Below are 57,671 nucleotides of genomic sequence, written 5' to 3'. Positions count from 1 at the left end.
GCCTCCGCTACCGGTATTCCCTGCCCCCGCCGCTTCGCGGGCACCGTAACTATGCCCGCGCAATTCGGATTGCACCGGATAAGGATCCAGGGCCATCTGCGGCTTGGCCAGATTGCCGCGCTCCCACGGCTGCACCTGGGCGCAAGCAGTCAGGTTAATGACGATTGCTAATAGAGACAGGGACGTTTTCATAGGCATTTACCACGATTAAACCGGCGCGCATTCTAACCGCTTTTGATTCCGCCGCCGAAACCCAAGCCAAATCATCCGATACGGCAAAATATCAGGGCGCGGTCGGCTCGCCAAGCAGTTGTTCGACTTGCTTAGCAAATTGCTCGGCCTCGCCGGCGCGAAACCCCAAATGCCGGGCCCGGATCCGCCCATTCCGATCAATCAAATAGGAAGAAGGCATGGCCTTCAATTGGAGTTTTTTAGCGCATTCCTGCCCACTATCGACTGCCACGGCAAAATCGACCCGATGCTGCGCCAAAAATTGGACCCCGTCCTCCAGGTTTTCGTCCAGATTCACCGCCAATACCACCAAACCTTTATCTTGCAACTGACTCTGCAATCGGTTCATGAACGGAAACGATTCCAGACAAGGCCCGCACCAGGAGGCCCAGAAATCCAGATAAACCACTTTGCCGCGGTACTGGCCCAAGCTCCGCTCGGGAGCCGACTCGAAGCCGGCGAACCTGCAATCGGGCGCCAACGCCGCCTCGTCCGCCGCATGTGCTGAACCGGAAAGGGTTAACAAACAAATCAGGAAAGGGATTAATGCGGATTTCATAACTGGGAAGATTAACCGACCTGGCGCTCAGCAATCCGAAATTGAATAGCCTGCGCGGCTGACAACAGACTTATCGGGCGTTTGCCGACGGAGCCGGCAAACGCCCGATAACACGAGCTATTGATTAGAGATACGCACAATAGACGTAGGGGTGTGCACGCTACCATCCGCGTTTTGGCAGTGGTAGTCAAAGGTATAGCTCTCGGTCGCAGCCACACCGGTATGCCAGACCAGGACGTTATAGACCCCGTTGCCGCCCGGCAGGTTGATGCCCGGACTATACACCGTATTGGCGGTACCGCCGACTGAATCGATGGTCGTATACGCGGCTTTGTTGGCCGGGGCGTCAGCTTTGACCACAGTCATCCCAATTTTATTGCCACCTCCAGTAAGGTCGCGAATCTGGAAAAACATATGCTCGGTCGCCGTGCCGTCCGTGTCACTGGAACAGGTGACTTGGTAATAGTCGGTAGCACTGAGGCCGGATGCCAAGGTCAAGCTGCCGTTCTGGGTATGGGCGAACGCTTGCTCCGCTGCGGCAGCACAGACCAACAGCAAACCCATTTGCCAGATTTTTTTACTCGTGATTTTTTGCATAACAATTCCTGATAATATTTATAGCCAAACTAGCCGCAATGCCGAAACATCGGACAGTCGCCGCAGCCCACGGCAATTTGGCATTCTATGAAAATTAAATAACGCTTTATCTATCCGGCTGCGCCAACTGTTCCAGTTTGACGGATGCCAAATCGCGCACGGCCTGATCAGCATCCCGCGCCGCCATTTGCAACAACGTCTGGTCGGTTTCGATATAGTCCAGCGCCATCAGCCGCGCTTCGGCGCTCCCGCTGCGCAGAATCTGCGCCAACGGTTGCATTACCGCTTCTTCGCCGTCGCGGCTGGCGATACCGCCAATGGCCTGCAACTTGACCCGGCTGTCGCTGTCGGCCAAGGCGTTTTGCAACGCTGTCCTGATCGCGGCGTCGTCAGCCGAGGCGTTCAATCGGGCCAGTTCGCTAACCGCCTGCAGCCTTACGCCGGCGTTTTTGCTCCGCGCCTGCTGCAACCAGGTGGCGATAGCCAACTCCTTGCCTGGCGCTTCGGCCACTGGAGCACTAAGGCTTGGCTGGCATTGGCTCGTCGCGGCCGGTTTCGCCGCACCCAGCGTAGAGCCCATGATCCAGATCTCGCTTGCAGCCTGCGCCGTTTTGCCGGACGCAAGCGGGAGGTCGCGCACCGCCATGTTTACGGAATTGCCGAACAGGCACTTCAACAGCCCCGCCGCATCGGCAGCCACGCAAGTTGCGGTCACCTCGGGCGCCGGCAACCAGGAGTAATGCAGCTTGCTGCCGGTGCGCCCGGCAACCATATCCAGCAAACGCCGTAAATCGGCATGCCGCGCATCCAGATGCCACTGGCCCGCGATGCGCTCGACGACAACGCCGTTGTCGGTCGCCGCATAAACCGGATTGCCGCACTCAATGATTGCCAAAACGGCAAACCAGCAATGCCAAGTTTTCACAAGGCTAGCCAAATACGGTGCCGGCAAATGCCGGAACACTCGGCCGTGCCGCCGATATAGTGCAACTGCGCTTCATGCCCGAATCGGTAATACCGGCAAAACCGCGATTTAGGCCGCGATGGTTTTTTTGCGGCCGAATGCGCCGAAGCCGGCCAACACGCTACCCATCAACCAAATGGCGCCAGGTACCGGCACTGGCTCGACTGAAGGACCGGCCACGGCCAACGAACCCGGCGATGCTTCGATTGTTAAATCGCTCAAAGCTTGTACATTGGTGTACAAATCGGCCGTGTCGCCGGTATAAGACCATGTAAAGCCTTCGGACAATTTAGCTCCCAGCGGAGTGCCAACATGTCCGAAAATATCGCCGGAACTGCCGACCACAAATGCGATGTACGATCCCAAATCGAAATTCTCGCGGACGCCGGCATCGGCTTGACCGGTATCAAACTCATCAGAATAGCCGGTACGATGAACCCCGAAGATATTGTTCGGATCGGTCGGGCCGGTAACGGGGCCCAGACCCGCGTAATTGAAATGAGTCAAGGTCCAATCCGCGCCTACGTCGTCTTTTTTGTAGATGTACAGGGCTGCAACGGCGGCAGCATCATCACCGTCGTCGGTATACACATCCAAAGACCCCGCCGTGGTCACATCGAAGTGATAAGCCAAAATGGTGTTGTTAATCAGCACACCGTCGGTGGCGCTACCAACGCGACCGCCGCCGACACCGTCAAGCCAATTGAGCGTCGTTTCGGTGGCGATGTAAGGGTCGCCGGAAACCGGTGTCGGAATTTCGTGTGCATTGGCCGTTCCGGCCGCCAAACCCAGCGCGAGCGCCGATATCTTCAAGCTATTGGTAAAACCCATGATGTTGATCTCCTTAATTGCATTGATGGAAGCGCCGAACCGGCGCCAGCTCTTTGATCCGCGGCGCTCTGCCACCACGGCCAAAAATTCTTAGGTTAAGCCGCGAGCGAGCGGCGTTTGTTTAAACCCAATACACCGATCAGGCCGCTGATCATCAGCCAGGCGGCCGCCGGCAGCGGTACCGGCGCAACCGACGATACGGTAACGCTGACGTTATAGCCGCGGGCAATTTCGTCGGCGTTCGGATCGAAGATATTGAACGCACCGACGCATTGGTTTTGGTCGTAGCAGCTGCCGCCGATTGCCAGCGTGTAGTCGCCAGACGCCAAAAAGAAATTATTCAACGAGACGCTGGATGCGGCACTATTGACGGAACCGGCATGAGCCAAATATTCGATGGTAGCGATGTCGCCGTTATCATTACCCATGGTTGTATCCGCCAGCGCTCGCCAAGCCCCTTCCTTACCGAATTGCGGATCGCCGGGCTGCAAACCGGCAGTAGCACCATCGTGGGCTTCGTCAGGCACTAAGCCGCGGTATAAAGAAAACCCAGGTTTCAAGTCGCCCAAGCGCGACGGATTGTTCGGATTGTTATTGATGTATTGGTTGATGCCGTCGCTGGCGACGTTAATGCTTACCCAGACGCCTGCCGGCTGGCTAACGCTGAAGCGAATCCAAGAACCCATATGACTGTCACCCCAGTCCACATCGGTGGCGTCGCCCCAACCAAAATTGCCTTTCAGGACGTCGCCGCCGCTGTAGGTCGTTGATGTCGCAGTGCTGGTGACTTGGGTAGTCACGTTATTGAACAAATCGTAATAATTCACATGCGCCGATGCCGATTGGAACGGTAGCATGACGGTAGCAATAACGGGTACGACCTTGAATAACTGGTGCTTCATAACAATCCTCAAACGTTTAGTAGAACGGTTACAGACAAGCCTCGACCACCGGCCTGCAGAATCCAATGGACTGTTGCAAAACCCGCGCCACAATCTGGAACTACGCCGCCAACATATCGAACGGCCATACTCAGCTGACACCACACAATCCGCCGAAACCACTAAAACCAAGCCTTGCGGCAACAGCCATCCCGTCGAACGTTAAACCGCGCCGCGTTTAATCAGCCGCCAAACACCTCTAGCCCAACTTTAGGGTTAGGAAGGAATTTCACGATTTAAAATTAAACTATGTTAAATAAATGATTGTTTTTGTGAAATAACACTATTTAATTTCCAGACCTCGCCTCGGAATTCCAGCCTTTTTGCCGGAAAAACTCAGCAAAATCCGCAAAACCGCGAAGCAATCCTCAATCGCAGCAGAAAATATCAAATTGATTTCAATAAGTTATAAAAAATTGCGCCATATCACACACTTTTCGGCCGGTACGCCGCCGCCTCCACAAACTCGTCTAGCCGTCCAGACCAGCCATCTATATTGCCAACCTATTGATTTATAAAGGCGTTATCAACATCGCAAATCGAGCTGGCACGAATATTGTTGATGGGCTTTTGCTCGTCGATGTCGGCAATACTCGGGATTCCCGAGCGGATATTCCCGACTCGAAGACCACGCGTCCAAACCAAAGCGGCGGACACAACAACAGGACGTTATTGAATCGGATCGAGCTTGGCGAATTGCCGCAGTAAGGGTGATTTCCGAGCTATGGGGGAGGCCGGTTCGTTAGCACCGTCTTTACAAAAACGATAATTCTGAGGACAGAAAATGGTATTGCAAAAAAAACTGGTAGTAGCACTGTTAACCGGCGGCATGGCGGGTATTTCCGGTCAAGCGTTCGCTCACTGGAGTTCCGGCCCTTTCCTGTATAACGATGCCGGCACCAACCCAATGAATCTGGCCAATAGCAACTTGGCGGCCGGCGTTGAAAACAACGGTACCGGCGCCAATGCAGCCGGCACTTTCGGTACCAATACCGCTACCGGCACCAGCTACGGCACCTATACCCAAACTCGCGCGGTTTCTTCCGACTACGGCTGGATCCAAGGCCAAGACAATAGCCTGTGGGCCAATAGCCACGATAACAAAGGCTTGGCGTTTTCTCTAGCCAATACCTCTCGCGTTACATTCACTGTGACAACGCTGGGTACAGCCGCTAGCGCCGTGCAAACTCAAGCTACGGGCGGCAGCACAGTGACCACCTTGAGCGGTCAAGACTGGAACCCGGCATTTTCCATTTTTAAAGGCTTGGCTCCGCAGTCATCTCACGAAGGCGGGATTGGCAACACCGCACTGGCCCAACATCTTCCAGGATATGTTGCATGGGGGCCCTACGCATCAGTTCAGCCCTATACCGCGGCAACGGATGCTACCTATGAAACAACAACCGGCAATAGTTATACCGGTTCCGGCACATGGGGTGCATATCGTTCAAACGCCGACTGGACTGGCGGAAGAGATATTAGCGCGACCGCAACATACGGTAATGGCAAGTCGATTGGCACGTCACAAGTGCTCGGCGAAGGTAATGTCTCAACCTTGAAATATATCGACTCTCAGGCGTCAGCCGCTGGCAGCCATACGGTCACATGGAGCGGCATCTTAGGCCCCGGTGACTACAGTCTTTGGGTAGGCGGCACCAACGCAGCACATGCCCTTGAACAACAAGCCAACTACCAAGGCCTACAGGCAGCGCATACCGCGGACGATGCCGCAATCGCAGCGGCGAACACCGCTTATACAAACTACATCTCGACTGCTCCAGCCATCGTAGCAGCACAAGCAGCTTACGACGCGGCTATCGCAAGCCATACGACAACAGCCGCTGAAAAAGCAGCCGCTAAAGCCGCACTGGACGCCGCTTTAGCAGCTGATCCGGCCGCAGTTGCTTTAAAAGATGCTTACAACGTAGCACGGACTAACGTTACAAAATACGAAAATTTGGTGGCTACTTTGCGTAGTCCTTACGGCTTCACCATCGAGACCACCGTCGCTGCGGTGCCGGTACCGGGCGCAGTCTGGTTGTTCGGCAGCGCCATGGCCGGCCTGATTGGCGCCAGCCGTCGCAAACAACAACTGGCTTAAACGAAGCTGGACGCTCGACGCCGGATTGCGTCGAGCCAACGGAGCAAGGACGCTCCGCATCTCTCCGCTTCCGCGCGGCAGCATCACCTATCCGTAACGCCTTGGACACGGCTACCTGACAATTTAACGTTCCGCGACACCCCGAGATTCAGGGAAACAGCTAGCGTTAACCGTATCTCTGTGCCCCCCCCCCAGACGGTTTAAAGATCGCGGCCACCGAAACCGGCCTTCGTTCACAAATCAGCCAATACCGCCAGCGCGTCCTGAATGTTGCTCACCGCATGGATTTCCAGATGTTTGACGCCATCCTTCGGCTTATTGCTTTTCGGAATGATGGCTTTTTTGAAACCGTGTTTAGCGGCTTCATTGAGACGGGCATGGCCGTTGGCGACCGGGCGAATCTCGCCGTTCAAGCCCACTTCGCCGAAAAACACCGTGTCGTAAGGAATGATCCGGTCTCTAAGACTGGATACGACACCGACCAGGATGGCCAGATCGGTACTGGTTTCGCTGACTTTGATACCGCCGACCACGTTGGCGTAAATCTCGTCGTTGCCGGTGAAGATACCGCCGTGGCGCGATAACACCGCCAGCAGCATCGCCAGCCGGTTTTGATCCAGACCCACCGCCAACCGGCGCGGATTGCCGTACTGGCTTTCGGTGACCAGAGCCTGGATTTCCACCAGCAAGGGCCGGGTACCTTCCCACAATACCGTCACCACGCTACCCGGCGACGGCTTTTCCGCGCGCGACAAAAACATCGCCGACGGGTTTTTCACCTCCTTCAAGCCGCTGCTTTCCATCGCGAAAAAACCCAGCTCGCCGACGCTGCCGAAGCGGTTCTTGTCTGCGCGCAACACCCGAAACCGCGAATCGTCGGTCGAAGACAGCACCACCTGGGCGTCGACGATGTGGCTCAAGGTCATCGGCCCGGCCAGCGACTGGTCCTTGGTGACGTGGCCGACCATAAAAAACGACACGCCGGTACGCTTGGCGTACTGAGTCAAAAAACTGGCCGACTCCCGCACCTGCGACACCGAACCCGGCGCCGAATCGGAATCCGCCGTGTACATGACTTGGATCGAATCGATGATGACGACTTGCGGCTGCTCTTCATCGAGTAGCTGGCAAATCTGCTGCACCGAGGTTTCGGCCAGCATCTTGATGCCGGCGGTGTTCAATTGCAGGCGGTGGGCACGCTCGGCAATCTGCTGCAAGGATTCCTCGCCGGACACGTAAAGCACCGGCAATTGCCGGGCGATATGGGCGATGGCCTGCAACAAAATCGTACTCTTGCCGGCGCCCGGCGCACCGCCGATCAACACCACGCTGCCTTTGACGATGCCGCCGCCCAATACCCGGTCGAACTCGGCCAGGCCGGTAGAAATGCGCTCGGCCTGAGCCAGATTGACCTCCGACAGCAACTGCACCGCACTGCGGCTGCCGGCGTAACCGGAACGCTCGCGTTCGGCCTTACCCCCGCCCAGTTTGACCTCTTTGATCGTATTCCAGGCGCCGCATTGGTTGCATTGCCCCGACCACCCCGGATAATCCGCGCCGCATTCGGTACAGACGTACGCGGACTTTTGTTTTTTTGCCATGCCGTATCGACTCGAATCAGTAGAACACCCGGAACAAGCGCTGAATCTGCTCGAACTCGTACAAGTAAGGCCGCGCCACGTCGCGGTTGGCCGCGACGACGACCAGATCGTGGGAGAACACCGAGGTGTTGTACCAATTGAAGCTGCCTTCGATGACGATGTATTCGTCGATCACGCAATACTTGCAATGGATCGGCGAGTACGGCACCGGTAAATCGTCTTGGCCGTAGACCAGGCCGACGCGGATGCCGGCGTCTTTCAGGCGTTGAATCGCCGGCAGCAAGGGCCGCGCCAGCTCCTCCGCCATCGGCCGTTCGACCCCGATCTTGCCCTGCCGCGCCAAATGGCCGTTGAACAACAACTGCACGTCCACCCCGCGGTCGCGGGCCTGGATCAAGGCGGTAATGACGCTATCGTTGTGGTCGCCGAGCAGATCGCCGATCAAAAACAGGCACAGCTTCAACGAACGGCGGGCGCGGTGAATTTCAGCCAAAATCGCATGATGCGGCCGATACACCTTGCCGTTAGCCATGGTTTGCCGGCCGAAGGTGTAGAGCAGGTTGAACGGGCTGAGCGGATCGATACCGTATTTCTGGATCACACCGCCGCGCTGGCTTTGGAAGATGTTGTCCAGCAAGCGGCACACGCCCTGGGAATGGAAGCTCATGCCCGATTCCCAGTTGGCCCACCAGCGGTCGAAGGTAATGTTGAACGAGCCGATAATTGCGTCCTCGTCGTTGAAAATCACGAATTTGGTATGCATGTCCGGCTCGACTTCGATCAAGTGGTGCTTCGGCGTGCAGAACACGCCAACCAACTCGATGCCGGAACGTTTCAACCGGGCGTAGTTCTGGCTGTTGGTCAAGGTCATCTTGCGCCAGTCGACGATGCATTGCACCAGTACGCCCTGGTGGCTGGCATGGATCAGGTGATTGATGAAGTCGTTGTCGTCGATGCAATCCACGCTGACCTTGATCGTGCACAGGCGGTCGGGTTGTGCCCGTTTGGCGGCGATGGTTTTGTCGATATGGTCGTGGATGAAGCGCTTCGGGTGGTAGGGATGGTGCTGCTGACCCTTGGTGAATTTTGGCGTCAGGTGCAGCGAGTCGAAATGGCGGTTGTACCAGTCCACGTCGGCCTGCAATTTGCCGGGATCGACTTCATGCGTGCGGTAATGATTGGCAGTCGCCCATTGTTCGCCGATATGCCGTTGCGCCGGCTGATTGTCCTGCAGTTGCGGCGCGTCCATGAAGATGTACTCGTGCCGAGACGCTATAGAATGTTCGCCAAGGTGGACGATGAACGCAAACTTGATGCAATGGATCCGGCCGAACTGGGCCGAATACGGCATCACGTAAAAGTCGCGGGTCGAACGCTTGTGCCGATACCACTCGACGTCGTAGGCATCGGTATCGACCACGTAAGTTTCGCAGATCGCATCGCGGAATACCTTCAGCACCACCTTCAGGTTGGCGGTGACGCCATGGTTCAACTCGAAATCGATCTTGCCCCAACGAACGTCGAAGATTTCCCTAAAATCGTTGCTGCGTTGAAAACAGCCCCCCAATTTGCCGAATACCGGCTTGGCGTAATGTTCTGCTACTTGCATATTCGCTCGCCTAATCGCACAGGTTAAAATCCATACTCGAGCCTGAAACCGGTTACAGCGGCTCGAACTCCAGCAGATAGCCGCAATGGTCGGAAACCCGGCCGTAATCCTGCTCGGTGAAGACTACCCGCGCCGAAGTCGCCCGCAATCCGCTATCTTTGTTCATAAACACATAATCGATCCGGTAGTCGTCCGCCAGCCGGTCGCGCCAGTGGGCATCGTCCACCCGGAAGATCTGTTGAAACAAGGCCGGTGCGTTGGCCGCCAGATATTGGTCTTCGTAGCGGTGGCCGTCGACGACCAAGCCATAGCCTAACGAACCCGCCGCGATATTGAAATCGCCGCATAACAAAGTGGCCGCCACCTCGGCGCCGCGCCGGCCGTCGGCCCATTCCGACAAGCGTTGAAATTGGTCGCGAAAACCGTCTTCCCACCAGCTCAAATGGGCGGAGAACACGTCGATGGTGCCGATGTAAGGTACGTCGATGCTGGCCGCCACCACTTTGCGCGAATGGATGCTATAGGCATCGCTGCTGTCGGAAACGTAGCGCGCCTCCTGGCGCTCGAACGGATAGCGGCTCAGGATCGCCACGCCCTCCCGGTATTTGTCGAACCCCAGATGGGACCAGTCGCTATACAAATGAAACGGCTGTTTCAAACGCCGGTTGATGATATTGGCGGAATTGGAGGCCCAGTCGCCGCGACCGTCGTTCCAATGTTCCGCCACTTCCTGCAAACACACCAGGTCGGCGCCCAGTTCGTCCACCGCTTTCGCGATTTGCCAGAACTTCCGATCCTGATCGTCCTCCTGGTAACAGTGCAGATTCAGAATCATCACTTTCAGCGGCGCCCGGCTCAGCCGGTAGTTTTGTCCGGCATTGTTATCCCAGAAGGTCTGCTCCTTACCTTCGCAGCAGATGCTGTACTGCACCCGGAACGCGCCGTCGAGTTTGAGATTGGTGCTCCAATGCTGTACCGGATGCAGCCCGGCATAACCGCTACGGGTGGCGGAGCGCCTGCCGGATTGCAGCCGGCAGCTGGTTTTGTGGACGTGGTGCCAATCGTCCAGCGTCCAATGGACCGTCACCTTTTCTGCCGCCAAACCGGCATCGACAGCCAATTTAAGCGGAATGCTGCGTTGCGACGCGCTAAGTCCCTGCAACGGGTTCAAATTCAGTACCGGCACCAGACCGGTCGTGCGTCCACCGCTGCCGGCTGCGCAAAAATAACCCTGACAGCCGTCGTTGTTGTCCCAATATTCGCGGCCCTCATGCTGTAAGCGTAAGGAGAAACGGATATCGCCGGGCAAATCGGCCTTGGCCTGACGCTGAAACCTCAGCTCGGCGCGCCAGTATTCGCTACCGTCGCCGGCAGTGATGCAATAGTCAGCCAACACAGTACGCCGCACGCCGTCTTCGCCGGCCCAATGCACTTCGACGGTCTTGCCGTAACCGAGATTGGCCACCCGCATGAAAAACTGCAAGATCTGGCTGCTGGCAGCGGCTTTACCGCTAACGATGTTGCCGACATACAGTAACTGGATGTTATCCATGATCCCTCCCGTGAGCTGAACGGCACGGCAACGGCACGCACCGGTTTGGCTTGGTGGCCGGCCGCCTAGGCGGCATACTGGCGAAAATCGATCTCCGGAAAAATATCGTCCATGATCTCCAGCGCTGTCAAATAGCGTTCGTCGATCCGGTTTTTACGAATCGAGTCGTGCAGATAATTGAAGCGCGCCAGATGGTCGGTGATGCGTTTCCGCGCGTAATCGATGGTGGTACCGGCTTTCATGATGAACGGCCAATCCGAAGCCTGCGCCAGCAACAAGGAGCGCGCGGCCTGGTTCAGCGCCCGGCGCTGCAAGTCGCTGACCTGCAAGCCGCGCAAGTCGCCCGCCAACTTTTCCATTTCGGCGGCCGCCTTATGCAACAACGGATAAATCCAATCGTTGCTTTCGTTCAACCAGAATTCCGAATAGCCGTGCTCGCCCCAACTCGATGCGGCAGGTACCGCCGGCTGGCACGCCAAGCCCAATTGCAGATAATCGCTGCAACCGACGGTTTGCAAACCGCTGTCCGCGCCGGCTGCCAAACGCAATACCTGTTCCAGCCACAACGGCCCCTCGAACCACCAATGGCCGAACAATTCGGCATCGTAAGGCGCGACAACGATAGGCGCTTGTTGCATTTCCGCGGCCAAGGCGTCGATCTGCCGCCGGCGGCTGGCGATGAAATCTTCGGCGTGGCGGCGTAGTTTCAACTTGGCCAATTCCGGCTGATAAGCCTGTTTGGGCTGTTTGCCGCCGGTGATCCGGTAGTATTTGATGCCGGTATTGATCCGGGTCTCGCCGTCCAGGATGTAGGGCGCGATGTATTCCAATGGCAGATCGAAACCGATGTCCCGGTAATATTCGCGGTAGTCGCCATCGCCAGGATAGCCGGACTCGGCACTCCAAACCTGGTGCGACGCGGCCGGGTCGCGACCGAATCCGGCCACTCCGCCACAATCGATCGGCGCATACACGCCGAACGGCGGCCGACGATCGGCATTGAGCAGCGCATGGCTTTCCAGAAAAAAGTACTCGATACCGGCGGCCTTCAGGGTCTGCTCCAGACCGGGGTAATAGCCGCACTCCGGCAGCCAAAATCCGCGCGGGGCGAAACCGAATTGAGCCTGAAAGCTGTCGATGCCGACGCCGATTTGATTGCGGACCGAGACGGGATTGACGTCCAACAACGGCAAATAGCCGTGGGTCGCCGCGGTAGTGATCAACTCCAGCCGGCCGCTGCTTTGGTGGCGCTGAAATGCAGCCAGCAGATCGCAGTGGTAGCGCTGCTGGTAATCGTACAGATTGTCCTGAAACAGTTGCAGGTAATGTTGCGCCAGCGCATGAAACTGCGGCAAGCGCCGGGTACGCTCCACCTCGCGCTCGGCCAGCTCCACCCGTCCCCGCAGATAACGCAAAAACCGGTTTTGCAACAACGGATCGCGCAACATCGCCATCAGCGTCGGCGATAACGACAGGGTCAGCCGGTAGGCTACCCGGTCGTAACGCAACCGCTCGAACATGGCCAATAGCGGCAGATAACACTCGCTGATCGCCTCGAACAGCCAGTTTTCTTCAAAAAAACTGTCGTGCTCGGGGTGGTGCACGTACGGCAAATGCGCGTGCAGAACAATTGCCAGATAGCCGTTATTCATGGTCGCAACCCGCCAATGCCGCCGATCCGGCAGGCGAGCCGGCGGAGACCGGCAACACGAACTGGGCGATGACCGGCGCCAGCCAGGTCGCCGCACTCGCGGTTTCGGCGACAGCCGCCGGATTGGAATAGGCCAAGGCGGTAAACTCCTTATACTGGTCCAGATGACCGATAGCCGCCTGGTAATAGCCGGCGGAATTCGACAATGGCTCGGGTAACGCGATTTGCTGCTGACTGCTCTGGCCGGACACCGGCAGGTCGAACCACTCGGGCCGGTTTTCGGTTTGCTCCGGCAAATCAGCCTTCGCTTCCGGTTGCCGGTAAATCCGTAGGGTCAATCCGGTTTCGCTCGTTGCCGGCGGTTGCGGCTGAACATCGGTCCGGGCTTGCCGCGCGGGTTCCGGCAATTGCCAATAGGCGTGCAGCCGGCGCGGATCCACCGGCAACAGCACCAAGCTGGGTGCCCCCGGTGCGCGCATATCGGCCCGCGGCGCGAATTCGCGGCTGATTTGCTGGCTGATGCCAAACAGCTCTTGCGGCGAAAACCCGGAGGTGGCGGCCCGACCGCCGGCCCTGAACCGCCGCGGGGCAAAAGTGCGGCTGATCTCCAGGCTGATATCCCGCATCTCCTCGGCAGATAGCTGCAAGCGAGACTGGGATGTGGACCGGGAAGAAGCCATTGGCAATGTTAAAGATATGGTTTGGCGGAAGGTTAAGCGCAGGCCGATGCTGCCGGCTGATTCAGCCCTCCGCAATGGCACGCTAATAGACTCTACCCGTTGTCGATTATTTACGCAAGGCGTAGGCCTGTGCCTACGATTTGCAGTAAAATCAAGGCATCCAAGTTTTTCGGCAAAGGGCATGCGCGAATCATACAGTTTAAAGTCAGGGAGTCCCTATCCGCACGGCGCCAAAGTCAGCGAGGGCGGCGTGAATTTTTCCATCTCCAGCCGGCATGCCACAGAGGTCGAATTGTTGCTGTTCGCCAGCAACGACAGTCCGGAACCGTTTCAAGTCATTGCGCTACACAAAGACAAACACCACACTTTTTTTTCCTGGCACGTATTCGTCGAAGGCTTGCCGACCGGCACTTGGTACGCTTGGCGTATCGACGGCCCGAGCAATACTCGCGAGTCCGGCTTGCGCTTCGACAAGGACAAGCTGTTGCTGGACCCTTGGGCACGGGCGGTTAGCGACAAACTCTGGCAACGCGCCGCCGCCTGCCTGCCCGGCGACAACAGCGCCCATGCGATGCGCGCGGTGGTGGTGGACGACCGCTACGACTGGGAAGGCGATACCCCGCTGGCGATCCGCAGCGAGAAAGCCATCATTTACGAATTGCACGTCGGCGGTTTCACTCGCCATCCGTCCGCCAAAGTTAAGCATCCGGGCAGCTTTGCCGGTCTGATCGAAAAAATCCCTTACTTGTCCAAACTGGGCATCACCCACGTCGAGTTGCTGCCGGTGATGGCTTTTGACGAGCAGGACGTACCGCCGCACACCTCGGATTTGGGCCTGAAAAACTACTGGGGTTACAGCACCCACAGTTTTTTCAGCCCACATCCCGGCTACTGCGTAACACCGGAACAGGGCACGCACATCCGCGAGTTCCGCGACTTGGTCAAGGCTTTACACAAAGCCGGCATCGGCGTGATCATGGACGTTGTGTTCAACCACACCTCGGAAGCCGGCGCCGATGGACCGGTGATCAACTTCAAAGGCATCACCGGTAACAGCTTTTATCTGACCGACAAGCACGACAAACGCATTTTTCACGATTACACCGGCTGCGGCAACACCGTCAACGCCAACCATCCGCTGGTCACCAACTTCATTATCAGCTGCCTGGAGTATTGGGTCAGAGAAATGCACGTGGACGGCTTCCGCTTCGACCTCGCCAGCGCACTGGCCCGCGGCGAAGACGGTAGCGTACTCCAGGACCCGCCGCTGGTCTGGGGCATCGAATTGTCGGAACAATTGGCCAGAACCAAACTGATCGCCGAAGCCTGGGACGCCTCCGGCCTGTACCAGGTCGGCAACTTCCCCGGTTACCGCTGGGGCGAATGGAACGGCCGTTACCGCGACGTGATCCGCCGTTTCGTGCGCGGCGATACCGGCATCATCAGCGAGGTCGCCACCCGCATTTGCGGCAGCAGCGACCTCTACCAGCACCAACACCGGTTGCCGATCAGCGGGATTAATTTCGTCACCTGCCACGACGGTTTTACGCTGAACGACCTGTTCAGTTACAACGAAAAACACAATGCCGCCAACGGCGAAAACAACCGCGACGGCTGCAATAACAATTTGAGCAGCAATTGCGGCACCGAAGGCCCAACCCGCGATCCGGCTATCCTGGCGCTACGCCGCAAACGCGTGAAAAACACGTTTGCCATTCTGCTGTTGAGCCACGGCGTACCGATGCTGCTGGCCGGCGACGAAATCCTGCACACGCAACAGGGCAACAACAACTGCTATTGCCAGGACAACGAACTCAGCTGGCTGAATTGGGAGAAAGCCAAGGAAAATGCCGACATTCTGCATTTCGTACAGTTGATGATTCGCTTGCGCAAACGCCACGTTTCGCTGATGCGCCGGCGGTTTCTGAGCGGGGAGATTTTGGAAGAACGCGGCATGCCCGATATCGTCTGGCACGGTCTGGAGGTTGGCCAACCTCCGCGTTGGGACGATCCGGAAGCCCGTGTGCTGGCATTTACGTTAACGGCTTTGGCTAAGGATGAGTCCGACTTGCACGTCATCCTCAACATGTCGGATCAACGGCTGGCGATGGAGTTACCGTCCATTCCGGAACGGACTTGGCGGCTGGCGGTGGATACCGCGCAAAAACCGGGGCGCGACATTTTCGAACCGGCCGAACAAAAACCGGTCGCAGGCAACCGTTACTGGGTAGACAGCGACTCGGTGGTCGTATTCGAAAACGGCCAACCGGAACCGGGCGACGGCGATAGCCTGTCTAAACGCTCCGCCCAACTTTTCAGCAAATTCACCGGCATCAAACTGGCCGATACTGCGGCCTGAGCATCAATCGAACACATCCCCCCAATCCGGCGGCGGCGGCGTTTCGGTTTGCTCCGCACCGGCTTCCGCAGATTCGGCATCGCCGCCCGCTGGCTCTGCATCGCCGTCCGCTGGTTCTGCAATCGGCGGCGCAACGGTTTTTGCCGTCAGGGTGGCGTTCAGATAACTGTCGAGCAAGCCGCACAGACTCTCGTAAAAACCGGATAGCGGTTGCCGACCCAGCAATTGCTCGACACACTGGTACAGGAACTGCTTTTCCGCCAGCATCAGCACCTCCGACACGCTATGCCCTGCCTCCTCGCCGAAGCCGTATTTTTCGACCAGCGCCAGCAGGATACGATCTGAACGCTGCCCTTGCCGGTCTTCGATTTCAGCCAACAACGCCTCGATTTCGGCCTGATGGCGTTTTTTCTCCCGTCTGCCAACCAGCCACAGCACCGCCAATCCCAACACACTGACGGCGAATAGATTGGCCAAAATGATGATCGTCCACGTCTGACTCATCGCTGCGCCAACTCCTCAAGGTCATGCCGCAACGCCAACTCGGCGTCGAGAAATATCTGCAACATCTTTTTGCTGCTGTTTTCCAATTCCAAAGCGGTTTGGTTGCCGCTGAACACCCGGGTATATTCGGCGGACATTTCGTCTATGGTTTTCATCGCCGTATCGAGTTGCCGCACCAATTGTTGATTCACCCGCTCCAGGCCGACCTGCTTTTGCACCTGCTCCGCATCAGCGCCTCCGGCTGGCCCGTGCTGAACGGAACCGGCGTTGGTGACCAGATTTTGGTAAGGCTCGGCCAATTGCTCGATGCGTTGCTCTATCTCCTGCAACAGCACCAATTCCCGCTTCAGGAACAAGCGGATTACATCCTGGAACAAGGCGCGCTCCGAGGCGTTGACTTGCTGCAGCACCGTTTCGATTTCCGCTTCGCTCAAACTGCAGTGTTCGCTGATGAACTGCTGCAAACGTTCGCCTTTTTCGAAGGAATGGCCTTCCAAATCGCCGATGAAACGCTCGATTTCGGCCATTTCCTTGCCTTTTCTATTCCGGGACAAGTAGAACAGCACGATAACCAACAACAACAAAACGGCAAAGGTTTCCGCCGCCAATATCACCACTACCGAATCGAACGAACTCATGACAATTTCTCCAACAAGCGTTGATGCTGTTCCGTTTCGGATTTTTTCAAATAGCGGTAGATAAAAAAGCCGGCCAGCCCGAATAACAGATTAATCGCCAGCAAAACGCCGCCGACCAGCCACCAATTGGCCGCCGGCAGCAGCTCTGGCTCCGGTTCGGGATGCGTGTCCGGATGCGCAGTTTCCTTGGCCGCAACATGGCCTGCCTCGGCAGCCGGGCCGGCAGGCTCGCCATGTTGCGGTGGTTCCTCGGCAGCTGCCGGCGCCGCCGCATGAAACCAGCTATCGTCTATGGCTACAGGCTTGACGGCCGGAGACACCGGGTTGCCGTGGCGATCCTTGGCCATTACGTTAAAACTGACCTTGGTGACGCTTGCCGGCGGCAATTCGGTTAAATCCAACTCCCAGAGCCCATCTTTTGCGGTCGCTGCACGCGTTTCAGGCGGTTTATCGTCGCGACTGATTTGGGCGTTAATCACCATGCCGGCCGGCTCCAACAGCGCCAAATCGGGTTTCAACAACAGGCGTACCCGCCGCTGTCCGGCATCGATCTGCCGCTCCACAGTAATCGGCGTCGCTACCACTTGAATCTCGCTGATGATCTCGCGTTTGAAGGTCTTGCCGTCGGCGAGCAATTTCAGGGTGTGCTTGCCAACCGCCAGCCCGCTCAAACTATGCTGAAAAAAACCGGGTTTAGCGGCCGCCACTATTTTCTGCGGCGCAGATTGGTCCAACCCCAACTCCAAACTCAACATGCCGAGAAAATCGGCCCGAGTGATTAACTTGTCGCGGTCGGTAAAGTGGGCCTCCACCGCCAATGTGTCGTGTTCGCCGATAAAATTCGGAATTTCACTGAGCTGTAGCTTGAGGTCGGTCACGATCATCACCTGATTGTCCGGATCGACTTCGGCCAGCAAACGCCACTCACCCACCGCCGGCTGTCTGACCGTGATCAAATCGTAATTCTGGCTTTCCAGCCACGACACATTGGCGGCCATGGTCTGCTTTGCCAATGTTTTGCCGTCCGGCAGGGCCAATTGGGTCGGCGCCGCATGCGCGGTCTTGAACACCAGAATCGAAAACTCCTGAATTCCGCTGTCAACGCTGAATTTATTGTCGCGCAAAGGCAGCGTGGTTTTCGGCGCGGCTTTTTGCGCCATCTTCAAAAACGAACGTTGCAATTGGTCGGCGGATTTGGCGACCTCAGCCCAACCGCCGGTCTCGAATGCCAGTTTGTCCAGCAATTCCTGGTCGGCTTGGTCGGACAGCGCGACAGTCTGCACCTGGATATCCTGTTGCTGCAACTGCGGAATCCATTCGCTGAGAATGCGCTCTCGCGAATCGGCACTTTGCATGATGTCCTTGGAGATATCGACGAAGCCGTCGGTCAATAGGATCAAATGCTTGCGGCCGGGGCCTTTGAAGCCTTGGCTGAGAACGGTACGGATTGCGTCTTCGATATGGGTGTACAGGCCGCGGGAATGAATGTTGGTCAGCGCTTTACCGGCTTGCTGTTTCCAGGCCGCATTGACCTTATCGCTGGCGATTAGCGGCACGGTCTTTTCGGCAAACAACCACAATCCGGTCCGGCTGCCGTCCGGCAGCAATTCGACCAGCAAGCGGCCGGCTGCGACACGCAGATTGTCCGGATCGTTTTGTTTCATGCTGCCGGAGACGTCGATCAGCACCTGAATCTCGTCTCCGCCCGTTGCCGGCGAGGGTTGCGCTCGGGCCACAGTACCGGCAAAAGCAAAAACGCATGCCACGACCGCCATCAGTAATCTGCACATGACTCCGTCCGGGAGAGTTAAGGTAATGGTTAAAAAATATAGTCTAATGGGTCGGAGTGTTGCCGATTTTTAATTCGGGCCGCAACCGGTGTTACCCTATAATGTTTTTATTTCAACCATAGGAGAACTTATGTCTATCAAACGAATGGTCGATCTGGATCTGGCAGGCAAACGCGTCCTGATCCGCCAGGATTTAAACGTACCGGTCAAGGACGGCAAAGTCACCAGCGATTTGCGCATTCAGGCCAGCGTTCCGACCGTTGAAGCAGCCTTGGCCGGCGGCGCCGCGGTGATTTTGATGTCTCACCTGGGCCGCCCGACCGAAGGCGAATACGACGAAGCCTCCAGCTTGAAACCCGTTGCCGAGCGTTTTTCCCAATTGCTGGGCCAGCCGGTACGTCTGGTCAAAGACTGGCTGGACGGCGTCGAGGTCAAACGCGGCGAAGTCGTGCTGTGCGAGAACGTGCGTTTCAATAAGGGCGAAAAGAAAAACAGTGCCGAGCTGGGCCAAAAAATGGCCGCGCTGTGCGACATCTTCGTGATGGACGCCTTCGGCACCGCCCACCGCGCCGAAGCCTCGACCCATGCTGTGGCCGAGCACGCTGCAATCGCCTGCGCCGGTCCGCTGCTGGCCGCGGAATTGGATGCATTGGGCAAGGCCCTGGAAACCCCGGCCCGGCCGTTGGTGGCAATCGTCGGCGGTTCCAAGGTTTCGACTAAATTGACCGTGCTGGAATCATTGTCGACCAAAGTCGATCAATTGATCGTCGGCGGCGGCATCGCGAATACTTTCATTGCCGCGGCTGGCTATGGCGTCGGCAAGTCCTTGTACGAAGCCGATCTGCTTCCGGAAGCGAAAAAATTGATTGCAGCGGCGAAACAACGCGGTGCGGACATTCCGGTGCCGGTTGACGTGGTCACTGCCAAAGAATTTTCGGAATCCGCAGCCGCCACCGTGAAAAATGTGGCCGACGTAGCTGAAGACGATCTGATTCTGGACATCGGCCCGGAAACCGCAAAGCAATATGCGGAAATCTTGAAAACGGCGGGCACCATTGTCTGGAACGGTCCGGTCGGCGTGTTCGAAATCGATCAGTTCGGCGAAGGTACCAAATCCATGTCGATGGCGATCGCCGACAGCCCGGCATTCTCGATTGCCGGCGGCGGCGACACTTTGGCGGCGATCGACAAATACGGTATCGCCGACAAAGTGTCCTACACCTCCACCGGCGGCGGCGCCTTCCTGGAATTCCTGGAAGGTAAGGAGCTCCCCGCCGTTGCGGTATTGAAAGCCCGCAGCTAAGGAATGCCTCCGCTTGCGGCCGGCTGTTGGCAGCCGGCCGCAAGCGTCTTACAAACCGGCGACGGTTTTATCCTTGTCTTCTTGATAGTCGCGGTAGTTGATCGAAATCTTCAGGCCGGCGAAGCGGCCGGACATTTTCACCATCTCCGCTGTTTCCTTGTCGAACATCAGCCTGACTTCGCTCAGAGCCCTATCCTCGTAACCTTCTTCGATCTCCTTCGCTTCCAGACGGAAGTGGTACAGGTAAACTTCCTGCTTGTCTTCCTGAGTGATCTCCAACGGCTCGCCTAACTGCTTGACCACTACCGATTTTTTCGGCAGCAGCGCGGCAATTTTTTCGAGTTGGTCGGCTTTGGCTTTTAATTGCTTTTTCTCTTCATTGATTTCGGCACCGCCCAACGAACGGAACGAAGCCTCCAAAAACTCCGACGGCGCGATTTGCAGAAACAGGTTGGAAAAGGTCCAGTCGGTGATCTTGTCCTCCTTGTTGAAGGCCAGATCCAGGTAAAAGCTGATTTCCGGGGCGACTTGCTTGCCGTCCTTATCGATTTTCCGGAACCAATAACGCCAACGCTTGCCGTCGGCGGTCTGCTCCTCGCTACTGGCATGCAGTTTGGCCAAGGAAACGAAATCTTCACTGAACAACTTCGGCTTTTTGAAATGTACGGTGAAATCGTCTTTCGACACCACCGAGAAATAGCGGTCGAATTCGTCCATCTGCAAATAGGTCTGATAGGCGTGCAACCAATGCAGACAACCAGTCATCGTGCTGAGCAAGGTAAAAGCCAGCAACCAGCGTAAAACTCGGGAAAATGTTTTCATAGCCTCCTCAATGCCGGGTCGGCGGGTTGGTCTCGGTTTCTGCCGCCGGATTGGTCAGCAAATTTTCTACGTCGATTTGATCGAAGCGGTATTGTGCGCCGCAGAACTGGCAGTCGATTTCGATGTCGTCGCGCTCTTGCAAAATCGCATGCAGTTCGGACCGCCCCAACATCAATAAAGTGCCGGCGATTTTTTGCCGGGAACAAGTGCATTTGAATTCCACCGCTTCCGGATCGAAGATTCTGACCTTTTCCTGATGGAATAGCCGATACAGCAAATCTTCGCAATCCAGCGTGAAGATTTCCTGGGCGGTGACGGTAGCAGCCAACATTTCCAGGCCCTCCCAGTCGGCCGGGTCTTTGTGTTCACCCGGCAACTCTTGAATCAACAATCCGGCCGCGGCGTTGCGGTCGGCGAACAACCACAATCGGGTGTTCAGTTGTTCCGATTGCTTGAAATACACTTCCAACACTTCCGCCAGCGTATCGGCCTCGATCCCAACGATACCTTGGTAAGGTTCGGCATTCTCGGATTCGACGGTCAGCACCAATCGCCCGCCAGCGCCGACCATTTCGCGCAGGTTGGCGCCGCTGACCTTGTCCGCGCTACGCACCAGTCCCCGAATGTTACGGTCGTTGCTGGCCTGGGCGACCAAAGCGGTCAAATCGCCGCCGCCCTGAATCTGCATAATCATTGCGCCTTTAAATTTGATCGTCGCCGACAGCAATACCACCGCGGCCAGCGCCTGTCCCATTTGGGCGTCGACTGCGTCGTCCGCTATCCGCTGGTGTTGCTTGGCTTCGACCAAGCTGGTCTGTAGCCGCACCCATTCGCCGCGCACACCGTGCTCTTCGAAGATAAAGCGGCGTAAGCAATCCTGTTGTTTCATGATTTGATTAACTTTATCGAAAGGTCGGGGATTATAATCCCCAGCGTCCCATCATTCGACTAGGGGGAAGGCGGTTATGTCTTTTCTTTCCAAAAAAATTGCCATGCCTGTTGCGGAACAAGCGTTAGCGGGCCGCTCGTCGCCTATCGCCAGCGGCTTGGCGCATGCCGTACACGGCCATCCTTACCACCCGCCGTTTCCGGAGCAGATGCAGCAAGCGGTATTCGGCATGGGTTGTTTTTGGGGCGCCGAACGCAAGTTCTGGCAGCAAGCCGGCGTCTATACTACTGCAGTCGGCTATGCCGGCGGCTTTACACCCAATCCAAGCTATCAGGAAGTCTGCAGCGGCATGACCGGCCACACCGAAGTGGTGCTGGTAGTTTTCGACCCGCAAACCGTTAGCTACGCGTCGTTGTTGGCGGTGTTTTGGGAATCGCACAACCCGACCCAAGGCATGCGTCAGGGCAACGACATCGGCACGCAGTACCGTTCGGCAATTTACTGTTACGGTGACGAACAACTCGCCGCAGCCACCGCCAGCCAACACGCATACCAAGCTGAACTATCGAAAGCCGAATTTCCGCCAATCACGACCGAAATCCGCATTGCACCGCCGTTTTACTACGCCGAGCAGGACCACCAGCAGTATCTGGCCAAAAATCCCGACGGTTATTGCGGCCTCGGCGGCCTGGGCATTTGTTTGCCGCGTTGAGCAAATCAGCGCCAAATGCTAAGGCATTATAAGTCTTGGCTTTATCGTTTGCGGGCGTTCCCGGCAGAGTTTTTCCGGTTGACTTTTAGGAAAAAATCCTTCAATTTACACGTCTGGTGTGGCTCTACCTCTGCGTTCGACGATGTGCGAACGACCTGAACAGGTCAGTCATCCAAACAGAGCTTTAAAACTAATATTAGTCTTAACAACACAAAACCGTACTCTGTCTCATCAACAGATTACCAGGAGGAAACATATGAAGAAGCCTGTACACAACTGGCTGCTTGCTTCGACTGTAGCGACGATCCTTGCTGCACCAACCGTATCTACCGCCAACGACGACTTAGAAAAATTAACTCAAAACCCTGCTAACTGGGCTTCTTGGGGTGGCGACTACGCTGGTACCCGCTACAGCAAATTGTCCCAAATCAACACTCAGAACGTTAAAAACCTGCAACCAGCCTGGTCTTTCTCTACCGGTGTGTTGCGTGGTCACGAAGGTGGTCCTCTGGTTGTTAACGGCGTTCTGTATGTTCACACTCCGTTCCCTAACACCGTTTACGCGATCGACCAAAAAACCAAAGCGGTCATCTGGGAATTCACCCCAACAATGGATGCCGACGTCACCATTCCTGTCATGTGCTGCGACACCGTTAACCGCGGTCTGGCTTACGGCGACGGTAAAATCTTCCTGCAACAATCAGACACCGTTCTGACTGCATTGGATGCCAAAACCGGTAAACGTGTATGGAGCGTTCAAAACGGCGACCCGAAACTGGGTATGACCAACACCAACGCTCCGCTGGTTGTGAAAGATAAAGTTATCACCGGTATTTCCGGTGGTGAGTTTGGTGTACGCGGTTTCTTGGCTGCTTACGACATCAAAACCGGCCAATTGGCGTGGAAAGGTTACAGCATGGGTCCAGACAAGGACACCCTGATCAAACCGGGCAAATCCACGACTTGGCAAGACGGTAAAGTCACTCCGCTGGGACCAGAATCCAGCTTGGCGACCTGGAAAGGCGACCAATGGAAAATCGGCGGCGGCACCACCTGGGGTTGGTACTCTTACGATCCTAAACTGAATCTGGTCTACTACGGCTCAGGCAACCCTTCTACATGGAACCCTGTACAACGTCCGGGCGACAACAAATGGTCCATGTCTTTGTGGGCTCGCGACGCCGACACCGGTGAAGTGAAATGGGTTTACCAAATGACTCCACACGACGAGTGGGACTACGACGGTATCAATGAAACCGTTCTGGTTGACCAAGAAGTTAAAGGCAAAATGCACAAAACCATCGTCCATTTCGACCGTAACGGCGTGGGTTACACCCTGGACCGCGAAACCGGCGAACTGTTGGTTGCTGAAACCTTTGACAAATCTGTCAACTGGCTGACCCACGTCGACATGAAATCCGGCCGTCCACAAGTCGTGCCAGAGTTCTCTACGGAACATAACGGCGAAGACGTCAACACAGTGGGCACCTGCCCTGCTGCTTTGGGCGCGAAAAACCAACAACCTGTTTCTTACTCTCCACAAACCGGCCTGTTCTACATCTCAGGCAACCACTTGTGCATGGAGTACGAACCGTTTGAAGTTAGCTACACCGCTGGCCAGCCTTACGTTGGTGCAACCCTGAACATGATGCCTGCTGGCGCCGATGTTTTGACCGGTAAAAAAGACGGCACCACCAACTTGGGTCAATTCACTGCTTGGGATGCCAAAACCGGCAAAATCGCTTGGTCTAACAAAGAACAATTCTCTGTATGGTCAGGCTCTGTTGCAACCGCTGGTGGCGTTGTGTTCTACGGCACCCTGGAAGGTTACCTGAAAGCAGTTGACGCCAAAACCGGTAAAGAATTGTACAAATTCAAAACCCCATCCGGCATCATCGGTAACGTCAACACTTGGGAATTCGAAGGCAAACAATACGTCGGCGTTCTGTCAGGTATCGGCGGTTGGGCAGGTATCGGTATCGCGGCCGGTCTGGACGACGGTTCGTCATCAACCAACTCGGAAGGTCTGGGTGCGGTTGGCGCGTACAGAAGCTTAGGCTCTTACACCAAACTGGGTGGTACACTGACTGTGTTCGCTCTGCCTAACTAAAATCTAAACGTTAGATTTGCAGTGAAGCAAGCCTTGGCCGAGCAATCGGCCAAGGCTTTTTTATGCCAAGAAAACCAGTACAGGAATTATCATGAAAGCCAATTCGACCTTCACCACTTGGGCCCTATCTCTAGCCTTGACCGCGCCAATCGCCAACAGCCAAGCCCAGGACAAGTTCAAAGTCTGCGCAGACCCGGTAAACCCGCCCTATTCCACTAAGGAACTGACCGGCTACGAGAATAAAATCGCCGCGCTGTTAGCCGACCAATTGGGCCAGGAACTCGAATACACCTGGTTGCCGGACCGCATCGGCTTCATCCGCAATACCTTGAAAGCGGAAAACGACAATGGCGAAGGTTTCAAGTGCGATGTCGTGATGGGCGTGCCGGCCGGCTTCGAATTGACCGAAACCACCAAACCCTACCTGCATTCGACCTACGTCTTATTGATTGCAAAAGGCCGGGGCTGGGACGATATCAAAGATCCCAACCAATTGGTGCAATTGCCCGAGCAGCGACAGCAGAAACTGAAAATCGCCATGTTCGACCGCGGCCCCGGTACCGACTGGCTGCAACAGAACGGCCTGCTGGATTACGGCGTTCCTTACCAAAGTATGACCGGCGACAGCGAACACAACGTGGCAATGCAGATCGAGAAGGATCTGCGCGCCGGAAAAATCGACATGGTGATTTTATGGGGCCCGATGGCGGCGTACGTGCAAAATCAGAACACCAAGAACGGCTATATCGCAATCCCGATGCAATCGGCACCGGGGACGCGCTTCGATTTCTCGATTGCGATGGGCATTCGCCAAGGCGACAATCAGCGCAAGCAACAGCTTAACGACTTGATCGACAAGAATCGGGCAAAAATCCAGGCAATTATTGCCGACTACAAAATTCCGTCGCTACCGATACCGGAAAAACCGGCCAAGCAAGACGACGATTGACAGCTGAACTCGGCCGCTTCAGCAGCGGCCGAACAAGCGGACTAAATGCGCAAAATGTCCGGCTTTATCGTCGGACAATTGCGACCAATCGAAACGCCAGCGCCAGTTACCTTCAGTGGTTCCGGGCGTATTCATCCGATCCGGCGACCCGAGCTTTAAGATATCCTGCATTGGAATCATTGCCAGATTGGCAACCGATCCCATCGCGGCATGAATCAGCGCGCTCGGCATCGGCAAACTGGACCAGCCTAAATAGTCATAAATCCGCTGTTTTTCGCTGTCGTTAAGCCCGTCGAACCAGCCTAACGTGGTGTCGTTGTCGTGGGTACCGGTATACACCACACAGTTTCGATGGTAGTTACACGGCAAATAGGGATTGCGACTATCGTCGCCGAAAGCAAATTGCAAAATCTTCATGCCGGGCAATTCAAAGTCGTCGCGCAAGGCCTCGACTTCGGCGGTAATGATGCCCAAGTCTTCGGCAACCAGCGACAGCGAGCCGAAATGGCGTTGAATCTCGGCCAACAGCTCGGCGCCGGGCGCCACGACCCAGCGGCCGTTGATCGCAGTGTCCTCGTTGGCCGGAATCTCCCATGCCGCCTCCAGCCCGCGAAAATGGTCAATGCGGAGAATATCGAACATCTCGTATTGGGATTTGATCCGCTCCAGCCACCACTTGAAACCGGTTTTGCGCAAATACTCCCAGTCATAATGCGGATTACCCCAGCGCTGACCGAATTCGGAGAAATAATCCGGCGGCACCCCGGCCACGACTTCCATCTCGCCGGCCGCATTCAGTTTGAACACGTCGCGGTTAGCCCAAACGTCGGCACTATCATAGGAAACAAAAATCGGAATATCGCCGAACATCAGCACGCCGTGCCGAGCCGCATAATCCTTCAACTCGTGCCACTGCCTGAAGAATACGTACTGTTCGAATTTGATCGAATCGATCACCGCTTTCAATAACTGCCGCGACTCGCTCAACGCTTTCGGCTCACGTTGCCGCAACGCTTCCGGCCACTCGTTCCAACATTTGTGCCCGAATACGTTACGCAATGCGATAAACAAGGCGAAGTCATCGAGCCAATCGGCTTTTTCCTGACAAAACCGTTGAAAATCAGCCTGCTGTTCGGCATCGGCCAAATTTTGGAAGCCGTAGAACGCCTTGGTTATCAGGCAACTTTTGGTAATTTCAGTATTGGTATGACAATCGCCGCAACGGTCGACGGCCTGCAGCCAACCCTTGTCCGACAACCATTCGAGATTGATCAGCGCCGGATTGCCGGCATGGGCAGACAAACACTGGTACGGCGACCCGTCGCCGTGCGGCATGCCGAGTGGCAAGGTCTGCCAAACCGTGGCACCGGTATCGTGCAGAAAATTGACAAAATGAAACGCTTCCCTTCCCAAATCGCCACACTCTCCGCGCCCCGGCAAGGATGTAATGTGTAGCAAAACGCCCGCGCGGCGTTTATCCAAGAGAGCACCCATGAACTAGTTCCGTTTTCTTATATTTGATTACCGCGGCGCATAGCACCGCCCATCGCCGGACTACCGCTACCTTGCGTAAACGACAAGGCCAAGTACGCCGGCGGCTCTTCCCCCAACAACCGGTAAAGGTTGGTCAGATTGAGCCTATACTGCTTTTCGAAGTCGCTAACCGCTTCGCCGGGGTTATAGTCGCCAAACCACCAGAACCAGTCCGATCCTTCGCAAACACCCAGCTGGGTTTGGGCACGCAGCAGCTGTTGCTCGCCGAGCTTACCGTTCGCCACAGCCCGATCGAACGCCGTCTTGACATCGCCCAGCATATCCCAGCCGTAATTCTTATCAGCATCGCCAATCCAGGTCGAAAAGGTACCGTAGACCCAACTTCCAGCCACCAATTGCGGCAATTTTCCTCTGCGATTTCCGTTGCTATCCAGATATTCGGAAAAGGTGGTCAACTCGATACGCGGATGCTCGCTCAACCGTCGATACAAAGCGCTAAGAAAATGATAGCCGTTATCCGGAAAATATTCCCACGCATTTTCGCCGTCCATAATGATCGAAACCAGAGGCTCCTCGCTATCGAAATCGGCGATATTCTCCAAATGTTTGATCAAATCGGCCACGGCATCATCGGCATGCCATTTGGAATATTCAAAACCTATCAGGTCTGACAAGCCATCGTCCCGGAAAAAACAGGCGATATCCGCTGAATGCAGTTTAAACGGCTGGTGCGGGCTGCAACTTCCGGCCACACCTGAGGCGTGCAAACTATTGTGCAGCACGTTGCCGCCACTGGCAGCCCAACGGAAACCGTTATCCGCGAGAATCTGCAGCGTCCGCTCGCTGACACTACCCTCCGACGGCCAGCAACCTTGCGGCTCGAAGCCGAAGAAATGCCGAAACGTCGCCACGCCCTTCTGCAGATGCCAACGTACCCGCTCCTCGCCGCCCGGATAGTTCTCCAGTCCTGGCAATTCGACGCCAGGCATCGCCTCGCGGGCACAATCGATTTGCAGCATCAGCGGCATGATCGGATGGGCGTAAGGGGTAACGGATAATTCGATACGGCCTTTTCTGGCCAGCGATTTATAACGGTAGATGACTCGCGATAACAGGTCGCCGATAATTTCGACAATCTCGATCCTGTCGTGCAGACTGAAGCCGCTGCCTTTGTCGATCAGACGCTGCACGCGGCCGTCGCCGAGTTTGACGGTCTCGCCCATCCATACCAAATGGTACCAGACCAATATGTCGGAAATGAACTGTGCGTTAACGTAGTTGACCGAATCCTGATGGGACTGGATCCAATCCGCCATATCGATTAGCTTGCGGAAGGCGGGATAGCGCTCGATCTGTCGCTCGCGGTTCGCCTTACGGCAATCGTGCAACAATTTCAGTCGCCGCTCCGGATCAGCCGAAACAGCCGGCTCAACCAAGGCCGCGAGCAGCGGATCCTTGATCGCGATTCTATCGTGCAAATAGCCATTGACTTGGTTTGAATAGTCTTCGATCTGCTCCAGCAGGATGGGCGCAAAGTTCACCACCGCTTTCGCCGCCGGAGTGGCCTCCAGGTGAGCCACCATATCGACGTAGTCTTTTATGACATGCAGATAAGTCCAAGGTAATTTGAACTCCCCGCTCTGCATATCGCGGTATTCCGGCTGGTGCATGTGCCAGCACAGCACCAGCTTCAATTTTTTAGCGGACATAATTCCGGCGTTGCCCCAACATGTCGGAGGTCACCAGCACGACGCCGCCCTCGCTGACATGAAAGCGCTTTTCGTCTTCAGCCCGGTTTTCGCCGATCACGGTGCCTTCCGGCACTTGGCAGCCTTTTTCGATGATCGCTTTCTTGATCCGGCAATGCCGGCCGATATTGACTTCCGGCAGCACCACCGAATCCTCTACGATGCTATAGGAATTGACCCTGACTTGCGAGAACAACAGCGAGTGCCTGACCGTCGCGCCGGATATCACACAGCCGCCGGAGACCATCGAGTCGATGGCTTGACCGCGGCGGTCGTCGTCGTCGAACACGAATTTAGCCGGCGGCGTCTGCGCTTGGTAGGTCCAGATCGGCCAAGTGTTGTCGTACAGATTCAGGTCCGGTTTGACGCCGACCAGCTCCATGTTGGCGGTCCAGTAAGCGTCGATGGTTCCGACGTCGCGCCAGTAGCTTTGCTGGCCGCTTTGCAGATCCAAAAACGGATAGGCGTTGACCCGGTACTTGTCGATTACCGCCGGAATGATGTCTTTGCCGAAATCGCGGCTGGACCCCTTGGTGTCCGCATCTTTGATCAGTTGCTCGAACAAAAACCCGGCGTTAAAAATGTAAATCCCCATAGACGCCAGCGCGGTGTTCTCCCGGCCCGGCATGACCGGCGGATTTTCCGGCTTTTCGACGAAGGCCTTGACCCGACGGTTGTCGTCGACGTGCATTACCCCGAACGCCTTAGCATCTTCCAGCGACACTTCGATACAGCCGATGGTCAGGTCGGCCTTGTTCGCGACATGGTCGGCCAACATCACCGAGTAATCCATTTTGTAAATGTGGTCGCCGGCCAAGACCAACACGAACTCCGGATTGCGCGCCCGTAAAATATCGATGTTTTGGTAGATTGCATCGGCTGTGCCCTGATACCAGGAGTGTTCGTCGTGGCGCTGCTGCGCCGGCATCAGATCGACGTATTCGCCGAATTCGCCGCGCAGGAAGCCCCAGCCTTGCTGAATGTGCCGAATCAAGGAATCGGCTTTGTATTGGGTCAGGATTCCGATCTTGCGAATATCCGAGTTGATGCAATTCGATAATGGAAAATCGATAATCCGAAACTTGCCGCCGAAAGGTACCGCCGGCTTAGCCCGCCAGTCCGTCATGTTCTTCAACCGCGAGCCGCGTCCGCCAGCCAAAATTAAAGCGATGGTATTGCGGGTTAAATCGTTTACCCGTCTCTCCTGCTGATGTGTATCGACGACTGACATGTATTTCCTCGTTCAATTGATAAGCTTTACTGCAAATACGGGCGGCGGCCGGCCGATGCAGATTTCTCGAGCTGGCACTTGCCGCGCTGAGCCATTATCGTTACTCTTCACGGAAAAGTAAAAACCCATACGCATTGCTACTATTAACGCCGGTCTTTTAGCAAAATCGCCGTCCCCGCCCAACGCTTAACCCTAACTATACTGAGGCCCTGCAAGATGAACAAGCCAAGCCCGTTACATTCGCTTGATTCAGAACTCGTCAAAATTAAAGATGCCAAACATCACGATCCGTTCTCGGTTTTGGGCCGCCATACCGTAGGCGGCGACACCATTCTCCGCGCCTTTTTGCCCTACGCCGAATCCGTCAAACTGGCAGCCGACGGCGGCGAATTCCAACGCATCCCGGACAGCGATTTCTTCGAATACCGCCCCGGCAAAACCGGCGTTCCGGCCCACTACCAGTTAATCTGGCTGGACAAAGACGGCGGCAGCCACTGCCAGTACGATCCTTATAGCTTCGGGCCGATACTGCCGGAATTCGACCAACATCTGTTCGGCGAAGGCAGGCATTGGCACATTTACCAAAAGCTCGGCGCCCATTTGATGACGGTCGACGGCATTGAAGGCGTGCATTTCGCCGTCTGGGCTCCCAACGCGCAACGAGTCAGCGCCATCGGCGACTTCAATCGCTGGGATGGCCGTTGCCATTCGATGCGCAATCTGGGCAACAGCGGCATTTGGGAGATCTTTATTCCGGGCCTGACGGTAGGCAACCTGTACAAGTTCGAAATCCTGAACCGCCACAGCGGCCAGGTGCTGGTCAAAACCGACCCTTACGGCCAGCAGTTCGAGTTTCGTCCATCCACTGCGGCAATCGTGGTCGACGAGGATGCCTACATCTGGCGCGACGGCGCCTGGATGGAGCAACGGCCACAACACGACTGGCTCCACCGGCCGATGTCGATCTACGAAGTACACCTCGGCTCTTGGCGGCGCGACCACCGCGGCAATTTTCTGAACTACCGCGATCTGGCCGCGCAATTGGTCGATTACGTCAAGGAAATGGGCTTTACCCACATCGAACTGTTACCGGTCACCGAACACCCGCTGGACATTTCCTGGGGCTACCAGACCACCGGTTATTTTGCGCCGACCAGCCGCCACGGCACGCCGGACGACTTCCGTTTTTTCGTCGATCACTGCCACCAAAACGGCATCGGTGTGATCCTGGACTGGGTGCCGGCACATTTTCCGAAGGACAGCTTCGCGCTGGGTCGCTTCGACGGCACCCCGCTTTACGAGCACGAAGACCCGCGCAAAGGCGAACATCGCGATTGGGGCACATTGATCTACAACTACAGCCGCAATGAAGTGAAAAACTTCCTGCTGTCCAGCGCCTTCTTCTGGCTGGAGGAATTCCATCTGGACGGTCTGCGCGTCGATGCGGTCGCCTCGATGCTGTATCTGGATTACTCGCGCGACGCCAACGACTGGATTCCCAATATGTACGGCGGCAACGAAAACCTGGAAGCGATCGACTTCCTGCGCCATATGAATACGGTGACCCACGAGCAGCACCCCGGCACCGTGATCATGGCCGAAGAATCCACCTCCTGGCCGCAAGTGACCCGGCCGACCTGGACCGGTGGCTTGGGCTTCTCGATGAAATGGAATATGGGCTGGATGCACGACATTCTGCATTACATGCAAGAGCAGCCGATTCACCGCTCCTACCATCACGATTCGCTGACCTTCGGCCTGTTGTACGCCTTCACCGAAAACTTCGTGCTACCGTTTTCGCACGACGAAGTGGTGCACGGCAAAGGCTCCCTGCTGAACAAAATGCCCGGCGACGAATGGCAGCGTTTCGCGAACCTGCGCCTGCTCTATACCATGATGTTCACCTATCCCGGCAAGAAGCTGTTGTTCATGGGCTGCGAATTCGGCCAGGGCACCGAGTGGAGTTGTAACCGTACCTTGGATTGGTACGTGTTGGACTATCCCCACCATCGCGGCTTGCAGACATTGGTCAAGGATCTGAACAAGCTATACAGCAGCCATGCCGCGTTACACCGGTACGATTTCGAACATCAAGGCTTCGAATGGATCGATTGCCACGACTACCAGCAGTCCATCATCAGCTACCGGCGCAAATCGGCGCACGAAGATTTGATCGTCATCCTGAATTTCACACCGGTGCCGCGGGAAAGCTATCGGATCGGCGTGCCGCAACCGGGCACCTACTTCGAAATTTTCAACTCCGACTCGCAATATTACGACGGCAGCAACGTCGGCAACGGGACGGTATTGTCCGAACCGCAACCGTGGATGGGCCAGCAACATTCGATTGCCGTCACCTTACCGCCCTTAGCCGGCATCATTTTGAAAATGTAGTTCTCCGATATGAAAAAAATCCTGTTCGCTAGCAGCGAAACCCATCCTCTGATCAAAACCGGCGGCTTGGCCGATGTCGCCGGCAGCTTGCCGCAAGCCTTGGCCGAATTGGGTCAGGACGTGCGTATCATCATGCCCAATTACCAGGCCATCAAAAACTGCGAGCCGGGCCGCTACCTGTGCACGGTGCGGGTGAATAATTGCGACGTCAATTTGCTGGAAACCCGACTGCCGGACAGCAGCGTCATCGTCTGGCTGGTCGATTACCCCCCGTTCTTCAACGTCCCCGGCAACCCCTACCTGGACGAAGCCGGCCGACCCTGGGCCAATATCGGCGAGCGCTTTGCGCTGTTCTGCCGCATCATCGTCGAAGTGGCGATGAATCGGGCTTACCTGGACTGGCGCGCCGACATTTTACATTGCAACGACTGGCAAACCGGACTGGCGCCGGCCTTGTTGTCGTTGGAGCAAGAACCGCCGGCGACCGTGTTCACGATCCACAACATGGCTTACCAAGGCCTGTTTCCGGGTAGCGCCTATTCGCAACTGAATTTGCCAGGGCAATTGCTGCACCCGGAAGGACTCGAATTTCACGGCATGCTGTCGTTCATCAAGGGCGGCCTGGCCTACGCCGACCGCATCACCACGGTCAGCCCCACCTACGCCCAGGAAATCCAGACGCCGGAATTCGGCTACGGCCTGGAAGGCTTGCTGGCTCACAAACAACAGCAGCTCAGCGGCATCATCAACGGCATCGATACAGCCGTTTGGAACCCGAGCAGCGACAGTTATTTGGCACACAATTACAGTGCTGACAACCTGGAAGGCAAGCAGGCCAACAAAGCCGCATTGCAACAGCAACTGGGCCTGCCGGTCGCGGCCGATGTACCTTTGTTCGGCCTGATCGGCAGGCTGGTGGAGCAAAAAGGCATAGACTTGGTATTGAACTGTCTGGCGGAAATGACAAGCTTACCGCTGCAATTCGCCTTGCTGGGCAGCGGCGACAAAAGCATAGAGTACCGCTTGCAGGAGTTCGCTCGGCTCTACCCGGAAAAGGTGGCCGTAACGATAGGCTACGACGAACGTCTGGCGCACCAAATCGAAGCCGGGGCCGACATTTTCCTGATGCCGTCGCGGTTCGAGCCGTGCGGGCTAAATCAAATGTACAGCCAACGTTACGGCACCATCCCGATCGTCAGAAAGACCGGCGGTCTGGCCGACACCGTGGTCGACGCCTTGCCGGAAAGCATCGCCAACGGTACCGCCAGCGGGATTGCCTTCAACGATGCCTCGGCGGCGGCATTGATCGAAGCCATCAAGCGCAGTTTGGTTCTATACCATAATCCGAAGATCTGGCATCAGATTCAACGCAATGCGATGGCCAAGGATTTCTCGTGGAAAAACAGCGCCGCACAATACATGGCCTTGTACGATGAAATTTAAGGCCGCTGGGCTGGCGCTGGCAATCTTGGCCGGGCAAGCCGCCCTGGCCGACGAACCGGTGATGGAAGTGATTCCGCTCGCCAACCGCCCAGCCTCAGAAATCCTGCCCTTGTTGGCGCCGTTACTGGACGCCAACGATCGGGTGGTAGACAACGGCAGCAGCCTGATCGTCAGAACCCATCCGGACCGGCTGGAGGCCATTCAATCCCTGGTGCGCAAACTGGACGCCCGCCTCAGCAACCTGGTGATCAGCGTCTTGCAAAGCAGCAGCAAAACCGCCGCCGAACTCAACGCAGAAGCGGCAATCGCAGTGTCGCCGGACGCGATTCGGATGCGCGGCATAGTCGGCAACACGGCCGATTTGGAAAACCGGCAACAACACCAACAATTGCGCACCTTGGAAGGCCAGCCGGCCATCATCAGAACCGGCGAGGTAAGGCCGGTGCATCAATACAATGCTTACCAATACGGCTACGGCGCCAGCGTTTACAGCAACACCCAAATGGTCGAAGCGACGACCGGATTCGCCGTCACGCCGCGCCTGGTCGGCCGGCAAGTAATCATCGACGTTGCCCCCTGGTCCGATCGCTTTCGCCAGAATGGCCAACTCGACACCCAGTCGGCACAGACCTCGATACGCGCCAATCTGGGCGAATGGGTCGAAATTGCCGGCAACGTCGATGACGAAAACAGCCGGCATAGCGGATTCAACAGTTTCAACGACGCCACGCGGCACAACCAGCTGCGGATTCTGGTCAAAGTGGAAACGACCGACTGACGCGCTTTAGTCGGCAAATGCCGCGGCGGCGACGTTTCCAGCGTTTAGCGGCCCACACTCTGCCCCATCTGCCAATATACTTAGGCATCTTCGTCAATCGAGCATAAGCCCCTGCACTCTTATGGCACCACGCTTTCGATTCGCCGCCACCATCGCTGTTATGGCGATTATTTGTGCGCTCTGCCCAGCGACCGCAGCGGCAACGGAAGTCTTGCGAGTGTTGGCCTGGGACGGTTATGCCGACGCCGATACTGTCCGCGAATTCGAACACCGCTACGCCGCCAAGGTGGAAGTGACTTACGCCAATTCCGACGACGACCTGTGGTATAAGATCAACCATGCCGCCTACGACGTGTTTGCAGTCAACACGGCCGAACTGCAGCGCTATATCGACCGGAATTTAGTGCAAGCGCTCGATCCCAGCCGGCTTACCAATCATGCCCGGCAACTGCCGCGTTTTCGCGATCTGGCGGCAATTCCAGGTTTGGTTCGGCAGGGGCAGGTGTTCGCAATTCCCTACACCTATGCGGAAATGGGCTTGATCTACAACCGCAAGATCATTGCCGAACCACCACAATCGATGGCCGCAATGTGGGACCCTGCCTACCGTGGCCGGGTCCTGGCATTTAACACCAGCAACCATAATTTCTCGTTGGTCGGACTATTGCTGGGCGCCGGCAATCCGTTTCGACTCTCAGATGGCAATCTGACCGAAGCCGCGCGCGAACTGGCGAAATTACGCCGCAACGTGCTGACCTTTTATTCGACGGCGGAACAAGCGGTCCAGCTGTTTATGCGCCACGATGTCGCACTGGTGTTCGGCAATTACGGCAGCCAGCAACTGAAAGCCTTGCGCGACGCCGGCGCCGATGTCGGCTATCTGATTCCGCAAGAAGGCGCGCTGGCTTGGCTGGATTGCTGGGCGATTACCCGCAACGCACGCAACCCGGCATTGGCTGAACAATGGATTGATTACACGCTGGAACCCGCCGTCAGCGAACGCCTCAGTGCCCGTCACGGCTTGGCAAACACCATCTCCGCCCACCCCGATACCGAATCCGGGCAAAAACTGATTTGGCTGGAACCCGTCGCCAATCCGGACCTGCAAAAACAGCTGTGGGATCGCGTTATTTCCGGCGAACCGCCCGAGGCGTTTTGATGAAGGCAAGCGTCGGGATCAAACTAGGATTCTGGCTAGCCTTGCTGGGTACCGTTTCCACCGGCCTGACCGGTTATTACGTCTACGACCGCAGCCGCCAGTTGCTGGTCGGCACCGCGCAAGCACAATTACTGAGCACCGTCCAAGGCTTATCGTTCCGCTTCGGCGATGCGTTGGCCGCCACCGCAAAAGACGCCAAAACGCTGGCGAACCTCAAGCTATGCCGAGAAATCGCCTTGGCACATCCCGCCAGCCAGCTCGACGCCGCGAAAGCCGAATTAGCCGACCTGTTTTCGGCATTGCTGAAAAGTCACCCGGAATACAGCCAAGTCCGGCTGATCCATGCCCAGCGTTACGGCAAGGAATTGGTCCGCGTCGACCGGGACCAAGACGGCGTACAGATCGTTCCGGACGCGCAGTTGCAGGAAAAGAACCATTTTCCGTACGTGTTCGAAACCTTGCATTTAGCCAGCGCCGATGAAATTTACGTCTCCGAGATCAATTTAAACCAGGAACTTGGCTCCCACCAAGGTTTCGGCAAGCCCACGGTACGCATCGCGCTACCGATTTCATCGCCGGCAGGCGCTCACATCGCGTTGCTGGTTATCAACGTCGACCTCGACGGCTTATTTGCGCTGATTAGCCGCCGGCTGCCAGCTCACACCCAATTGCTACTGAGCAACGGCAACGGCGATTATCTGATCCACCCCGACAAAACCAAGACCTTCGGCTTCGAGAACGGCCGTCGTTTCCAGATTCAGAACGATATTCCCGAAATCGAAGGCATGTTGCACGGCGAGCGGAATTTGGCGGTGTTCGCGACCGGCGCCGAGCGAACCTTGGCGCCGTCGTCGTTAGCGGCCTTCGTCAAATTACCGCTAGACCCGTATAACCGACGCTTCGCGCTACTGGGTATCTACACCCCCTTGGCCGAGGTATTGACCGGCAGCCACTTGCTGGGCTGGAAAGTGGTCGAGATCACCGCGATCTTCAGCCTGTTGGCCAGCGCAATTTCGTTGGTATTGGCCAGAATACTGGCCAAACCGCTAGATCAGATGACCCAGGCCGTCAGTCGGTTTCGGCTTGGCCAAAGCTTGGAAGCCGTTCCAATCGACCGCCACGACGAAATCGGTTATCTGGCGAAAAATTTCGTCGCCATGACCGGGCAACTGAACAACCAGGTGGCCGAGCTATATGCGTCCGAAGCGAAGTTGCACGCCATTTTGGATAATGCACCGGTCGGAATTTGGTTGATTGACGCAAACCGGCAATTTTCCTTCGCCAATAAAACCTTTTGCGACCACCTCGGATTGGCGGAAAACCAAGTCATTGCCAACCCGGATTTGGCTGAGTCGCTAGGCGAGGAATTGGCATCGCGGTTTAACGCCGCCGACCAGGACTGCCTGAACGGAGCAGAACCGGTTCACCAGTCGTTGGAACGCATGACATTCGCGGACGGCAAACGCCGGGTGCTGCAAATCACCCGCGCCCGTCTGCAAGATATCGACGGCAAGCCGGCCGGAGTGATCGGTATCGCCATGGACATTTCCGACCGCCAGCAGGCGGCGGACCGGGAACGCGCCCATAATCACGTCCTCGAGTTGATCGCCAAAGGCGCACCACTGGCCGGCATCCTGGAAGCCGTGGTTCTAGCCGTCGAAACCCAGAATCCCGATCTGCTGTGCTCGATACTATTACTGGATAACGACGGCAAACAATTGCATATTGCCGCCGCCCCTCATCTGCCGGCTTTTTACCACCGGACTATCGATGGCATGCCGGTCGAAAACGGCGTCGGACATAGCGATACCGGGGCCTACTCAGGCGAGCGCATTATCGTTGAAGACATTCAGCAACATCCCTACTGGGCACCTTTTCGCGAATTGGCCGCTCAAGCCGGACTGGGCGCCTGTTGGTCCGAACCGATTCACGACACCGCTGGCAAATTGTTGGGCTGTCTGGCTATTTATCAACATAAGCCGGGGGCGCCGAGTGCCGTTGATTTGCTGGCCATAGAACAAGCTGCCAATCTGGCCGGAATCGCCGTGGACCGCAGCCGCAGCAACGAAGCCTTGCAATTGGCGTCGCTGGTGTACCAGAACAGTAGCGAAGCAATGGCCGTGATGGATGCCGACTGCGCCATCATCACGGTAAATCCGGCCTTTACCGAATTGACCGGATACACGCTGGCCGAGGTCGCGGGCCGGAGCCATGCGATCCTAAATTCGAATCGGCAGAGCGAACAATTTTACCAAGCCATGCTGCAAGCGATTGGCAGTAGCGGCTACTGGAAAGGCGAACTGTGGAATCGGCGCAAGAACGGCGAGATCTTTGCCGAACTGCTGACCATCAACACCATTTTCAATGTCGACGGCAGCCCGCACCGACGAGTGGCGATGTTCTCCGATATTACGCAGAAAAAACAATCCGAAGAATTGATTTGGACTCAGGCCAATTTCGATCCGTTGACCGGGTTGCCCAACCGCCGCATGTTCCATGACCGACTGGAACAGGAAACCAAAAAATGCCAACGCAACGGACTGCCGTTGGCACTGATTTTTATCGATCTGGACCGTTTCAAGGAAGTCAACGACAGCTTGGGCCACGACATGGGCGACATGCTGTTGAAGGATGCCGCCTTACGCTTGAGCCGCTGCGTACGAGAATCGGATACGGTGGCGCGTCTCGGCGGCGACGAATTCACGATGATACTGTCGGAACTGGATGATATTGCCAGCGCCGAACGCGTCGCACAAAGCGTGCTGCGCACTCTGGCAGCCCCTTTTCAACTCAAAAACAAAGTCGCTTATTTGTCGGCCAGCGTCGGCATTACTCTGTATCCGCGGGACGCCGAGAAGATCGATGCGTTAATCAAAAACGCCGACCAGGCCATGTATGCCGCCAAGCAGCAAGGCCGCAACCGCTACTGTTATTTCACGCCGGCGATGCATGCCGCGGCCCAAAAACGGATGTTGATTGCCGGCGATTTACGGAGCGCACTGGCAACTGGACAATTCCAGCTGTATTACCAGCCTATCGTCGAACTGGCTTCCGGCAGAATATTGAAAGCCGAAGCTCTATTGCGTTGGCACCATCCCGAGCGCGGGCAAATCAATCCCACCGAATTCATCCCGATCGCGGAGGATAACGGCTTGATCGTCGAGATCGGGAACTGGGTGTTCGAGCAGGCGGCGCGGCAGGCCAAGCGCTGGCGGGAGCTTTACCATCCCGAGTTTCAAATCAGTATCAACAAGTCGCCTGCGCAATTTTACGGTAGCCAAGTACATGACGAATGGTTAAGCCAACTGCGGGCTTTGGGATTGGCCGGGCAAGGCCTGGTCGTGGAAATTACCGAGGGTCTACTACTGGATGCCAGCAACGTGGTCCGCAATAGCCTGCAAGCATTTCGCGAGACCGGCATGCAGATAGCGCTCGACGACTTCGGCACCGGTTATTCGGCATTGGCTTATCTGAAAAAATTTGATATCGATTATTTAAAAATCGACCGCTCCTTCGTCGCCAATTTAGCCCCGGACTCAAGCGACATGGCGTTATGCGAAGCCATCATCGTCATGGCGCACAAGCTGGGCATGCAAGTCGTCGCCGAAGGTCTGGAAACCGAAAACCAACTCCGTTTGCTGCTCGAATCCGGCTGCGACTACGGCCAGGGCTACCACTTTTCGCAGCCGTTGCCGGCCGAGGATTTCGAGGGTTATTTGAGTGCGGCCGTGCGGCCGGATTGAACGCTTATTTGATTTTAAGTTTCAACAGATGCACGCGGCGGTTATCGGCGCGCAAGACCTCGAAACAAAAATCGCCGATTTCGACTTTTTCGCCTTTCTTCGGAAAATGCTCCAGGCGTTGCACGATCAAACCGCCGATGGTGTCGTATTCGTCATCGGCCAAATCGGCGGAAAAATAATCATTGAATTCTTCGATCGGCGTCAACGCGTTCAGAATGAATTCTTTTTCGCCCCGCTGAGAAATAAATTCCTGAACCTCGTCATCGTCGTGCTCGTCCTCGATTTTGCCAACGATTTGTTCCAGCACATCTTCAATGGTGACCAAGCCGGCGGCGTTGCCGTATTCGTCGACCACGATCGCCATGTGATTGCGCTCGGTACGAAATTCTTTCAATAGCACGTTCAGGCGTTTGCTCTCCGGCACCAGGTTAACCGGTCGCATTACGTCTTCCACTTTCAGAGATTTATCGCGCAAGGCATGAGCCAACAGATCCTTGGCTAACAGAATACCGACCACTTTGCTGCGGTCTTCTTCGATGACGGGAAAACGAGAATGGGCAAATTCGACGACGAGCGGAAAGATGGTTTCCAGTTCGGCCTCGCGCGGCACTACCACCATCTGCGACCGGGGGATCATGATGTCTCTGACCCGCATCTCCGCCACATGCATGACGCCTTCCATCATGGACAGGGCGTCGGAATCGAGTAAATGTTTTTCTTGCGACTCTCTTAATATCTCCAGCAAGTCTTCCTGATCTTGCGGCTCCCCACTCAGAAAATGGCCGATGCGTTCGATCAGGCTTTTCTGATGGGGCTGGCTACTCGGGGGGTTACCATCGCTCATTGCTTACTATCCTCCAGATAGGGATTGGCTATGTTTAATCGGCTTAGAATGTCAATTTCCAGCGCTTCCATTTGTTCCGCGTCTTGCTCTTCGATGTGGTCATACCCTAGCAAATGCAATACGCCGTGTACAGTGATATGCGCCCAATGGTGGTCGGGTAATTTACCCTGTTCCGCCGCCTCGTGCGCGATCACCGGCGCGCAGATCACCAGGTCGCCCAGCAAATCGAGCTCCACGCCCGGCGGCGCTTCGAACGGAAAGCTGAGGATATTGGTCGGGCCGGATTTGTGCCGGTATTGGCCGTTCAATTCGGCGCTTTCGGCTATGTCTACCAGGCGAATCGTCACTTCGCTGTCGCGTTCGAAACCGGACAAGGCGGCATCGACCCAGGTTTGGAATTGCCCCGCGTCGGGGTGGACCGATTCGGTGGCAATCTGCAGATCGATATAGTTCACGGCTTGTTGTTGCCCTGTTCCAGTTCGTAGCGGTCGTAAGCGGCAACGATGCGTTGCACCAAAGGATGCCTGACCACGTCGCGCACGCCGAAAAAGGTAAAACTGATCCCTTCCACGTCTTTCAACACTTTCAACACATGCTTCAGGCCGGACATTTTTTCGCTGGGCAAGTCGATCTGGGTTACGTCACCGGTAATCACCGCCGTCGAGCCGAAACCGACCCGAGTCAGAAACATCTTGATCTGCTCTACCGTGGTATTTTGGGCTTCGTCGAGAATAATGAAGGAATCGTTCAGAGTTCTGCCGCGCATGAAGGCCAACGGCGCAACTTCGATGACGTTTTTTTCCAGCAGCTTCTCGACCCGCTCGAAACCGAGCATGTCGTATAAAGCGTCGTACAACGGCCGTAAATAAGGATCGACCTTCTGCGCCATGTCGCCGGGCAGGAAACCCAACTTCTCGCCGGCCTCCACCGCCGGCCGCACTAGAACGATTCGCCGCACAGTCTCGTTTTGCAAGGCTTCCACGGCACAAGCTACCGCCAGATAGGTTTTGCCGGTGCCGGCCGGGCCGACGCCGAAATTGATGTCGTGGCTGAGAATCTTGCGCAAATAATCCTGCTGATTATGGCCGCGGCCTTTAATCACGCCGCGCTTGGTCCGGATCGCCACCGGCTCGTGATTGGCCGCCGGCTGCAACAGTTGGTCGATGCTGGCATCCTGCAAACTAAGATGTACCTGCTCCGGGGTAATTTCTTCGCGCTCCGTCATTTCGAACAGCTTTTGAATCACCGCGCAAGCCGCTTTCACTGCAGCATCGACGCCGGTGACCCGAAAATGATTGCTACGGTTGGCAATATCCACATGCAGGCGCTGCTCGATCTGGCGGATATGGCTATCGAGTTGACCGCAGAAATTGGACAGGCGCTGGGCGTCGTCCGGCAACAGCGTGATTTCTTGGGAAAAATGCGAGGTATTCAACACTAGGCGGTCTGTCTGACTTTTTCGATGGAAGATTCCGACACGCGGCCGCGCAAAGAATTCGGCAACGCTTCGGTGATCAAGACGTCGACGAATTGGCCGATCAGGCGCGGATGGGCAGCAAAATTGACCACCCGGTTATTCTCGGTACGCCCGGTCAGATGCAACGGGTTTTTCTTGGAAACGCCTTCCACCAACACGCTTTGCACCGTGCCGACCATCGATTCCGAGATCGCCATGAACATCTGGTTCAAGCGTTCTTTCAGGCGTTGCAGGCGCTGTTCCTTGACTTCCATGCTGACGTCGTCGGCAAAATTCGCGGCCGGCGTGCCGGGTCTGGCGCTAAATATGAAACTGTAGGAAAAGTCGAAGCCGACTTCCTCGATCAGCGCCATCGTATCTTCGAAATCCTGGTCGGTTTCGCCGGGAAAACCGATGATGAAATCCGACGACAAACTGATTCCCGGCCGCACGGCTTTGATCTTGCGCATGATTTCCAGGTAATCCTCGCGCCGGTGGCCGCGTTTCATTTCGGCCAGAATCCGGTTGCTGCCGCTTTGCACCGGCAGATGCAGGTGATTGACCAGCTGCGGGATCTCGGCGAAGGCTTCGATGATGTCGTCGGTGAATTCCAAGGGATGCGAGGTGGTAAAGCGAATGCGGTCGATGCCGTCGACGGCGGCGACACAGTGCAACAATAACGCGAAGCTGGCGATGTCGCCGTCTTCCATTGCGCCGCGGTAGGCGTTGACGTTCTGGCCCAACAGATTGATCTCGCGCACGCCTTGCTTGGCCAGCGTTTCGATTTCGGCAATCACATCGTTGAGCGGCCGGCTGACTTCCTCGCCGCGGGTGTAGGGTACGACGCAATAAGTGCAATATTTGCTGCACCCTTCCATCACCGAGACGAAGGCTTTCGGACCTTCGGCGCGCGGCTCCGGCAGGTTGTCGAATTTTTCGATTTCCGGGAACGAGATGTCGACCACATGTTTGTCGCCGCTGCGCGCCTGATTCAACAGCTCCGGCAGACGATGCAGGGTTTGCGGACCGAACACGATGTCGACGTAGGGCGCACGCTTCTGTATCGCCGCCCCCTCCTGACTGGCGACACAACCGCCGACGCCGATAATCACGTCAGGGCGCTTGTCTTTGATTTTTTTCCAACGCCCCACCGCGGAAAATACTTTCTCCTGGGCTTTTTCCCGGATGGAACAGGTATTCAGCAACAACACGTCAGCCTGTTCGGGGATATCGGTCAATTCCAAACCGTGCGATGCTTGCAGTACGTCCCGCATTTTGTCGGAATCGTACTCGTTCATTTGACAGCCGTTAGTCTGTATATAAAGTTTTTGCGCCATGCTTGATGAGATACTCCAGCTCCTCTCACTAACAAAAAACCCCCGTCTCGCGACAGGGGCTTGATAACGGCTGGATTATAAACCCAATTGTCGGCAAATGCTTGTTTTATACGGCAATACCCACCTGTAACGCCTCGAACCAATCCAGGAAACGTTTGACATCGTCGCCCTTGAACATCCGGCCGTGTTGCGGCGCCAGAATTTGCACATCCAGTTTTCTGACCCGCTCCAACCAGGCCCGTTTGGCTTGGTTGGACGGCATCCAACGCTGGTGGAAAAAGCGCATTTTCTCGATATGGGCATCGAAATTATCGACGAAAACCGGCGCATCGGAAGCCTCCAGTGCCGCGCCGACATCGCCCGACATCAAAATCTTGGCCTGCGGATCGTAAATATGAAAGTTGGCCGACGAGTGCAGATAGTGTGCCGGCACGATTTGCAGCTCGACGCTGCCGAGATTGATCGTGCCGCCATGGTCGGGAATCGGCACGTACTCGATTGTTTCGCAACCGAAATGGCGTAAAAAGCCCTCCCACAACTGGGCCGCATGCAATTTGGCGTTCGGCAAGGCTTGGTCCCACAAACCCAAAGACGAAATAATGTCCGGGTCCTGGTGCGAGGCGAATAAATCGGTTATTTCTTCGACCGGCGCGTGGTGCAAAACCGCCGCCAGCATCGGCGCGAACAGCTCGATGCCGCCGGGGTCCATCAATAAACAACGATCGGCAGTGCGCACCATGTATTGGTTGGTATCAATGATCTTCTCCGGCCGGTGCGGATCGCGGCCGAACATTATCCATTGATGTGCGCCTTCGTAAATTTTGGTCATTTTCATGCGATATACCTCGTGCTGCCGAACTGTGCTAATCGGCGAGATTGATAACGGTCAATGCACTGCGACAGCGATGAACTTTGTCGTTAATGATCTGGGCCGCGTTATCGACGCTCTCGGCAACCGCTTGCAAGCTCTGCAGATATTCGCCGGCTTGCGACGCTTCGATTCGGGAATTGGCGGCGATCACCCGCGCCGCGCGAGCCGGATGCATCACTTCGGCCAGCTTAACCAGCAATTCTTCGACATGAATTGTGAACTCGCGACGTCCGGCCTGAGCTCTTTGTCTGGCCTGCTGCAACGGTCCCTTCAAGGATTCGGCGTAGCGAGCCCCCACGGCCAGTCGTTCGACATTTTCGAAACGCTCGCAGGCTTCTGCCAAACGCTGTTCGTTGACCGTCAGCCGGTACAGAACAAAAGCGTAATCGTTGATATTGTTGACCAACTCAATGGTGCCCTTGGCCAATTCGTTAATAAAATCGGTGATGGGCTGAAAGCCTTTGGCTTTTTCTCCGGCGCGAAAGGCGATGGCTTTGGCGTTGGCCGCAGCCAACGATATTTCCTTAGCCACCTCCATCACGGCACTCAATTCGGCGGCGATGGACGCCACCGCCACGAACTGGGATTTGGTTTGTTTGACTTGCATGTGGCGAAACCTCTTGCGACTGACTCCGTCTGACCCTGCAAAGCTTAGCCGACAAATTCCAGCGCGCGAATTTCAGTTTCGATAAATGCGCGCCGATACGAATTTAGCGGGACTGATAACGGGTCGGATCAAGGACGCCGGCAGCCTCAAACCCAGCCGCACGCAGCCGACAGGCGTCGCATACGCCGCAGGCCCGGCCTTCGCTGTCGGCAGAATAACAGGAAACGGTAGCGGCATAATCGACGCCCAAGACCATACCTTGCCGGATAATCTCGGCCTTGCTCAACGCAATCAACGGCGTGTGGATCTGAATTTTATGGCCTTCGACGCCGGACTTGGTGCCGAGGTTGGCCATATCCTGGAACGCCTTGATGAATTCCGGCCGACAATCGGGATAACCGGAATAATCCACGGCATTGACGCCGATAAACACATCGTGTGCGTTCAACACCTCGGCCCAACCCAAGGCAAAGGCCAGGAAAATAGTGTTTCTGGCCGGAACGTAGGTCACCGGAATACCGGCTTGAGGCGAAGTCGGCACATCGATATTGGCGTCGGTCAGTGCCGAGCCGCCGATCGAACTCAATCCCAAATTGATGATTTTATGGGCCGCGACTTGATAGTGGCCGGCAATGTTTCTTGCCGCTTCCAGTTCCGCGTTGTGGCGTTGGCCGTAATCGAAACTCAACGCATGACAGACAAAGCCTTGCCGCTGAGCCAGCGCCAACACCGTGATCGAATCCAATCCGCCGGACAACAAAATCACCGCCGGCTTGCCGCTGAAGTTATTTTCCTCGCGCATCATTCCACAAATATTTATGCAATTGAATTTGAAATCTGACCGTTAACTGGTCGGCCAGAATTCGCTCAGCCAATTCGGTCGGCGGCATTACCCCCATCACCGGCGAAAACAATACTTCGCAACGCTGCGCCAATCGGAAATGCGCCACTTGTTGTTTGGACCATTCGTAATCGGCAGCATCGGCAATAACGAATTTCACTTGATCGTGCGGCAACAGAAAATCGAGATTGCGGTAAAGGTTGCGCTGCATTTCGCCGGAACTGGGCGTTTTCAAATCGATAACCTTGACGACTCTGGAGTCGACCGCCGCCACATCCAAAGCACCACTGGTCTCCAGAGAGACCGAATAACCGGCGTCCGCCAGTTGTACCAACAACAACTGGCATCCGGGTTGAGCCAGCGGCTCGCCGCCGGTCACGGTCACGTAACGGGTGTTATAGCGCCTTATCTCGGCGAGGATATCCGCAATAGCGAGTTTCTCGCCGCCACTAAAGGCGTAAGCGGTATCGCAGTAAGAACAGCGCAACGGACATCCGGTCAGGCGCACGAATACCGTGGGGATACCAACCGTATTGGTTTCCCCTTGCAACGAATAAAAAATCTCGGTGATGCGTAACTGTTGGTCCATCCGCCGACCGGCTATTGCGACATTTGCGCCAGCTTTTTCTCGGCCAAATGCGCAGCGGTGGTTCCCGGATAACTGGTGGTTACTCGGGTCAAATAATCGCGGGCTTTTGCGGTGTTTTGCAGGTCGAATTCGATATAGCCCAATTTCAACAAGGCGTCAGGCACTTTCGAACTGTTCGGATATTGGCTGACCACTTTGTTGAACGCAGCTCGGGCGGCATCGAATTCGCGATTGATTTTATAAGCCTCTGCCAGCCAATACTGGGAATTATCGGCGAACTCGCCGGCCGGAAAATCTTTCAGCAGCTCCTGAAACATTTTTACGGCTTGGGCGTTGTGACCGTTACGCAACGTGTCGTAGGCCGTTTGGTAGCGCTCTTTTTCGTTACCGGAAACCGTTGTTGCAGCGGGCTTGGTATCAGCTACCGGCGCCGGCTGAACCGCGGGCGTTGCCGCGGGAGCAGCAGGCGTCGCGGAAGCGGCCGGAACAGTTGCAGCGACAGACGGAGCCGCCGTTTGCACAGCAGCCGCAGGTGCCGCCGCTGCGTCCGGCTGAGCTACCGCAGGTTGGGTCGCAGCCGGCTGACCAGCGGTCGATAAAGCCTGCATCCGCTCGTCCAGATCGGAATACATATTGTTTTGTTTGCGTTGCAAATCGGCGATGGTTTGCGACTGCTCTTCAACCATGCCGCGCAATTGCTGCACTTCCGACTGTAACTGCTCGAGCCGTCCCAGGACTTCGAATATCGCGTTATCGCTGGGTGCGGCCGGATAGGCACCGGCATTGTTGACCGGCGCTGCCGATGCCGAGACGGCCAACCCCAGGCTCAATCCGATTGCCAGAAGTGCGCGCTTAGCCATTACTGGTAACCGACTTCGACCCGGCGGTTCATTTGCCAAGCGGATTCGTCGTGGCCCGATACCGCCGGTTTTTCTTCACCGTAACTGACGACTTCCAATTGCGACGCGGTGACGCCCTGCGAGCGCATCATTCTTTCCACCGATTTGGCACGTTGCTCGCCCAAGGCGATGTTGTATTCGCTGGAACCGCGCTCGTCGGCATGGCCGGACAGAATGACGTGTTGGTTCGGATGCGAGGCCAGATAACGGGCATGGGCGGCGACAATCGGCACGTAATCCTGTTTGACTTGGCTGCTGTCCAACTCGAAATAAATGATCTGTTTGGACAACGGATTATTCGGGTCGCTGAACTCCGGGCCCAAATTCGAACCTGAGCCGGAACCGAAGCCGTTGCCGGAACCAAACTGGCTGCCGGACATCGAGCCGTCGTTATAACCGCTGGTCGAAGCGTCGGTACCTTGGGTGGAATCGGCCAAGCTGCCTTCTTCGTCGGTTGAACTGCAACCGCTGGCAATCAACACGGCGCTCATCGCCAAAGCCAAATAGGTTTTATTGAATCTCATCAAGTCTCTCCAAAAATAAATAAAAATCAGGTAGCTATAGTTTGAGGGTTATCGGCCTTGCAATCAAGGCGCCCAAGCCGGTTCGCGCACGCCGCCACTCTCGAATGCCAATTTTTGTTGCATCGCGCCGTCGGTCGACACCACCGATAACGCCGATTTGCCGCCACGGGTCGCCGCAAACAGAATCATGCTGCCGTTTGGGGCAAAACTGGGCGATTCGTCGAGATTGCCTTCGCTCAACACGTTTACGGTACGCGACGCCATATCCATTACTGCGATCCGGTAACTGCCGCCATTGGCGGTGACCATGGCCAAACTTCTGCCATCCGCCGAGAATCGGCCTCTGGCGTTGTAATCGCCTTGAAAGGTCAAACGGCTGGCTTTACCGCCGGACGCAGGCATGCTGTAGAGTTGCGGCTTGCCGCCCATGTCCGAGGTAAACACGATCGTCGAACCGTCCGGAGACCAAGTCGGTTCGGTGTCGATCGACAAGCCGCTGGTCAAGCGGGTCAAGGCCCGACTAGCCAAAGTCAGCACGTAAACATCGGGACTGCCGTCTTTGGACAAGGTAACCGCCAACCGGCTGCCGTCCGGCGAAAACGCCGGCGCGCCGTTAATGCCAGGGTAGGCGGCAACACTCTCACGTTGACCAGTAGCCAAGGTCTGCACCCAAATCTCGGAACGCTTGGTATGGAACGAAACGTAGGCGATTTTGCTGCCGTCCGGCGACCAAGCCGGTGCCATGATCGGCTCGGGAGATTCCGCTATCGTGCGCGGGTTGTAGCCGTCGGCATCGGCGACTTGCAGCATGTACTGTTTGCCGCTTCCGCGAGATACGCTGGTAACGTAAGCGATACGGGTATTGAACGCGCCCTTGCGTCCGGTCAGTTTTTCGTAAATCAAATCACTGATGTGGTGCGCGGCGCGGCGCAATTCGTTGGCTCCGGCAGTCAGCCGGTAACCCATCAGCAATTGGCCGTTGTGCACGTTGAACAAGTAAAACTGGATATTGAAGCTATTGCCGTTACCGACGACTTGGCCAATGGTCATGTAGTCCTGGCCCAACACCTGCCAGTCCCGGAAATTTACCTTTTCCGGCTCGCTGGGCTTGGTCAACATATCGTCTTCGGCCAGGGTTTTGAAAAAACCGCTACCGGCCAAGTCGGAACTGACCACATCGGACAGTTTTACGTTGCCGATAGAGCCTTGTTGCGCAAATGGGACAATAGCGATAGGCACGGCGGTTTGCGAGCCCTTGGTGATTTCGATAGTCAAACCGGCCGCCTGGGCCACCGATAGCAATGAGGCAATGAAGCCGCCGATTAAAATTCTGTTGATTAGCATCATTCTATGGGTTCCGTGGTTTATTCCGGTTTAAACGATAAATTGAAAACTCGGTACTTTTGGTTGAATAGTATTTTGTCTTGTGGCACCGGCAGCGGCGAGGCTTTTCTGACCGCATTTTCCGCCGAACGGTCGAATATCGGGTCGCCACTGCTGCCGACAACCACCGCATCCATCACGTCGCCGCTGGGCAGCAATTTTACCTGAATTGTACATTTCAAGCCTTGTGCGGCCCCCATCGGCCGAATCCACGCGCCTTCGGTTTTGCTTTTGATTAACCCATTCAAGCGGGCTTCCTCGGCCGCCGCAGCAGCCAAGCGCTCCTGTTCGGCTTTCGCAGCAGCGGCAGCGGCCTCGGCGGCTTGGCGTTCTTTCTCGGCCTTTTCGGCGGCGGCTATTGCCGCTTGGCGTTCTTGCTCGGCTTTCGCCTTTGCTGCAGCTTCCGCGGCTAATTTGGCTTGGCGTTCTTTTTCGGCCTTGGCTTTGGCTTCCGCTTCTGCGGCAAGTCGTTCTTTCTCGGCCTTTTCCGCCGCTAATTTAGCCTGGCGATCCTTTTCGGCCTTATCCGCTTTTGCCTTGGCTTCGGCTTCGGCGGCTTGTTTGGCTTTCTCTGCCGCCAGCGCGGCCTGTTTTTCCTTCTCGGCCCGGGCTTTTTCTTCAGCTAACTGTTTTTCTTTTTCCGCCTTGGCTTGTTGCGCCTGTTCCTCGCGTTTGGCTTCCTCGGCTTTTTGTTGCTGCAGCTTTTTCTGTTCCAGAGCCTTTTGTTCCTGAAGCTTCTTTTCCTGCTCCAATTTTTTTGCTTCGGCTTCCTGTTGTTTCAGCTTGGCTTCTTCCGCCAGTTTTTGTTCCTTGACTTTGGCTTCCCGTTCGGCTTCTTGTTGCTTTTGTTTTTCCAACTGCTTTTGTTTCTCGGCTTCCTTTTGCCTTTCCAGCTCGGCCTGTTTCTGCTTTTCGGCTACTTCCTTTTGCTTGTCCAATTCGGCCTGCTTCTGTTTTTCCGCGGCTTCCCTGGCTTTTTTTTCCTCCAGAGCCCGCCGTTCCTTGGCCTCCTCCAACTTTTTTTCCTCTTCCCTGCGCTTGGTTTCTAGCGCTTCCTGGCGCTTTTGTTCAGCCTGGGCCTCCTGCTTACGCTTTTCGGCGGCTTCCAAGGCTTTCTGCTCTTCCAATACCCGCTGCTTTTTTGCCTGCTGCAGGGCTTGTTCCTCGACCTTGCGCGCTTCTTCCAAATGCTGCTGGCGCTCGACTTCAGCCTGCCGTTTATTTTCTTCGTTTTGCTTCAGACGTTCGGCTTCGGCATCGATTGCCGCACCATCGAGTACGGTAGCCTCGATAATTTCGGCCGGCGGCGCAGTTTGAGCATCATCGCTATCGGTCAGGAAGCTGATACTGAACAGCAGCACAATTAATATGTGCAGTGCCACCGCCAAAACAAACGAAGGTTTGAAATTTCTCATGATTCTGACGTTATTTGCTCTCGGGCGGCGGCGAAGTCATCAAGCCCACTTTCGGCGCACCGGTTTTTTTCAGTTCCACCATGACCTTGACAATACTGCCGTAGTCGACTTCATGGTCACCGCGCACGTAAAGCTGCGCCTTCGGGTTGTTCCGGAACACCGCTGCCACCCGGGTTTTGACGGTGTCGACATCGACCGGGGAATCCGCTTCTTCATCGCCGTTACCGATGTCGACATACAGGCTGCCGTCTTTTTTAATCGAAACGATGACCGGGGCCTGGTCTTGCAAGTCGACCGATTCGGCTTCGGCTTGCGGCAAATCGACATCGACGCCGGTTTGCACCAGCGGCGCCGTGATCATGAATATCATCAACAGCACGAAAGTAACGTCGATATAAGGTACGACGTTAATTTCCGCCATCGGTCCGCGCCGTTTGCGCGATTTACGGTTGCTGCCGCCTACGTTCATTTGCTGTGCGCCTGTCTTTGCAGAAGGACGACGAATTCGTCGATAAACAACTCGTAACGGCCGGCCAAACGGTCCAGCCGGGTCGAGAAGCGGTTGTAGGCTATCACCGCCGGAATCGCGGCAAACAAACCGATTGCAGTCGCGATCAGCGCTTCGGAAATGCCAGGTGCGACGTTTGCTAGGGTGGCATTTTTAATTTCGCCCAAAGCCCGGAACGAATTCATGATGCCCCATACGGTACCGAACAAGCCGATGTAAGGACTGGTCGATCCGACCGTTGCCAGGAACGGCAGGGTTTCGTCCAACCGGTCCAATTCGCGGGCCAGCTCGATACGCATCGCCCGCTGCGCGCTTTCAACCTGAACCACCGGCTCGACATCGCCTTTTTGGCGCATTCTGGCAAATTCGCGATAGCCGGCCAGAAAGATTTTTTCGATCCCTTCCGGCTCGAAACGGTCGCCCGACATTTTTTTGTACAACTCCGCCAGACCGACGCCGGACCAGAACTCGTCCTCGAAATCGTCGGTGATCTCGATAGCCTGTTTCAACTCTTTCCGTTTGGAGAAAATGAAAGTCCACGAAGCAATCGACGCCGACAGCAGTATGAACATGACAAACTGCACGACAAAACTGGCTTCTTTGACCAGTGTCAGAATGGATAAATCGGTATTCATCAGCTTAATTGTTCCAAAATAACGGTGGGAATTGGTTTGGGTTTCATGGTTTGCGCATCGAGACAGGCGATCCTGACCTCCCCGGCACACAGAATTTGTTGTTGGCGGGTAACGGCCTGTTCAAAAGTAAGGTTGGTTTTTTTGATTTCAATGACTTTGGCGCTGACCGCCAATTGTTCGTTAAATCGGGCCGGTTTCAGATACTCAATCTTGACCGAGCGCACTACAAAAATAACGCCTTGCTCGGCAATCAATGCGTCTTGTTCGAATCCGTAACTGCGCAAAAATTCGGTTCGGGCCCGTTCGAAAAATTTAAGGTAGTTTGCGTAGAATACGACACCGCCGGCATCGGTATCCTCGTAATACACCCTGACCGGCCAGTTGAATTCCGCGGCATTGAACAGTCCTAACGTCATAGGCTAAAAATATCGTCGCTACCTGGCTCGCTTTTGGGCTGAGGCAAACCGAAATGGCTGTAAGCCTTGTGCGTGGCGACACGGCCTCGCGGCGTGCGCATGATGAATCCCTGCTGCAGTAAATACGGCTCTAATACGTCCTCAACCGTACCACGCTCTTCGCTGATAGCCGCTGCCAATGTATCCAAACCCACTGGACCACCCTGGAAATTTTCGATCATCGCCAGCAGCAATTTGCGGTCCAGCATATCGAAGCCTTGCGGATCAATTTTGAGCATTTCCAGAGCCTGAGAGGCAATTTCGCGCGTCACCACGCCGCTCCCTTTCACCTCGGCAAAATCACGCACCCGGCGCAACAAGCGATTGGCAATGCGCGGCGTGCCGCGAGAACGGCAGGCAATTTCATCTGCACCGGCGCCATCCATGCCGATACCTAACATTTGTGCGGACCGTTTGACGATACTGGACAGCTCCTCGACAGTGTAGAACTCCAAGCGCTGGACGATACCGAAGCGATCGCGCAATGGCGAAGTCAATAATCCAGCACGAGTAGTGGCACCGATCAATGTAAACGGCGGCAGATCCAGCTTGATCGAGCGCGCAGCAGGGCCTTCGCCTATTATAATATCAATCTGGTAGTCTTCCATAGCCGGATACAGCACCTCCTCCACCGCAGGATTCAGCCTGTGGATCTCGTCGATGAACAAGACATCGTGCGCCTGCAAATTGGTCAATAAAGCCGCCAAATCTCCGGCTTTATCCAGCACCGGCCCGGAGGTCTGCCGAATATTGACGTTCATTTCGGTGGCTACGATATTGGCCAACGTAGTTTTACCCAGTCCGGGCGGTCCGAATATCAGCACATGATCCAACGCTTCGGCACGGCTGACTGCAGCCTGAATGAAGATTTCCATTTGTTGGCGCAATTCGCGCTGGCCAACGTAATCTTTCAAGCGTTTCGGCCGAATCGCCCGATCGACTCTTTCCTCGTCGTTACTGCCCAACGCAGTGACCAAACGGTCGCTTTCTATCATTTAACCGCTCCGCGCAGTGCCGCGCGAATGATATCTTCGCAACTGCTATCGTCGCTGGCAACGGCCTGGGCCATCCGCGCCGCATCCTGCGGTTTGTAGCCCAACGCGCACAACGCGCTGATGGCCTCCTGTTTCGCAGACTCTTTGGCCACATAGGTTTGGCCACCACCTGAATCGCGCGCGCTAAATTTGTTTAGGTCCGGCAAGCGCCCGCGCATCTCCACGATCAAGCGTTCGGCGGTCTTTTGGCCGACGCCGGGCAAGCGCACCAAGGCCTTGACGTCATTGTCGTCGATACAGCGGTAAAACGCCTCTGTCGTCTGTCCGGACAATATGGTCAACGCCAATTTGGGTCCTATCCCGTTAACTTTGATCAGCGTCCGAAACAAACTTCTCTCGCCTTCGCTGACAAAACCGAACAAAATATGCGCGTCTTCCCGTACGATCAAATGGGTATGTAAGCGGACTTCCTCCCCCAGCGCCGGCAAATCGTAAAAGGTATTCATCGGTGCTTCGACTTCATAGCCAACGCCGTGCACGTCCAGCAATAACTGCGGCGGCGCCTTGTGGATCAGCTTGCCACGCAAAAAACCGATCACGCCCCCACCTGCTGCAGGCGTTTCGCGGTTTCCTGGTAATGGCTATGGCAGAGACTGACAGCCAACGCATCGCTGGCATCGATTTGTAGCTCGCCTTGAATATTCAACAAAATTTTCACCATATGCTGCACTTGCAACTTGTCTGCGTTGCCTTTGCCGACCAGCGCCTGTTTGACTTGCCGAGCGGCATATTCAAACACCGGTAGCTGCCTGTTCATCGTCGCGCAAATTGCCGCTCCGCGGGCTTGGCCGAGCTTCAAGGCCGAATCGGCGTTCTTGTGCATGAAAACCTGCTCGATCGCCATCTGCTCCGGACTATACAACTCTATAATCTGGCTCACGCCATCGAAGATTTGTTGCAACCGCTCCGGAAAATTATCGGACTGCACCCGAATGCAACCGCTAGCCAAGTATTTGACGCCGCGCGGCGAGGTTTCGACCACGCCGTAACCGGTAATTCTCGAGCCGGGGTCTATGCCTAGTATCCTGACCAATCGCTTAACCGCCGCTTAATGTCAAAGCAGATTAACCGATCGCGGCCATAATTTCGTCGCTGATGTCGGCATTCGAATAGACGTCTTGGACGTCGTCCAAATCTTCCAAGCGATCGATCAACTTCAGCATTTTCTCAGCCGCCTCGGCGTCTAACTCGGTTTTAGTGTCGGCATGCATTGTGACTTCCGCGCTTTCCGGCTCCAATCCAGCAGCGACCATGGCTTCTTTGACATTCAGATAATCCTCCGGCGCCGTAAACACATCGATCGAACCGTCGTCGTTGCTCACGACATCCTCGGCCCCCGCCTCCATCGCCGCTTCCATCACCGCATCTTCGTTTACCTCGTCGGAAAAACTGATAATGCCGACCTTACGGAAAAGATATGCCACGGAACCGTCCGTACCCAAGTTGCCGCCATGCTTGGAAAAAGCGTGTCGCACGTCGGCTACGGTGCGATTACGATTATCGGTCAGGCAATTGACCATGACCGCGGTGCCGCCGGGGCCATAACCCTCGTAGCGCACGTGTTCGTAATTATCACCGTCGAGTGCGCCGATGGCTTTTTTGATGGTGTTATCAATGGTGTCCCGCTTCATGTTGGCACCAAGCGCCTTGTCGATAACCGCGCGCAAGCTGGGATTATTGGCAACGTCGCCGCCCCCCGGACCTTTGGCGGCTACAGTAATTTCCCGGATCAGTTTGGTAAAAATCTTGCCCCGTTTGGCGTCTTGTGCACCTTTACGATGCTTGATATTCGCCCACTTACTATGCCCTGCCATTGTATCTCTCTGAATCCTCTAAAAAATTTGCCGATTTTACCATCGCAAACCCGGCTTATCGAGCTTCGTTATAGCACGTGCGGCAAAACGGCCGTTAGCGACGCATCGGCGACGTAGCAATCCGCTTGTTCTTCCACCAAAGACCGGCGGACCACGCCACCAAACCCGATCATATAAGCACCGGCCTGCTTAGCCTCCAGATCGGTCTTGCCATCACCTATCATCACCAAGGCTGAATGGTGCATTCTAAGCCTTCTGCAGACTCTAGCCTTGCCGCCGCTGACGGCTAACGGCGAATGCCGGGCAAAATCCGAATACCCGCCGTCGGCGTCGAACTCGATATCGACCGCATGCACGTGCTGCTCCGGAATCCCCAGCCGTTCCGCCAACGGCAAAATCGCTTGCCGCAATCCTCCGCTGATAATATGGATTTGTTTGGCATTCGCTTGTAACGCGGCAACGGTTTCGGCAACGCCGTCGACCAACTCGGAAATGTACAAGGCGGCCAACCAATCTATCGCCGCTTTGTCCGGTTTGATCAATTCCAAGCGTTTGGCATAAACCTCTTCCAACGCCAATTCGCCATTCATCGCCGCATCTGTCAACGCCGCCACTTCATCGAATATCCCATTACGCCGGGCCAACTCGTCTATCCCTTCGATCCGGCTCAAGGTACTGTCACAATCAAAACAGACTACGTCAAAACTCATAATACGATTTGCCTCGCCGTATGCACTGCCGGCACTTCGCATACTGCTTTCAATACTTGTTCGTTCAAAGGGTCGGAAACGCTGATCACCATCATCGCCAATTGGTTTTGGTCGGCGATACTGACCTGCATCCGGGTGATATTGATATTGGCCGTGCCCAATATCGAACTGATCGCCGCAATCACACCCGGTTTGTCGTCATGCCGGGTAATCAACAATGCCCCCTCCGGCACGACTTCGATTTCGAAGTGGTTGATACCGACCAACCGGGGATGCTGATGTCCGAGCAAGGTACCGGACAGAGATACTTCCTTATCCGCACAATGCCCGGTGATTTTAATCAACGATTGATAGCCTTCAGCGTATTCGGTCTGTGATTCAACCAGCGCAACACCCTGGCGTTTGGCGATATTTTCGACGTTGACCCGGTTGACTGGAGTCGAAAGTTGACCTTTAAACAAACCTACCATGGCTTCCGCCGATATCGGCCTGATTTTGACTTGGGCGGCTTTACCGAAAACGGCAACATCCAGTTTTTCGATCGGCCGGTCGATTAAACCCACCAAGACCTTACCCAGAATATTCGCCAAGTTCATAAATGGCTGCGCCTCGTTCAGCTCTTCGGCTGACAGTCTAGGTAGATTCAAGGCATTAACCGCTTCGCCGGTTTGCAGGTACTTGACAACCTGACGCGCAATTTCGACGCTAACTGCAATTTGCGCTTCTTTGGTGGACGCCCCAAGGTGAGGAGTAAACACAATATTATCCAAACTCAACAAAGGGGAATCGGCCGGTGGCTCGTTTTCATAAACGTCCAAGGCCGCGCCGGCAATACGCCCTTCCTTTAACGCGTCGTATAACGCCGCTTCGTCGACCAAACCACCACGGGCGCAATTAATCAGTCTTGCCGACTTCTTCATCATGGCCAATTGTTGGTGGCCGATAATATTTTTAGTTTTTTCTAATAACGGACAATGCAGCGTCAAATAATCTGCCTGTTTAAGCAACGTATCCAGATCGACCATTTCCGCACCGTGTTTAGCGAAAACATCGGGGGCAACATAAGGATCGTAAGCAATTACCCGCATGCCTAAGCCATGTCCTCGCTGGGCGACGATCCGGCCGATCGTACCGAAACCCAAAATAGACAGCGTCTTGTGGGCAATCTCGGCACCCATCAGCTTGGCCCGCTCCCACTTTCCTTGTCGAACCGAGAGATTGGCCGCAGGCAGATTCCGGCTTAACGAGAAGATATGGGCGATCGCCAATTCCGCCGTGGTGGTCGCGTTCGCATCCGGCGTATTCATTACGATAACACCCTGTTCGGTAGCAGCCGCTAAATCGACGTTATCGACTCCAATGCCCGCTCGTCCAACCACTTTTAACTTGGTCGCGCACTGCAAAACCCGCCTCGTGACCTGGGTATCGCTTCTGATCAGCAATGCATCGTATTCGGCAATCAATTCGCATAATTCATCTTCATCCAATCCGGTCTGAATATGAATTTGAATGCCTTCTTGAGCATTCAAAAAATTAACGCCGTCTTCCGCGAGCTTGTCGGAAATCAGAATTTTTTTCATCACAGAAACCACGATTGATGGGCAATTCGGCCATTTTAGCAGCTTTGTTATAATCGCCCCAAGACCAATCAAGTCGTCCCGAATTTAACGCCTATGCAACTAAAACCCGCACTTGGTGCAATTGTCGCTGTGAGCATGTTGGCGATAGTTTTTTGGCAACAAACTCATTTAGACCCCAAAACCCCCGATTCTGTATTCACCACGCTAAGTGGCGAGCGAATTGTGCTCCGAGAATTGGGCGGTCAGCCAGTATTGATCACATTTTGGGCGACCGACTGCCGGGCCTGTATCGAAGAAATCCCGGATTTAATCGCTTTGCACCAACAATTCGCCCACAAGGGTTTGCAAATAATTGCGGTAGCGATGCCTTACGACATTCCCAGCCGAGTAAAGCAGTTGAGCGAAATGCGGAAATTGCCGTATGCAGTAGCCTTGGATATCGAAGGAGTCCATGCGAGGGCCTTTGGAGATGTATGGTTGACGCCCAGCAGTTTTTTGATTGACCGGGAAAGGAATGTCGTTTCTCGGGTGACTGGTCGATTCAATTTAGCTGACTGGCGAGCACGAATTGCCGCAATGCAGCCGAATTGAACAACTCTCTAGGCGGATTAGCAGCCTTACGTGTCCCGTACCTGGATTGTAATGGTCAACAAAAACCGGACACCACATCAGGCAGCGTTTCTATAAAATTCCTGCTCGAATTCAAGCGGGGATTGATAGCCCAATGTTGAGTGCGATCGGCGGCCGTTATAAAAAGCCAAATAA

The 57,671-nt window shown here is 55.6% G+C and carries 52 protein-coding genes (1 of these 52 running past the window's edge); 12 read left to right on the top strand and 40 right to left on the bottom strand.

The genetic code is table 11. The features are described from left to right. The 6 genes from AC0IM9_RS17840 to AC0IM9_RS17815 all read right to left on the bottom strand — a co-directional run. On the bottom strand, nt 1–192 hold the 5' portion of the coding sequence (locus tag AC0IM9_RS17840) for a DUF4266 domain-containing protein (RefSeq protein WP_482804888.1). It extends 18 nt beyond the left edge of the window; only the first 192 of its 210 coding nucleotides appear in the window; its start codon is at nt 190–192; its stop codon lies beyond the left edge, outside the window. 91 nt (nt 193–283) lie between these two features. After that, entirely contained in the window at nt 284–790 is a 507-nt protein-coding gene (locus AC0IM9_RS17835; protein ID WP_482804887.1) for a TlpA disulfide reductase family protein, read from the bottom strand. A gap of 117 nt (nt 791–907) precedes the next feature. Continuing rightward, nucleotides 908–1,387 carry a hypothetical protein gene (locus tag AC0IM9_RS17830; protein ID WP_482804886.1) on the bottom strand — a complete coding sequence of 160 codons (480 nt, stop codon included), beginning with the start codon at nt 1,385–1,387 and terminating at the stop codon, nt 908–910. A 106-nt stretch (nt 1,388–1,493) separates the two neighbouring features. Further along, nucleotides 1,494–2,312, bottom strand: coding sequence for a HEAT repeat domain-containing protein (locus AC0IM9_RS17825; RefSeq protein WP_482804885.1), 819 nt, complete (start codon nt 2,310–2,312; stop codon nt 1,494–1,496). Between the two features lie 108 nt (nt 2,313–2,420). After that, complete coding sequence (locus tag AC0IM9_RS17820) at nt 2,421–3,182, bottom strand: hypothetical protein (protein WP_482804884.1); 762 nt, start codon at nt 3,180–3,182, stop codon at nt 2,421–2,423. A gap of 95 nt (nt 3,183–3,277) precedes the next feature. Then, complete coding sequence (locus tag AC0IM9_RS17815; RefSeq protein WP_482804883.1) at nt 3,278–4,084, bottom strand: VPLPA-CTERM sorting domain-containing protein; 807 nt, start codon at nt 4,082–4,084, stop codon at nt 3,278–3,280. Between the two features lie 823 nt (nt 4,085–4,907). On the opposite strand from AC0IM9_RS17815, the gene AC0IM9_RS17810 reads away from it, so the two are divergent. After that, nucleotides 4,908–6,224 (top strand): hypothetical protein, encoded by a 1,317-nt coding sequence (locus AC0IM9_RS17810; protein ID WP_482804882.1) that lies wholly within the window; start codon nt 4,908–4,910, stop codon nt 6,222–6,224. Between the two features lie 233 nt (nt 6,225–6,457). On the opposite strand, the gene radA is transcribed toward AC0IM9_RS17810, so the two are convergent. The 5 genes from radA to AC0IM9_RS17785 form a co-directional block, all read right to left on the bottom strand. Further along, a complete protein-coding gene (gene radA / locus AC0IM9_RS17805; protein WP_445371510.1) occupies nt 6,458–7,825 on the bottom strand; it encodes a DNA repair protein RadA in 1,368 nt (455 codons plus the stop codon). A gap of 16 nt (nt 7,826–7,841) precedes the next feature. Further along, a complete protein-coding gene (locus tag AC0IM9_RS17800) occupies nt 7,842–9,434 on the bottom strand; it encodes a phospholipase D-like domain-containing protein (RefSeq protein ID WP_482804881.1) in 1,593 nt (530 codons plus the stop codon). Between the two features lie 52 nt (nt 9,435–9,486). Then, a complete protein-coding gene (locus AC0IM9_RS17795) occupies nt 9,487–10,986 on the bottom strand; it encodes an endonuclease/exonuclease/phosphatase family protein (protein WP_482804880.1) in 1,500 nt (499 codons plus the stop codon). A 65-nt stretch (nt 10,987–11,051) separates the two neighbouring features. Further along, nucleotides 11,052–12,638 carry a glycoside hydrolase family 57 protein gene (locus AC0IM9_RS17790; protein ID WP_482804879.1) on the bottom strand — a complete coding sequence of 529 codons (1,587 nt, stop codon included), beginning with the start codon at nt 12,636–12,638 and terminating at the stop codon, nt 11,052–11,054. Beyond that, a complete protein-coding gene (locus AC0IM9_RS17785; protein ID WP_482804878.1) occupies nt 12,631–13,284 on the bottom strand; it encodes a DUF4912 domain-containing protein in 654 nt (217 codons plus the stop codon). The genes AC0IM9_RS17790 and AC0IM9_RS17785 overlap by 8 nt, the downstream gene beginning before the upstream one ends. A 214-nt stretch (nt 13,285–13,498) precedes the next feature. On the opposite strand from AC0IM9_RS17785, the gene glgX reads away from it, so the two are divergent. Then, nucleotides 13,499–15,676, top strand: coding sequence for a glycogen debranching protein GlgX (glgX, locus tag AC0IM9_RS17780; protein WP_278210730.1), 2,178 nt, complete (start codon nt 13,499–13,501; stop codon nt 15,674–15,676). 3 nt (nt 15,677–15,679) lie between these two features. Here glgX and AC0IM9_RS17775 read toward each other — a convergent pair whose 3' ends face one another. Genes AC0IM9_RS17775 through AC0IM9_RS17765 form a run of 3 tightly spaced genes read right to left on the bottom strand, consistent with a single transcriptional unit; the run spans nt 15,680 to nt 18,608 of the window. Further along, nucleotides 15,680–16,180: a hypothetical protein gene (locus tag AC0IM9_RS17775; protein WP_482804877.1), complete on the bottom strand. Its 501-nt coding sequence runs from the start codon at nt 16,178–16,180 to the stop codon at nt 15,680–15,682. Beyond that, nucleotides 16,177–16,818: a hypothetical protein gene (locus AC0IM9_RS17770; protein ID WP_482804876.1), complete on the bottom strand. Its 642-nt coding sequence runs from the start codon at nt 16,816–16,818 to the stop codon at nt 16,177–16,179. The genes AC0IM9_RS17775 and AC0IM9_RS17770 overlap by 4 nt, the downstream gene beginning before the upstream one ends. Beyond that, a complete protein-coding gene (locus AC0IM9_RS17765; RefSeq protein WP_482804875.1) occupies nt 16,815–18,608 on the bottom strand; it encodes a VWA domain-containing protein in 1,794 nt (597 codons plus the stop codon). The genes AC0IM9_RS17770 and AC0IM9_RS17765 overlap by 4 nt, the downstream gene beginning before the upstream one ends. A gap of 130 nt (nt 18,609–18,738) precedes the next feature. Between AC0IM9_RS17765 and AC0IM9_RS17760 the strand changes: the two genes are divergently transcribed. Beyond that, complete coding sequence (locus tag AC0IM9_RS17760) at nt 18,739–19,911, top strand: phosphoglycerate kinase (protein WP_482804874.1); 1,173 nt, start codon at nt 18,739–18,741, stop codon at nt 19,909–19,911. A 48-nt stretch (nt 19,912–19,959) separates the two neighbouring features. Here AC0IM9_RS17760 and AC0IM9_RS17755 read toward each other — a convergent pair whose 3' ends face one another. Together AC0IM9_RS17755 and hslO are read right to left on the bottom strand one after the other, a co-directional pair. Next, a complete protein-coding gene (locus AC0IM9_RS17755) occupies nt 19,960–20,733 on the bottom strand; it encodes a hypothetical protein (RefSeq protein WP_482804873.1) in 774 nt (257 codons plus the stop codon). A 7-nt stretch (nt 20,734–20,740) separates the two neighbouring features. Beyond that, a complete protein-coding gene (gene hslO / locus AC0IM9_RS17750) occupies nt 20,741–21,622 on the bottom strand; it encodes an Hsp33 family molecular chaperone HslO (RefSeq protein ID WP_482804872.1) in 882 nt (293 codons plus the stop codon). Nucleotides 21,623–21,698: 76 nt separating this feature from the next. Here hslO and msrA point away from each other — a divergent pair, with 76 nt between their 5' ends. The 3 genes from msrA (at nt 21,699) to AC0IM9_RS17735 (ending at nt 25,393) form a co-directional block, all read left to right on the top strand. After that, complete coding sequence (gene msrA / locus AC0IM9_RS17745) at nt 21,699–22,334, top strand: peptide-methionine (S)-S-oxide reductase MsrA (RefSeq protein WP_482804871.1); 636 nt, start codon at nt 21,699–21,701, stop codon at nt 22,332–22,334. Between the two features lie 256 nt (nt 22,335–22,590). Beyond that, nucleotides 22,591–24,444: a methanol/ethanol family PQQ-dependent dehydrogenase gene (locus AC0IM9_RS17740; RefSeq protein ID WP_482804870.1), complete on the top strand. Its 1,854-nt coding sequence runs from the start codon at nt 22,591–22,593 to the stop codon at nt 24,442–24,444. 91 nt (nt 24,445–24,535) lie between these two features. After that, nucleotides 24,536–25,393: a quinoprotein dehydrogenase-associated putative ABC transporter substrate-binding protein gene (locus AC0IM9_RS17735; protein ID WP_445371520.1), complete on the top strand. Its 858-nt coding sequence runs from the start codon at nt 24,536–24,538 to the stop codon at nt 25,391–25,393. 18 nt (nt 25,394–25,411) lie between these two features. Here AC0IM9_RS17735 and malQ read toward each other — a convergent pair whose 3' ends face one another. The 3 genes from malQ to glgC are packed head-to-tail and all read right to left on the bottom strand — an operon-like array spanning nt 25,412 to nt 29,866. Then, on the bottom strand, nt 25,412–26,887 hold the full coding sequence (gene malQ / locus AC0IM9_RS17730) for a 4-alpha-glucanotransferase (RefSeq protein WP_140911634.1): 1,476 nt from the start codon (nt 26,885–26,887) through the stop codon (nt 25,412–25,414). Nucleotides 26,888–26,904: 17 nt separating this feature from the next. Then, nucleotides 26,905–28,596, bottom strand: coding sequence for a glycoside hydrolase family 57 protein (locus tag AC0IM9_RS17725; RefSeq protein ID WP_140911633.1), 1,692 nt, complete (start codon nt 28,594–28,596; stop codon nt 26,905–26,907). Continuing rightward, nucleotides 28,586–29,866: a glucose-1-phosphate adenylyltransferase gene (gene glgC / locus AC0IM9_RS17720; RefSeq protein WP_140911632.1), complete on the bottom strand. Its 1,281-nt coding sequence runs from the start codon at nt 29,864–29,866 to the stop codon at nt 28,586–28,588. The genes AC0IM9_RS17725 and glgC overlap by 11 nt, the downstream gene beginning before the upstream one ends. A 216-nt stretch (nt 29,867–30,082) precedes the next feature. Here glgC and glgB point away from each other — a divergent pair, with 216 nt between their 5' ends. The 5 genes from glgB (at nt 30,083) to AC0IM9_RS17695 (ending at nt 39,383) form a co-directional block, all read left to right on the top strand. Continuing rightward, nucleotides 30,083–32,260, top strand: coding sequence for a 1,4-alpha-glucan branching protein GlgB (gene glgB, locus AC0IM9_RS17715; protein ID WP_140911631.1), 2,178 nt, complete (start codon nt 30,083–30,085; stop codon nt 32,258–32,260). A gap of 9 nt (nt 32,261–32,269) precedes the next feature. Continuing rightward, nucleotides 32,270–33,703 (top strand): glycogen synthase GlgA, encoded by a 1,434-nt coding sequence (gene glgA / locus AC0IM9_RS17710; protein ID WP_140911630.1) that lies wholly within the window; start codon nt 32,270–32,272, stop codon nt 33,701–33,703. Then, on the top strand, nt 33,693–34,481 hold the full coding sequence (locus AC0IM9_RS17705; RefSeq protein ID WP_482804869.1) for a secretin N-terminal domain-containing protein: 789 nt from the start codon (nt 33,693–33,695) through the stop codon (nt 34,479–34,481). Before glgA ends, AC0IM9_RS17705 begins: the two co-directional genes overlap by 11 nt. Before the next feature lie 160 nt (nt 34,482–34,641). Next, complete coding sequence (locus AC0IM9_RS17700) at nt 34,642–35,640, top strand: extracellular solute-binding protein (RefSeq protein ID WP_482804868.1); 999 nt, start codon at nt 34,642–34,644, stop codon at nt 35,638–35,640. Then, nucleotides 35,640–39,383 (top strand): bifunctional diguanylate cyclase/phosphodiesterase, encoded by a 3,744-nt coding sequence (locus tag AC0IM9_RS17695; protein WP_482804867.1) that lies wholly within the window; start codon nt 35,640–35,642, stop codon nt 39,381–39,383. Before AC0IM9_RS17700 ends, AC0IM9_RS17695 begins: the two co-directional genes overlap by 1 nt. A gap of 4 nt (nt 39,384–39,387) precedes the next feature. Here the strand turns inward: AC0IM9_RS17695 and AC0IM9_RS17690 are convergent, their stop codons facing one another. From AC0IM9_RS17690 to serA, 21 genes are all read right to left on the bottom strand, one after another. Beyond that, nucleotides 39,388–40,227, bottom strand: coding sequence for a CorC family transporter (locus tag AC0IM9_RS17690; protein ID WP_140911626.1), 840 nt, complete (start codon nt 40,225–40,227; stop codon nt 39,388–39,390). Next, the gene (gene ybeY / locus AC0IM9_RS17685; RefSeq protein ID WP_140911625.1) at nt 40,224–40,682 is read right to left on the bottom strand and encodes an rRNA maturation RNase YbeY; all 459 of its coding nucleotides are present in this window, start codon (nt 40,680–40,682) and stop codon (nt 40,224–40,226) included. Before ybeY ends, AC0IM9_RS17690 begins: the two co-directional genes overlap by 4 nt. After that, complete coding sequence (locus AC0IM9_RS17680; protein WP_140911624.1) at nt 40,679–41,665, bottom strand: PhoH family protein; 987 nt, start codon at nt 41,663–41,665, stop codon at nt 40,679–40,681. Before AC0IM9_RS17680 ends, ybeY begins: the two co-directional genes overlap by 4 nt. Next, nucleotides 41,665–43,020 (bottom strand): tRNA (N6-isopentenyl adenosine(37)-C2)-methylthiotransferase MiaB, encoded by a 1,356-nt coding sequence (miaB, locus tag AC0IM9_RS17675; RefSeq protein ID WP_140911623.1) that lies wholly within the window; start codon nt 43,018–43,020, stop codon nt 41,665–41,667. Before miaB ends, AC0IM9_RS17680 begins: the two co-directional genes overlap by 1 nt. 106 nt (nt 43,021–43,126) lie before the next feature. Further along, the gene (locus AC0IM9_RS17670; protein WP_278210702.1) at nt 43,127–43,855 is read right to left on the bottom strand and encodes an oxygen-binding di-iron domain-containing protein; all 729 of its coding nucleotides are present in this window, start codon (nt 43,853–43,855) and stop codon (nt 43,127–43,129) included. A gap of 28 nt (nt 43,856–43,883) precedes the next feature. Next, entirely contained in the window at nt 43,884–44,498 is a 615-nt protein-coding gene (locus AC0IM9_RS17665) for a chemotaxis protein (protein ID WP_278210700.1), read from the bottom strand. A gap of 103 nt (nt 44,499–44,601) precedes the next feature. Continuing rightward, nucleotides 44,602–45,300, bottom strand: coding sequence for a 7-cyano-7-deazaguanine synthase QueC (queC, locus tag AC0IM9_RS17660; protein ID WP_140911812.1), 699 nt, complete (start codon nt 45,298–45,300; stop codon nt 44,602–44,604). After that, nucleotides 45,284–45,928 (bottom strand): 7-carboxy-7-deazaguanine synthase QueE, encoded by a 645-nt coding sequence (gene queE / locus AC0IM9_RS17655; protein ID WP_445371528.1) that lies wholly within the window; start codon nt 45,926–45,928, stop codon nt 45,284–45,286. The genes queC and queE overlap by 17 nt, the downstream gene beginning before the upstream one ends. An 11-nt stretch (nt 45,929–45,939) precedes the next feature. Beyond that, a complete protein-coding gene (gene ybgF, locus AC0IM9_RS17650; protein ID WP_482804866.1) occupies nt 45,940–46,788 on the bottom strand; it encodes a tol-pal system protein YbgF in 849 nt (282 codons plus the stop codon). Continuing rightward, a complete protein-coding gene (gene pal, locus AC0IM9_RS17645) occupies nt 46,788–47,351 on the bottom strand; it encodes a peptidoglycan-associated lipoprotein Pal (RefSeq protein ID WP_140911618.1) in 564 nt (187 codons plus the stop codon). Before pal ends, ybgF begins: the two co-directional genes overlap by 1 nt. 63 nt (nt 47,352–47,414) lie before the next feature. Further along, complete coding sequence (gene tolB / locus AC0IM9_RS17640; protein ID WP_140911617.1) at nt 47,415–48,698, bottom strand: Tol-Pal system beta propeller repeat protein TolB; 1,284 nt, start codon at nt 48,696–48,698, stop codon at nt 47,415–47,417. Between the two features lie 17 nt (nt 48,699–48,715). Continuing rightward, on the bottom strand, nt 48,716–50,149 hold the full coding sequence (gene tolA / locus AC0IM9_RS17635) for a cell envelope integrity protein TolA (protein ID WP_482804865.1): 1,434 nt from the start codon (nt 50,147–50,149) through the stop codon (nt 48,716–48,718). Nucleotides 50,150–50,159: 10 nt separating this feature from the next. Further along, nucleotides 50,160–50,570: a protein TolR gene (gene tolR / locus AC0IM9_RS17630; protein ID WP_278210693.1), complete on the bottom strand. Its 411-nt coding sequence runs from the start codon at nt 50,568–50,570 to the stop codon at nt 50,160–50,162. Between the two features lie 44 nt (nt 50,571–50,614). Further along, nucleotides 50,615–51,292 carry a protein TolQ gene (tolQ, locus tag AC0IM9_RS17625; RefSeq protein ID WP_482804864.1) on the bottom strand — a complete coding sequence of 226 codons (678 nt, stop codon included), beginning with the start codon at nt 51,290–51,292 and terminating at the stop codon, nt 50,615–50,617. Continuing rightward, on the bottom strand, nt 51,292–51,708 hold the full coding sequence (ybgC, locus tag AC0IM9_RS17620) for a tol-pal system-associated acyl-CoA thioesterase (RefSeq protein WP_140911614.1): 417 nt from the start codon (nt 51,706–51,708) through the stop codon (nt 51,292–51,294). Before ybgC ends, tolQ begins: the two co-directional genes overlap by 1 nt. Beyond that, nucleotides 51,705–52,739 (bottom strand): Holliday junction branch migration DNA helicase RuvB, encoded by a 1,035-nt coding sequence (ruvB, locus tag AC0IM9_RS17615; RefSeq protein WP_482804895.1) that lies wholly within the window; start codon nt 52,737–52,739, stop codon nt 51,705–51,707. The genes ybgC and ruvB overlap by 4 nt, the downstream gene beginning before the upstream one ends. After that, nucleotides 52,739–53,341, bottom strand: a complete 603-nt coding sequence (ruvA, locus tag AC0IM9_RS17610; RefSeq protein ID WP_482804863.1) for a Holliday junction branch migration protein RuvA — start codon at nt 53,339–53,341, stop codon at nt 52,739–52,741. The genes ruvB and ruvA overlap by 1 nt, the downstream gene beginning before the upstream one ends. Further along, on the bottom strand, nt 53,338–53,835 hold the full coding sequence (ruvC, locus tag AC0IM9_RS17605) for a crossover junction endodeoxyribonuclease RuvC (protein WP_140911611.1): 498 nt from the start codon (nt 53,833–53,835) through the stop codon (nt 53,338–53,340). The genes ruvA and ruvC overlap by 4 nt, the downstream gene beginning before the upstream one ends. Nucleotides 53,836–53,866: 31 nt before the next feature. Next, entirely contained in the window at nt 53,867–54,616 is a 750-nt protein-coding gene (locus tag AC0IM9_RS17600) for a YebC/PmpR family DNA-binding transcriptional regulator (protein ID WP_140911610.1), read from the bottom strand. Nucleotides 54,617–54,684: 68 nt separating this feature from the next. Beyond that, nucleotides 54,685–55,326: an HAD-IB family phosphatase gene (locus AC0IM9_RS17595; RefSeq protein ID WP_482804862.1), complete on the bottom strand. Its 642-nt coding sequence runs from the start codon at nt 55,324–55,326 to the stop codon at nt 54,685–54,687. After that, nucleotides 55,323–56,906: a phosphoglycerate dehydrogenase gene (gene serA, locus AC0IM9_RS17590; protein ID WP_140911608.1), complete on the bottom strand. Its 1,584-nt coding sequence runs from the start codon at nt 56,904–56,906 to the stop codon at nt 55,323–55,325. Before serA ends, AC0IM9_RS17595 begins: the two co-directional genes overlap by 4 nt. 93 nt (nt 56,907–56,999) lie before the next feature. On the opposite strand from serA, the gene AC0IM9_RS17585 reads away from it, so the two are divergent. Beyond that, nucleotides 57,000–57,497, top strand: a complete 498-nt coding sequence (locus AC0IM9_RS17585; protein ID WP_482804861.1) for a TlpA disulfide reductase family protein — start codon at nt 57,000–57,002, stop codon at nt 57,495–57,497. The last annotated feature ends 174 nt before the right edge of the window (nt 57,498–57,671 follow it).

The sequence above is a fragment of the Methylomonas sp. Uni0011 genome, from assembly GCF_056850255.1.
Note: the sequence above shows the minus strand (reverse complement) of the source record. Positions and strands in the feature narration are given on the sequence as shown.

Bases quoted from the DNA above. Each gene is read 5' to 3' on its own strand.
- AC0IM9_RS17835 (WP_482804887.1), bottom strand. From the start codon at position 790: ATGAAATCCGCATTAATCCCTTTCCTGATTTGTTTGTTAACCCTTTCC.
- AC0IM9_RS17830 (WP_482804886.1), bottom strand. From the start codon at position 1,387: ATGCAAAAAATCACGAGTAAAAAAATCTGGCAAATGGGTTTGCTGTTG.
- AC0IM9_RS17820 (WP_482804884.1), bottom strand. From the start codon at position 3,182: ATGGGTTTTACCAATAGCTTGAAGATATCGGCGCTCGCGCTGGGTTTG.
- AC0IM9_RS17815 (WP_482804883.1), bottom strand. From the start codon at position 4,084: ATGAAGCACCAGTTATTCAAGGTCGTACCCGTTATTGCTACCGTCATG.
- AC0IM9_RS17810 (WP_482804882.1), top strand. From the start codon at position 4,908: ATGGTATTGCAAAAAAAACTGGTAGTAGCACTGTTAACCGGCGGCATG.
- radA (WP_445371510.1), bottom strand. From the start codon at position 7,825: ATGGCAAAAAAACAAAAGTCCGCGTACGTCTGTACCGAATGCGGCGCG.
- AC0IM9_RS17800 (WP_482804881.1), bottom strand. From the start codon at position 9,434: ATGCAAGTAGCAGAACATTACGCCAAGCCGGTATTCGGCAAATTGGGG.
- AC0IM9_RS17795 (WP_482804880.1), bottom strand. From the start codon at position 10,986: ATGGATAACATCCAGTTACTGTATGTCGGCAACATCGTTAGCGGTAAA.
- AC0IM9_RS17790 (WP_482804879.1), bottom strand. From the start codon at position 12,638: ATGAATAACGGCTATCTGGCAATTGTTCTGCACGCGCATTTGCCGTAC.
- glgX (WP_278210730.1), top strand. From the start codon at position 13,499: ATGCGCGAATCATACAGTTTAAAGTCAGGGAGTCCCTATCCGCACGGC.
- AC0IM9_RS17775 (WP_482804877.1), bottom strand. From the start codon at position 16,180: ATGAGTCAGACGTGGACGATCATCATTTTGGCCAATCTATTCGCCGTC.
- AC0IM9_RS17770 (WP_482804876.1), bottom strand. From the start codon at position 16,818: ATGAGTTCGTTCGATTCGGTAGTGGTGATATTGGCGGCGGAAACCTTT.
- AC0IM9_RS17765 (WP_482804875.1), bottom strand. From the start codon at position 18,608: ATGTGCAGATTACTGATGGCGGTCGTGGCATGCGTTTTTGCTTTTGCC.
- AC0IM9_RS17760 (WP_482804874.1), top strand. From the start codon at position 18,739: ATGTCTATCAAACGAATGGTCGATCTGGATCTGGCAGGCAAACGCGTC.
- AC0IM9_RS17755 (WP_482804873.1), bottom strand. From the start codon at position 20,733: ATGAAAACATTTTCCCGAGTTTTACGCTGGTTGCTGGCTTTTACCTTG.
- hslO (WP_482804872.1), bottom strand. From the start codon at position 21,622: ATGAAACAACAGGATTGCTTACGCCGCTTTATCTTCGAAGAGCACGGT.
- msrA (WP_482804871.1), top strand. From the start codon at position 21,699: ATGTCTTTTCTTTCCAAAAAAATTGCCATGCCTGTTGCGGAACAAGCG.
- AC0IM9_RS17740 (WP_482804870.1), top strand. From the start codon at position 22,591: ATGAAGAAGCCTGTACACAACTGGCTGCTTGCTTCGACTGTAGCGACG.
- AC0IM9_RS17735 (WP_445371520.1), top strand. From the start codon at position 24,536: ATGAAAGCCAATTCGACCTTCACCACTTGGGCCCTATCTCTAGCCTTG.
- malQ (WP_140911634.1), bottom strand. From the start codon at position 26,887: ATGGGTGCTCTCTTGGATAAACGCCGCGCGGGCGTTTTGCTACACATT.
- AC0IM9_RS17725 (WP_140911633.1), bottom strand. From the start codon at position 28,596: ATGTCCGCTAAAAAATTGAAGCTGGTGCTGTGCTGGCACATGCACCAG.
- glgC (WP_140911632.1), bottom strand. From the start codon at position 29,866: ATGTCAGTCGTCGATACACATCAGCAGGAGAGACGGGTAAACGATTTA.
- glgB (WP_140911631.1), top strand. From the start codon at position 30,083: ATGAACAAGCCAAGCCCGTTACATTCGCTTGATTCAGAACTCGTCAAA.
- glgA (WP_140911630.1), top strand. From the start codon at position 32,270: ATGAAAAAAATCCTGTTCGCTAGCAGCGAAACCCATCCTCTGATCAAA.
- AC0IM9_RS17705 (WP_482804869.1), top strand. From the start codon at position 33,693: ATGAAATTTAAGGCCGCTGGGCTGGCGCTGGCAATCTTGGCCGGGCAA.
- AC0IM9_RS17700 (WP_482804868.1), top strand. From the start codon at position 34,642: ATGGCGATTATTTGTGCGCTCTGCCCAGCGACCGCAGCGGCAACGGAA.
- AC0IM9_RS17695 (WP_482804867.1), top strand. From the start codon at position 35,640: ATGAAGGCAAGCGTCGGGATCAAACTAGGATTCTGGCTAGCCTTGCTG.
- AC0IM9_RS17690 (WP_140911626.1), bottom strand. From the start codon at position 40,227: ATGAGCGATGGTAACCCCCCGAGTAGCCAGCCCCATCAGAAAAGCCTG.
- miaB (WP_140911623.1), bottom strand. From the start codon at position 43,020: ATGGCGCAAAAACTTTATATACAGACTAACGGCTGTCAAATGAACGAG.
- AC0IM9_RS17670 (WP_278210702.1), bottom strand. From the start codon at position 43,855: ATGAAAATGACCAAAATTTACGAAGGCGCACATCAATGGATAATGTTC.
- AC0IM9_RS17665 (WP_278210700.1), bottom strand. From the start codon at position 44,498: ATGCAAGTCAAACAAACCAAATCCCAGTTCGTGGCGGTGGCGTCCATC.
- queC (WP_140911812.1), bottom strand. From the start codon at position 45,300: ATGCGCGAGGAAAATAACTTCAGCGGCAAGCCGGCGGTGATTTTGTTG.
- queE (WP_445371528.1), bottom strand. From the start codon at position 45,928: ATGGACCAACAGTTACGCATCACCGAGATTTTTTATTCGTTGCAAGGG.
- ybgF (WP_482804866.1), bottom strand. From the start codon at position 46,788: ATGGCTAAGCGCGCACTTCTGGCAATCGGATTGAGCCTGGGGTTGGCC.
- pal (WP_140911618.1), bottom strand. From the start codon at position 47,351: ATGAGATTCAATAAAACCTATTTGGCTTTGGCGATGAGCGCCGTGTTG.
- tolB (WP_140911617.1), bottom strand. From the start codon at position 48,698: ATGATGCTAATCAACAGAATTTTAATCGGCGGCTTCATTGCCTCATTG.
- tolA (WP_482804865.1), bottom strand. From the start codon at position 50,149: ATGAGAAATTTCAAACCTTCGTTTGTTTTGGCGGTGGCACTGCACATA.
- tolR (WP_278210693.1), bottom strand. From the start codon at position 50,570: ATGGCGGAAATTAACGTCGTACCTTATATCGACGTTACTTTCGTGCTG.
- tolQ (WP_482804864.1), bottom strand. From the start codon at position 51,292: ATGAATACCGATTTATCCATTCTGACACTGGTCAAAGAAGCCAGTTTT.
- ybgC (WP_140911614.1), bottom strand. From the start codon at position 51,708: ATGACGTTAGGACTGTTCAATGCCGCGGAATTCAACTGGCCGGTCAGG.
- AC0IM9_RS17600 (WP_140911610.1), bottom strand. From the start codon at position 54,616: ATGGCAGGGCATAGTAAGTGGGCGAATATCAAGCATCGTAAAGGTGCA.
- AC0IM9_RS17595 (WP_482804862.1), bottom strand. From the start codon at position 55,326: ATGAGTTTTGACGTAGTCTGTTTTGATTGTGACAGTACCTTGAGCCGG.
- serA (WP_140911608.1), bottom strand. From the start codon at position 56,906: ATGAAAAAAATTCTGATTTCCGACAAGCTCGCGGAAGACGGCGTTAAT.
- AC0IM9_RS17585 (WP_482804861.1), top strand. From the start codon at position 57,000: ATGCAACTAAAACCCGCACTTGGTGCAATTGTCGCTGTGAGCATGTTG.